Annotated in this window: 52 protein-coding genes and 1 riboswitch (2 of these 53 only partly in view); of the genes, 22 read left to right on the top strand and 30 right to left on the bottom strand. The window is 55.6% G+C overall.

Annotated elements, in window-relative coordinates:
• On the top strand, nt 1-431 hold the final stretch of the coding sequence (gene gspE / locus KOSB73_RS07075; protein ID WP_024360319.1) for a type II secretion system protein GspE. Its footprint begins 955 nt before the window's first position; only the last 431 of its 1,386 coding nucleotides appear in the window; its start codon lies beyond the left edge, outside the window; its stop codon occupies nt 429-431.
• Nucleotides 421-1,626 carry a protein transport protein HofC gene (gene hofC, locus KOSB73_RS07070; protein ID WP_004872159.1) on the top strand — a complete coding sequence of 402 codons (1,206 nt, stop codon included), beginning with the start codon at nt 421-423 and terminating at the stop codon, nt 1,624-1,626. Before gspE ends, hofC begins: the two co-directional genes overlap by 11 nt.
• Before the next feature lie 29 nt (nt 1,627-1,655).
• Here hofC and KOSB73_RS07065 read toward each other — a convergent pair whose 3' ends face one another.
• Nucleotides 1,656-2,699 (bottom strand): GMP reductase, encoded by a 1,044-nt coding sequence (locus KOSB73_RS07065; RefSeq protein ID WP_049087180.1) that lies wholly within the window; start codon nt 2,697-2,699, stop codon nt 1,656-1,658.
• Nucleotides 2,700-3,048: 349 nt separating this feature from the next.
• Between KOSB73_RS07065 and coaE the strand changes: the two genes are divergently transcribed.
• From coaE to yacG, 3 genes are read left to right on the top strand one after another with little or no spacing between them, the layout of a single operon-like run.
• Nucleotides 3,049-3,669 (top strand): dephospho-CoA kinase, encoded by a 621-nt coding sequence (coaE, locus tag KOSB73_RS07060; protein ID WP_004872162.1) that lies wholly within the window; start codon nt 3,049-3,051, stop codon nt 3,667-3,669.
• Complete coding sequence (zapD, locus tag KOSB73_RS07055) at nt 3,669-4,412, top strand: cell division protein ZapD (protein ID WP_024360317.1); 744 nt, start codon at nt 3,669-3,671, stop codon at nt 4,410-4,412. Before coaE ends, zapD begins: the two co-directional genes overlap by 1 nt.
• Before the next feature lie 9 nt (nt 4,413-4,421).
• Entirely contained in the window at nt 4,422-4,616 is a 195-nt protein-coding gene (gene yacG, locus KOSB73_RS07050; protein ID WP_004872170.1) for a DNA gyrase inhibitor YacG, read from the top strand.
• A gap of 52 nt (nt 4,617-4,668) precedes the next feature.
• On the opposite strand, the gene mutT is transcribed toward yacG, so the two are convergent.
• From mutT to KOSB73_RS30620, 24 genes are all read right to left on the bottom strand, one after another.
• Complete coding sequence (mutT, locus tag KOSB73_RS07045) at nt 4,669-5,076, bottom strand: 8-oxo-dGTP diphosphatase MutT (RefSeq protein WP_024360316.1); 408 nt, start codon at nt 5,074-5,076, stop codon at nt 4,669-4,671.
• Between the two features lie 60 nt (nt 5,077-5,136).
• The gene (gene secA / locus KOSB73_RS07040; protein ID WP_024360315.1) at nt 5,137-7,842 is read right to left on the bottom strand and encodes a preprotein translocase subunit SecA; all 2,706 of its coding nucleotides are present in this window, start codon (nt 7,840-7,842) and stop codon (nt 5,137-5,139) included.
• Nucleotides 7,843-7,904: 62 nt separating this feature from the next.
• Complete coding sequence (secM, locus tag KOSB73_RS07035) at nt 7,905-8,414, bottom strand: secA translation cis-regulator SecM (RefSeq protein ID WP_004872173.1); 510 nt, start codon at nt 8,412-8,414, stop codon at nt 7,905-7,907.
• Between the two features lie 247 nt (nt 8,415-8,661).
• Nucleotides 8,662-9,579, bottom strand: coding sequence for a UDP-3-O-acyl-N-acetylglucosamine deacetylase (gene lpxC, locus KOSB73_RS07030; protein WP_004098599.1), 918 nt, complete (start codon nt 9,577-9,579; stop codon nt 8,662-8,664).
• 100 nt (nt 9,580-9,679) lie between these two features.
• Nucleotides 9,680-10,831, bottom strand: a complete 1,152-nt coding sequence (gene ftsZ / locus KOSB73_RS07025; RefSeq protein ID WP_004098597.1) for a cell division protein FtsZ — start codon at nt 10,829-10,831, stop codon at nt 9,680-9,682.
• 62 nt (nt 10,832-10,893) lie between these two features.
• Nucleotides 10,894-12,150: a cell division protein FtsA gene (ftsA, locus tag KOSB73_RS07020; RefSeq protein WP_004098594.1), complete on the bottom strand. Its 1,257-nt coding sequence runs from the start codon at nt 12,148-12,150 to the stop codon at nt 10,894-10,896.
• Nucleotides 12,147-12,980: a cell division protein FtsQ gene (gene ftsQ, locus KOSB73_RS07015; protein WP_024360314.1), complete on the bottom strand. Its 834-nt coding sequence runs from the start codon at nt 12,978-12,980 to the stop codon at nt 12,147-12,149. The genes ftsA and ftsQ overlap by 4 nt, the downstream gene beginning before the upstream one ends.
• A gap of 1 nt (nt 12,981) precedes the next feature.
• Nucleotides 12,982-13,902, bottom strand: a complete 921-nt coding sequence (locus KOSB73_RS07010; RefSeq protein WP_004872176.1) for a D-alanine--D-alanine ligase — start codon at nt 13,900-13,902, stop codon at nt 12,982-12,984.
• Nucleotides 13,895-15,370, bottom strand: coding sequence for a UDP-N-acetylmuramate--L-alanine ligase (gene murC / locus KOSB73_RS07005; RefSeq protein ID WP_024360312.1), 1,476 nt, complete (start codon nt 15,368-15,370; stop codon nt 13,895-13,897). The genes KOSB73_RS07010 and murC overlap by 8 nt, the downstream gene beginning before the upstream one ends.
• Nucleotides 15,371-15,417: 47 nt before the next feature.
• Nucleotides 15,418-16,488, bottom strand: coding sequence for an undecaprenyldiphospho-muramoylpentapeptide beta-N-acetylglucosaminyltransferase (gene murG / locus KOSB73_RS07000; protein WP_024360311.1), 1,071 nt, complete (start codon nt 16,486-16,488; stop codon nt 15,418-15,420).
• Nucleotides 16,485-17,744: a cell division protein FtsW gene (ftsW, locus tag KOSB73_RS06995; protein WP_004128950.1), complete on the bottom strand. Its 1,260-nt coding sequence runs from the start codon at nt 17,742-17,744 to the stop codon at nt 16,485-16,487. The genes murG and ftsW overlap by 4 nt, the downstream gene beginning before the upstream one ends.
• Nucleotides 17,744-19,060 carry a UDP-N-acetylmuramoyl-L-alanine--D-glutamate ligase gene (murD, locus tag KOSB73_RS06990; RefSeq protein ID WP_049090146.1) on the bottom strand — a complete coding sequence of 439 codons (1,317 nt, stop codon included), beginning with the start codon at nt 19,058-19,060 and terminating at the stop codon, nt 17,744-17,746. The genes ftsW and murD overlap by 1 nt, the downstream gene beginning before the upstream one ends.
• A 2-nt stretch (nt 19,061-19,062) precedes the next feature.
• A complete protein-coding gene (gene mraY / locus KOSB73_RS06985) occupies nt 19,063-20,145 on the bottom strand; it encodes a phospho-N-acetylmuramoyl-pentapeptide-transferase (protein WP_004098585.1) in 1,083 nt (360 codons plus the stop codon).
• The gene (gene murF, locus KOSB73_RS06980) at nt 20,139-21,497 is read right to left on the bottom strand and encodes a UDP-N-acetylmuramoyl-tripeptide--D-alanyl-D-alanine ligase (protein WP_024360309.1); all 1,359 of its coding nucleotides are present in this window, start codon (nt 21,495-21,497) and stop codon (nt 20,139-20,141) included. The genes mraY and murF overlap by 7 nt, the downstream gene beginning before the upstream one ends.
• Complete coding sequence (gene murE / locus KOSB73_RS06975; RefSeq protein WP_004872180.1) at nt 21,494-22,981, bottom strand: UDP-N-acetylmuramoyl-L-alanyl-D-glutamate--2,6-diaminopimelate ligase; 1,488 nt, start codon at nt 22,979-22,981, stop codon at nt 21,494-21,496. The genes murF and murE overlap by 4 nt, the downstream gene beginning before the upstream one ends.
• Nucleotides 22,968-24,734: a peptidoglycan glycosyltransferase FtsI gene (locus KOSB73_RS06970; protein WP_004098582.1), complete on the bottom strand. Its 1,767-nt coding sequence runs from the start codon at nt 24,732-24,734 to the stop codon at nt 22,968-22,970. Before KOSB73_RS06970 ends, murE begins: the two co-directional genes overlap by 14 nt.
• A gap of 15 nt (nt 24,735-24,749) precedes the next feature.
• Entirely contained in the window at nt 24,750-25,115 is a 366-nt protein-coding gene (gene ftsL, locus KOSB73_RS06965; RefSeq protein WP_002888550.1) for a cell division protein FtsL, read from the bottom strand.
• Nucleotides 25,112-26,053 (bottom strand): 16S rRNA (cytosine(1402)-N(4))-methyltransferase RsmH, encoded by a 942-nt coding sequence (gene rsmH, locus KOSB73_RS06960; RefSeq protein WP_004128935.1) that lies wholly within the window; start codon nt 26,051-26,053, stop codon nt 25,112-25,114. The genes ftsL and rsmH overlap by 4 nt, the downstream gene beginning before the upstream one ends.
• A gap of 1 nt (nt 26,054) precedes the next feature.
• Nucleotides 26,055-26,513, bottom strand: a complete 459-nt coding sequence (gene mraZ, locus KOSB73_RS06955) for a division/cell wall cluster transcriptional repressor MraZ (RefSeq protein WP_004108122.1) — start codon at nt 26,511-26,513, stop codon at nt 26,055-26,057.
• 625 nt (nt 26,514-27,138) lie between these two features.
• Entirely contained in the window at nt 27,139-28,143 is a 1,005-nt protein-coding gene (cra, locus tag KOSB73_RS06945) for a catabolite repressor/activator (RefSeq protein ID WP_004098577.1), read from the bottom strand.
• 180 nt (nt 28,144-28,323) lie between these two features.
• Nucleotides 28,324-28,815: an acetolactate synthase small subunit gene (gene ilvN, locus KOSB73_RS06940; protein ID WP_004098573.1), complete on the bottom strand. Its 492-nt coding sequence runs from the start codon at nt 28,813-28,815 to the stop codon at nt 28,324-28,326.
• A 2-nt stretch (nt 28,816-28,817) separates the two neighbouring features.
• On the bottom strand, nt 28,818-30,542 hold the full coding sequence (gene ilvI, locus KOSB73_RS06935; protein WP_004872187.1) for an acetolactate synthase 3 large subunit: 1,725 nt from the start codon (nt 30,540-30,542) through the stop codon (nt 28,818-28,820).
• A 391-nt stretch (nt 30,543-30,933) separates the two neighbouring features.
• Complete coding sequence (gene leuO / locus KOSB73_RS06930) at nt 30,934-31,902, bottom strand: transcriptional regulator LeuO (RefSeq protein ID WP_098067380.1); 969 nt, start codon at nt 31,900-31,902, stop codon at nt 30,934-30,936.
• A gap of 370 nt (nt 31,903-32,272) precedes the next feature.
• Nucleotides 32,273-32,479, bottom strand: coding sequence for a hypothetical protein (locus tag KOSB73_RS30620; RefSeq protein ID WP_133116562.1), 207 nt, complete (start codon nt 32,477-32,479; stop codon nt 32,273-32,275).
• Between the two features lie 26 nt (nt 32,480-32,505).
• Between KOSB73_RS30620 and leuL the strand changes: the two genes are divergently transcribed.
• The 9 genes from leuL to aroD all read left to right on the top strand — a co-directional run bounded on the left by leuL (nt 32,506) and on the right by aroD (nt 42,697).
• Nucleotides 32,506-32,592 carry a leu operon leader peptide gene (gene leuL, locus KOSB73_RS31480; protein ID WP_009654551.1) on the top strand — a complete coding sequence of 29 codons (87 nt, stop codon included), beginning with the start codon at nt 32,506-32,508 and terminating at the stop codon, nt 32,590-32,592.
• A 95-nt stretch (nt 32,593-32,687) separates the two neighbouring features.
• Nucleotides 32,688-34,259 (top strand): 2-isopropylmalate synthase, encoded by a 1,572-nt coding sequence (gene leuA, locus KOSB73_RS06920; protein WP_004128923.1) that lies wholly within the window; start codon nt 32,688-32,690, stop codon nt 34,257-34,259.
• Nucleotides 34,259-35,350 carry a 3-isopropylmalate dehydrogenase gene (leuB, locus tag KOSB73_RS06915; protein WP_004872190.1) on the top strand — a complete coding sequence of 364 codons (1,092 nt, stop codon included), beginning with the start codon at nt 34,259-34,261 and terminating at the stop codon, nt 35,348-35,350. Before leuA ends, leuB begins: the two co-directional genes overlap by 1 nt.
• Before the next feature lie 2 nt (nt 35,351-35,352).
• Nucleotides 35,353-36,753 (top strand): 3-isopropylmalate dehydratase large subunit, encoded by a 1,401-nt coding sequence (leuC, locus tag KOSB73_RS06910; protein ID WP_098140340.1) that lies wholly within the window; start codon nt 35,353-35,355, stop codon nt 36,751-36,753.
• Between the two features lie 10 nt (nt 36,754-36,763).
• Nucleotides 36,764-37,369 (top strand): 3-isopropylmalate dehydratase small subunit, encoded by a 606-nt coding sequence (leuD, locus tag KOSB73_RS06905; RefSeq protein ID WP_098140339.1) that lies wholly within the window; start codon nt 36,764-36,766, stop codon nt 37,367-37,369.
• Between the two features lie 405 nt (nt 37,370-37,774).
• A complete protein-coding gene (locus KOSB73_RS06900; protein WP_064342165.1) occupies nt 37,775-39,808 on the top strand; it encodes an oxidoreductase in 2,034 nt (677 codons plus the stop codon).
• A gap of 10 nt (nt 39,809-39,818) precedes the next feature.
• The gene (locus tag KOSB73_RS06895) at nt 39,819-40,682 is read left to right on the top strand and encodes a shikimate dehydrogenase (RefSeq protein WP_024360304.1); all 864 of its coding nucleotides are present in this window, start codon (nt 39,819-39,821) and stop codon (nt 40,680-40,682) included.
• Between the two features lie 11 nt (nt 40,683-40,693).
• Nucleotides 40,694-41,908 (top strand): MFS transporter, encoded by a 1,215-nt coding sequence (locus tag KOSB73_RS06890; RefSeq protein ID WP_098140338.1) that lies wholly within the window; start codon nt 40,694-40,696, stop codon nt 41,906-41,908.
• 33 nt (nt 41,909-41,941) lie between these two features.
• Nucleotides 41,942-42,697 (top strand): type I 3-dehydroquinate dehydratase, encoded by a 756-nt coding sequence (gene aroD, locus KOSB73_RS06885; RefSeq protein ID WP_064411294.1) that lies wholly within the window; start codon nt 41,942-41,944, stop codon nt 42,695-42,697.
• Nucleotides 42,698-42,734: 37 nt separating this feature from the next.
• On the opposite strand, the gene KOSB73_RS06880 is transcribed toward aroD, so the two are convergent.
• Entirely contained in the window at nt 42,735-43,631 is an 897-nt protein-coding gene (locus KOSB73_RS06880; protein ID WP_004872203.1) for a LysR family transcriptional regulator, read from the bottom strand.
• A gap of 216 nt (nt 43,632-43,847) precedes the next feature.
• Between KOSB73_RS06880 and KOSB73_RS06875 the strand changes: the two genes are divergently transcribed.
• Entirely contained in the window at nt 43,848-45,158 is a 1,311-nt protein-coding gene (locus KOSB73_RS06875; protein ID WP_049090147.1) for an MFS transporter, read from the top strand.
• A gap of 46 nt (nt 45,159-45,204) precedes the next feature.
• On the opposite strand, the gene KOSB73_RS06870 is transcribed toward KOSB73_RS06875, so the two are convergent.
• Both KOSB73_RS06870 and sgrT read right to left on the bottom strand, forming a co-directional pair.
• A complete protein-coding gene (locus tag KOSB73_RS06870) occupies nt 45,205-46,389 on the bottom strand; it encodes a sugar efflux transporter (protein ID WP_004872206.1) in 1,185 nt (394 codons plus the stop codon).
• A gap of 231 nt (nt 46,390-46,620) precedes the next feature.
• Entirely contained in the window at nt 46,621-46,773 is a 153-nt protein-coding gene (sgrT, locus tag KOSB73_RS06865; protein WP_071830630.1) for a glucose uptake inhibitor SgrT, read from the bottom strand.
• Between the two features lie 87 nt (nt 46,774-46,860).
• On the opposite strand from sgrT, the gene sgrR reads away from it, so the two are divergent.
• The 4 genes from sgrR (at nt 46,861) to thiQ (ending at nt 51,933) form a co-directional block, all read left to right on the top strand.
• Nucleotides 46,861-48,516 (top strand): HTH-type transcriptional regulator SgrR, encoded by a 1,656-nt coding sequence (sgrR, locus tag KOSB73_RS06860; RefSeq protein ID WP_004872209.1) that lies wholly within the window; start codon nt 46,861-46,863, stop codon nt 48,514-48,516.
• A gap of 37 nt (nt 48,517-48,553) precedes the next feature.
• Nucleotides 48,554-48,647, top strand: a riboswitch (TPP riboswitch).
• 31 nt (nt 48,648-48,678) lie between these two features.
• Complete coding sequence (gene thiB, locus KOSB73_RS06855; RefSeq protein ID WP_004872211.1) at nt 48,679-49,662, top strand: thiamine ABC transporter substrate binding subunit; 984 nt, start codon at nt 48,679-48,681, stop codon at nt 49,660-49,662.
• On the top strand, nt 49,638-51,248 hold the full coding sequence (thiP, locus tag KOSB73_RS06850) for a thiamine/thiamine pyrophosphate ABC transporter permease ThiP (protein WP_082237606.1): 1,611 nt from the start codon (nt 49,638-49,640) through the stop codon (nt 51,246-51,248). Before thiB ends, thiP begins: the two co-directional genes overlap by 25 nt.
• A complete protein-coding gene (thiQ, locus tag KOSB73_RS06845) occupies nt 51,232-51,933 on the top strand; it encodes a thiamine ABC transporter ATP-binding protein ThiQ (protein WP_004872215.1) in 702 nt (233 codons plus the stop codon). Before thiP ends, thiQ begins: the two co-directional genes overlap by 17 nt.
• On the opposite strand, the gene KOSB73_RS06840 is transcribed toward thiQ, so the two are convergent.
• Together KOSB73_RS06840 and araC are read right to left on the bottom strand one after the other, a co-directional pair.
• The gene (locus tag KOSB73_RS06840) at nt 51,920-52,687 is read right to left on the bottom strand and encodes a DedA family protein (RefSeq protein ID WP_004872217.1); all 768 of its coding nucleotides are present in this window, start codon (nt 52,685-52,687) and stop codon (nt 51,920-51,922) included. The two genes, thiQ and KOSB73_RS06840, sit on opposite strands and share 14 nt — an antisense overlap.
• Nucleotides 52,688-52,815: 128 nt before the next feature.
• Nucleotides 52,816-53,661 carry an arabinose operon transcriptional regulator AraC gene (gene araC / locus KOSB73_RS06835; protein ID WP_004128863.1) on the bottom strand — a complete coding sequence of 282 codons (846 nt, stop codon included), beginning with the start codon at nt 53,659-53,661 and terminating at the stop codon, nt 52,816-52,818.
• 337 nt (nt 53,662-53,998) lie between these two features.
• Here araC and araB point away from each other — a divergent pair, with 337 nt between their 5' ends.
• From araB to araD, 3 genes are all read left to right on the top strand, one after another.
• Nucleotides 53,999-55,708, top strand: a complete 1,710-nt coding sequence (gene araB, locus KOSB73_RS06830) for a ribulokinase (protein WP_024360298.1) — start codon at nt 53,999-54,001, stop codon at nt 55,706-55,708.
• A 10-nt stretch (nt 55,709-55,718) separates the two neighbouring features.
• Nucleotides 55,719-57,221, top strand: a complete 1,503-nt coding sequence (araA, locus tag KOSB73_RS06825; protein WP_004872220.1) for an L-arabinose isomerase — start codon at nt 55,719-55,721, stop codon at nt 57,219-57,221.
• 73 nt (nt 57,222-57,294) lie between these two features.
• A protein-coding gene (gene araD / locus KOSB73_RS06820; RefSeq protein ID WP_004872223.1) for an L-ribulose-5-phosphate 4-epimerase crosses the window boundary here: on the top strand, nt 57,295-57,671 show its 5' portion. The gene runs 319 nt beyond the window's last position; 377 of the gene's 696 nt are visible here — the first part of the coding sequence; its start codon is at nt 57,295-57,297; its stop codon lies off the right edge, out of view.

Here is a 57,671-nt window from a genome sequence, read left to right as displayed (position 1 = left end):
ATTCAACCAGTGAAACGCTGGTCCGCCTGCAGCAGATGGGCGTTGCGCGCTGGATGATCTCATCAGCGCTTTCGCTGGTGGTGGCTCAGCGTCTGGTACGCAAGCTGTGCCCCCACTGCCGGCGGGAAACCGGCAGTTCGGCTGATGTTCCGCACAGTCTGTGGCCGCGGGCGCTTCCTCGCTGGCAGGCTCCGGGCTGTCAGCACTGCTATCACGGCTACTACGGTCGCCTGGCGCTCTTTGAGCTGTTACCCGTCAATACCACGTTACGGCAGGCGATAACTCAAGGTCTTAGCGCCGGGGAGATCGAGTCCCTGGCAAGGGAATCCGGCATGATGACGCTATTTGAGAGCGGCTGCCTGGCCGTCGAACGCGGGATGACCAGTCTGGAAGAAGTGGTACGCGTGTTGGGGATACCGCATGGCGACTAAACGACTGTGGCGCTGGCGCGGTATCACTCTTCAGGGCGCTCCCTGCCAGGGAACGCTCTGGCAGGATAATCGCCCGGAGGCATTGCAGGTTCTACAGCAGCAACGAATTATCCCGCTGACGCTGCGCCGCTGTAGCGTGCAAAACGCCCTCTGGCATCCGCGCTATAGCGGTGAAATCATCCGCCAGTTGGCGGCCCTTCTTCAGGCCGGCCTCCCGCTGGCTGAGGGGCTGGAACTGCTGGCTCAGCAGCAGCCCAATGCGCAATGGCAAGCGTTGCTGCAAACCCTGGCAGAGGATCTGGCGCAGGGCATTTCGCTTTCAGGCTCTCTGGAAAAATGGCCTGAAGCGTTCCCCCCGTTATATCTGGCCATGATCCGCACCGGTGAGCTTACCGGTAAACTGGAGCTATGCTGCGCCGAGCTGGCCCAGCAGCAGCGAGAACAGCTGCTCCTTACCGAGAAAGTGAAAAAAGCGCTGCGCTACCCGCTGATTATTTTGACTCTGGCGCTGCTGGTGGTCATGGGAATGCTGTGTTTCGTCTTACCGGAGTTTGCCGCTATATATCAAACTTTCAACACCCCGCTACCGTGGCTGACCCGCGTGGTAATGAGCGTCGGTGAGGGGCTAACTCGCTTTTGGCCATTGCTCGCGGCGCTGGGTATTTTGCCTGCGATACTCAACCGGCTGATTTGCCAGCGGCCAGGCTGGCTGCTGTATCGCCAGAAGCTGCTCCATACGCTGCCGGTGTTTGGCAAACTGCTATGCGGCCAGCGGCTTAGCCAGATTTTTACCGTACTCGCCTTGACGCAAAGCGCCGGTATCAGCTTTCTGCAAGGGCTGCAAAGCGTAGAGGAAACCCTGAATTGTCCGCTGTGGCGACAGAGGCTCCGCCAGGTTTGCCGGCAAATTACCCACGGCGATCCCATCTGGCAGGCGCTCGCCAACAGCGGAGGATTTACGCCGCTGTGTCTACAGCTGATTCGTACCGGTGAAGCTTCAGGTTCGCTGGATACCATGCTGGCCAATCTGGCTCGTCACCATAGCGAGCAGACGCATCAGCAGGCAGATAACCTGGCCACCTTACTGGAGCCGATGATGCTGGTTGTAACCGGAACGATTGTCGGCGTGCTGGTGGTGGCGATGTATTTACCCATTTTTCATCTGGGCGACGCCATTAGCGGGATGGGGGGATAACGCTGGCGCAAACGCGCCAGCGAGCGGCATTACAGGCTGTTGAACACGCGGTTCTCTTGTTCCTGTACGCGAATAAAAGTCGTACGTTTAGTCAGTTCTTTCAGGCGTGAAGCACCAACGTAGGTGCACGCGGAGCGCAGGCCGCCAAGAATATCGCGCGCGGTGTGTTCAACCGGGCCGCGCAGAGGCAGCTTAACGGTTTTGCCTTCCGCCGCACGATACTGGGCTACGCCGCCAACGTGACGGGTCATCGCCGACTCGGAGCTCATGCCGTAGAACAGCATGAATTTTTCACCGTTTTCTTCAACCACGGTGCCGCCGCTCTCTTCGTGACCAGCCAGCATACCGCCAAGCATCACAAAATCTGCGCCGCCGCCGAATGCTTTAGCCACATCTCCGGGCATAGTGCATCCGCCGTCGCTGATAATCTGCCCGCCCAGGCCGTGCGCCGCGTCGGCACATTCAATCACGGCGGAAAGCTGCGGATAGCCGACACCGGTTTTCACGCGGGTTGTACATACGGAGCCCGGGCCGATGCCAACCTTCACGATATCGGCGCCAGAAAGAACCAGCTCTTCGCACATTTCGCCGGTAACAACGTTACCTGCAATGATGGTTTTCTGCGGCCAGGCTTCGCGGGCTTTCGCGACAAACTGCACGAAGTGCTCGGAATAGCCATTCGCCACGTCAATGCACACAAAGCTAAGCTGCGGGTTCTGGATCAGAATCTGTTTGGTTTTTTCGAAATCCGCGTCGGAGGTCCCGGTGGAGACCATTACGTGCTGCACGACATCAGCAGATACGCTCTGAACAAACGCCTGCCACTGTTCAACGCTGTAATGCTTATGCACCGCGGTCAGAACGCCGAACGAAGCCAGAGCTTTAGCCATAGCGAACGTGCCAACGGTATCCATGTTAGCAGCAATAATCGGCACGCCAGTCCAGGTCTGGCCAGAGTGTTTGAAAGTGAATTCACGTTCCAGCTGTACGTCAGAACGGCTTTTGAGGGTAGAACGTTTCGGACGGATAAGAACGTCTTTAAAACCAAGCTTCAAATCTTCTTCAATACGCATGTGCGAATTCCTGGGGTTAATTGCATTATTGTGAGAGCACAACTCCAGTGACGCTATCATACGCACGAATCATGGCCGCGCAAGACTGCGATTTTCACTTTTTTTACGCTACAATCGTATAAATTTACCTGGTGAATAGCCAAAAGCGAATTTGCGATATCCCATCGCTGGCGTATCATTTTTAACCATTTGATTTACATGCGCAAAAAAAAACAAGAATAGGTGGTGACAGCACTTTATCGGTTGATATTACGCCGGTAAACCCACTGTCGCAGTGGCGTCGTCGCGTCGTAAATAACGGCGCCGTTAGTGAAAAATGTGCATGTAGTCAGTTTCAGGATTGAGGTGTATGACATACACGGTAGCGTTAACAGGCGGCATCGGCAGTGGTAAAAGTACCGTAGCCGATGCATTCTCACACCTCGGGGTTAACGTTATTGATGCTGACATTATCGCGCGCCAGGTGGTAGAGCCCGGCACTCCGGGGCTCAACGCTATTGCTCAACGCTTCGGTCCGCAGATACTTAATGAAGATGGCACCCTTAACCGTCGTGCTCTGCGCGAGCATATTTTCGCTCATGCAGAGGATAAGAGCTGGCTAAACGCGCTGCTGCACCCACAAATTCAGCAGGAAACGCGTCGCCAGATGCAGCTTGCCACCTCGTCTTATATTCTCTGGGTTGTACCTTTATTGGTCGAAAACCGTTTGTCCGCCAAAGCCGATCGCGTGCTTGTTGTTGATGTGCCCAAAGAGACGCAGATAGAGCGCACGATGCTTCGCGATCGGGTCAGTCGGCAACATGCGGAACATATTCTTGCCGCTCAGGCCACGCGCGAGCAGCGCCTTGCCGTTGCGGATGATGTTATTGAAAATATGGGTTCACCTGATGCCATCGCATCAGATGTCGCCCGCCTGCATGCAAAGTATCAACGGCTGGCATCGCAGGCCGCCTCACAGGAAAAACCGTAATGCATACCCCTGTTCTATTCGAACATCCGCTTAATGAAAAAATGCGCACCTGGCTGCGTATTGAGTTTTTGCTCCAGCAGTTGGCCGTACATCCGGCGATTACCAGCCATGCGGATGCACTTCACTTTTTCCGCAATATCGGCGACCTTTTAGATGTATTCGAACGCGGTGAAGTGCGTACCGATCTGATAAAAGAGCTGGATCGCCAGCAGCGGAAGCTGCAATCCTGGGCGGAAGTCCCTGGCGTTGATCGGGATCGTATCAACGAGTTGCGTCAGCAGCTGAAGCAATCTGGCAGTACGTTGATGTCGGCGCCGCGTATCGGCCAGTATCTGCGAGAGGATCGTTTGATCGCCCTGGTACGCCAGCGTTTAAGCATCCCAGGCGGCTGCTGTAGCTTCGATCTTCCGACGCTGCACATCTGGCTGCATATGCCGCAGGAATATCGCGATGAGCAGGTAGGCAAGTGGCTGGCCAGCCTGGAACCGTTGACCCAATCGCTGATGCTCATCCTCGATCTCATCCGCAACTCGGCCCCCTTCCGCAAGCAGACCAGCCTGAACGGTTTTTATCAGGACAACGGCGAAGACGCCGATCTGCTGCGTCTGCATTTGGATCTTGCCAGCCAGCTCTATCCCCAGATATCAGGCCATAAGAGCCGCTTTGCCATCCGCTTTATGCCGCTGGACAGCGAGCACGGTATCGTGCCGGAGCGTTTTGATTTTGAACTGGCCTGCTGTTAAGGAGAAAAGATGTCAGAAGAGATAACCGTCAACTGCCCAACCTGCGGAAAAATCGTGGTCTGGAATGAGCAGAGCCCGCATCGCCCGTTCTGTTCCAAACGCTGCCAGCTTATCGATTTAGGTGAATGGGCGGCGGAAGAAAAGCGCATCCCAAGCAGCGGCGATCTGTCGGATAGCGATGGCTGGAGCGAAGAAAAAGAGTAACTGACTCAGGGCGGGCACTCGCTGCCCCGCCCTAATTTGCCCGATGCCAGCGTTACCCCCGGCCGATCTGAGAATATTGAATTAATTTGGCAATGACAGGTTCGTTTGCCGGCGGAAAATCCTCCGCAACGAGCGCGCTCTGCGCAATCCAGCGGCCCGGTTGCCCTTCTTTACCCCACGGCTCGCCATCCCAGCTTTCCACCAGCCAGAACCACAGCGTGATATGACGATCGGGAAACTGATACTCCAGCTTATCAAACAGACGGGAAGCACGCACCGTAATGCCGACCTCTTCCTGCAATTCGCGAACTAAGGCCTGCTCAGACGACTCTCCTGCTTCGATTTTTCCGCCAGGGAATTCAAGTTTATTCGCCATATGCGCGTCGGCAGCGCGCTGGGTTATAAAAATTTCCCCTTGCGAATTACGGATAATACCCACTGAAATTTGCAGCGTTTTCATTGTCCTTGTTCCATAAAAAAGGCGCAGATATCTGCGCCCTGGTATTCAAGATTGTAAAGTTTAGCTCAGACGACCGTGGCACTGCTTATATTTTTTACCGGAGCCGCACGGACACGGATCGTTACGACCCACTTTACGCTCGCCGGTTTGTTCAGCCAGCGCCTCCGCGGCAGCGGTATCATCATCCTGGTGGCTCAACTGCTGCATCTGCGCCAGACGCTCAGCTTCTTCACGACGCTGCTGCTCCATCGCTTCCACCTCTTCCGGCATCCGCACCTGAACTTTGCTCAGCGTACTGATCACTTCATACTTCAGGGACTCCAGCATTGAAGCGAACATGGAGAAAGATTCACGCTTATATTCCTGCTTCGGATCTTTCTGCGCATAGCCGCGCAGATGGATGCCCTGACGCAGGTAGTCCATCGCTGCCAGATGCTCTTTCCACAGGGAGTCCAGCGTTTGCAGCATGACGCCTTTTTCAAAGTGACGCATCATTTCAGCGCCAACCACTTCTTCCTTGCGCTGATAGGTTTCAATGGCGCTCTGCAGAATACGCTCGCGCAGCGTTTCTTCATGCAGCTCCGGCTCTTTATCCAGCCACTCTTTGAGCGGCAGATCGAGGTCGAAATCATTTTTCAGACGCTCCTGCAGGCCTTCGATATCCCACATCTCTTCCAGCGACTGCGGAGGAATATGGGCATCGATGGTCGCTTTAAATACGTCTTCACGAATGCTGTTAATCGTCTCGCTCACGTCGGTCACGTCGAGCAGCTCATTTCGCTGGGTGTAAATAGCGCGTCGCTGATCGTTAGCCACATCGTCATATTCCAGCAGCTGCTTACGGATATCGAAGTTGCGGCTCTCGACTTTACGCTGCGCGTTGGCGATCGCTTTGGTCACCCATGGATGTTCGATAGCCTCACCCGGCTTCATACCCAGTTTACGCATCATGCCGGACACGCGGTCAGAAGCGAAGATACGCATCAGAGCATCTTCCATCGACAGATAGAAACGGGAAGAACCGGCGTCCCCCTGACGGCCTGAACGACCGCGCAGCTGGTTATCAATACGGCGAGACTCATGGCGTTCGGTGCCGATAATATGCAGACCACCCGCAGCCAGCACCGCATCGTGACGAACCTGCCAGTCGGCTTTGATCTGCGCAATCTGTTCCGGAGTCGGGTCTTCCAACTGGGCGATCTCAGCCTGCCAGCTACCGCCGAGCATAATGTCGGTACCACGACCGGCCATGTTGGTCGCAATGGTCACCGCAGACGGATAACCCGCCTGAGCGACGATATCCGCTTCGCTGGCATGGAATTTCGCGTTCAGCACGTTGTGCTTGATGCCCGCCTTCGTCAATTCATTAGAGACCACTTCTGATTTTTCGATAGAAATGGTCCCCACCAGCACCGGCTGGCCAGCGGCGGTACGCTGTTTGATATCTTCGATAATGGCCTGGATTTTTTCCGCTTCGGTCATATAAACCAGGTCCGCCATGTCTTTACGAATCATCGGGCGGTTGGTCGGAACCACAACGGTATCCAGCTTGTAGATCGAACTAAATTCAAACGCTTCGGTATCGGCAGTACCGGTCATCCCCGCCAGCTTCTCGTACAGGCGGAAATAGTTCTGGAAGGTAATTGAAGCCAGCGTCTGGTTTTCGTTCTGAATATCAACGCCTTCTTTTGCTTCAACGGCCTGGTGCAGACCATCGGACCAGCGACGCCCCTGCATCGTACGGCCGGTATGTTCGTCGACGATGATCACTTCGCCATCTTTAACGATGTAATCAACATCGCGGGTAAACAGCACGTGTGCGCGCAGCGCGGCGGTCACATGGTGCATCAGCATGATATTAGTCGGTGAGTACAGCGACTCGCCTTCTTCCATAATACCTTCATTTACCAGCAGCTCTTCAATCAGCACCAGACCGCGTTCGGTCAGGTTTACCTGACGCGCTTTCTCATCAACGGAGAAGTGTCCTTCGCCGGTAAAGGTCTCGGAGTCTTCTTTATCCTGACGTACCAGGTGCGGAATGATCTTGTTCACTTTCTTATACATTTCCGAGCTGTCTTCAGCCGGGCCGGAAATGATAAGCGGGGTACGCGCTTCATCGATCAGAATGGAGTCGACTTCATCCACCAGCGCATAGTGCAGTTTGCGCTGCACGCGCTCTTCAGGGCTAAACGCCATGTTGTCGCGCAGATAGTCAAAGCCATATTCGTTGTTGGTGCCGTAGGTGATATCGGCTGCGTAGGCTTCACGCTTGGCCGGCGCAGGCAGGCCGGACATGTTAATCCCAACGGTCATCCCCAGGAATTCAAACAGGGGGCGGTTGTTCTCCGCATCACGCTGCGCCAGATAATCGTTGACGGTGACCACGTGAACGCCTTTGCCGGTCAGCGCATTCAGATAGGCAGGCAGCGTTGCGGTCAGCGTTTTACCTTCACCGGTACGCATTTCTGCAATACAGCGGTCGTTGAGGACCATGCCGCCGAGCAGCTGAACGTCAAAGTGACGCATACCGAAGACGCGCTTACTGGCTTCACGCACGACGGCAAAGGCTTCCGGGATCAGGCTCTCCAGGCTTTCACCTTTTTCCAGGCGAGCGCGGAACTCCGCGGTTTTCCCTTTCAGTTCGTCATCGGAAAGCTTTTCCATGGAAGGTTCCATGGCGTTGATCACGTTGACGGCTTTGCGCATACGACGCAGCGTACGGTCGTTACGGCTGCCGAATACTTTAGTTAATAATTTGATTAGCATAATAAAATCTCAAACGCCCCGCGCTGCGGAGTCACAAAAAAATAGAATGGTCCGTTTTTGGTTTAGCTGAGGCGTTGAGGCCCGGCGCGAATGCCGGTAACCTGGCTAATCCAGGTACAGACGCGAAACGCGCGGTGGGAAAAAGAGGGGTTGTATGCCGCCAGGCGAACAATGGCAGGAGGTGTACTCTCCTGCGTCAACAGCGCGCTAAGCGTGTCAAGCAGAGCCAGATGCTGCGCCTGAAGCGGTGAAGACTCTTCCGCTACCGGCAGCGCCTGCGGCGCCATCGCAAAAGAGAGATGGCGAATAACCGTACGAATGGCGTGCTGATGCCAGTAATCAACGGTGAAATTAGGTCGACGGCTGGAAGATTCCAGCAGCGCTAGCTGAGAAAAATTAACTTTCGCAGGATTATGGTTGCTGGACGTCGTTTTAGCGGGCGACGCGGTCTCATGTTCATGACCATTGCTAAGCGCAGGCAGGCCGAGACTAGCCGCGACCATCCCCAACAGGAGATGCGGCCAGAAATACCGTCTGCCAAACTGTCGCCAGCGCGTCAGCAATCCACTCACTTACGTTACCTTTTGTTGGTAGCAACCCTGAGAAATATTTTGCGTCCAAATACTAACATTAATACGTCTTCACGGCAGCAGGAATGAGGTCTCAGGCGGGGTAAAAACGTTTAAAAAAGGAACGAACGCGCAAAAAATGCAGTTAAAAATCAAAGCAGGACGCAGCGAGAATATAAAAAAGAAAACGACTGGCTCCCTGGCCGGAGAGAGTACCAGGTTACCAGTCGAATTTACTGCCGGGTCTGACTTATGCCAGAACCAGCGTCGGAGCGCGGAACGCCAGCGGCATTTCTGCGTCGTCCTCGAAGGTCACATACTCCCAGGCTTCCTGTTTTGCCAGAACAGCCTGCAGCAGTTTGTTATTCAGCGCGTGACCGGATTTGTATGCCGTAAATGCACCGATAATATTGTGACCACACATAAAGAGGTCGCCAATGGCATCCAGCATTTTGTGACGGACAAACTCATCTTCAAAACGCAGACCGTCTTCGTTCAGTACGCGATAATCGTCAACAACGATGGCACAATCGAAGCTGCCGCCCAGGCACAGGCCGCGGGACTGCAGATATTCGATATCACGCATGAAGCCGAAGGTACGCGCGCGGCTAATCTGGCGCATAAACGCATCAGCCGAGAAGTTCATTGCGTAGCGCTGGCTGCTGGAGTCAATCGCCGGATGGTTAAAATCAATGGTGAAGTCCAGTGAAAAACCATTATACGGTTTGAATTCAGCCCATTTATCGCCATCTTCAACGCGAACCGTCTCTTTGATACGCACAAATTTCTTAGCGCAGTTCAGTTCATCGATGCCGGCATCCAGCAACAGATAAACGAACGGAGCCGCACTACCGTCCATAATCGGGACTTCCGGCGCATCGACTTCAATAATAATGTTGTCGATACCCAAGCCAGCCAATGCAGCATTGAGGTGCTCGACCGTCGATATCCGCACGTCATGCTCGTTGACCAGGCAAGTACAGAGCATGGTATCACGCACAGATTTGGCATCAGCCGGAAAATCAACCGGTGGATTCAAGTCGGTGCGACGATAGATGACCCCGGTATTTGCCGGCGCAGGGCGTAACGTCAGGGTGACTTTCTTGCCGGTATGCAAACCGACGCCAGTCGCCTGAACGATACGTTTAAGAGTCCTTTGTTTGATCATCGTATAATCTCGCCAAGTTACCTATCCAACCGAAGTGTACTATACATTCGGCAGGCCAGTTTAGCACAAAGAGCGCAGATGCCCAACTTCCAGCCAATTCTTAATCGGCTTGCTTACGCAGGAAGGCTGGGATATCCAGATAATCCGGCTCTTTCGCCGCCTGCGGCGTATTGTCGTTGACCACTTTTGCGGCCGGTTTCTGCTCTTGAGTCAATGGAGACATACCGTGCTGCTGGTAACGATCCATCACCGGCTGCTGCACCTGCTTGTTAGTCACCAGAGTAATTTCCGGACGTTTGTCCATACCGATACCGGTGGCAACAACGGTTACGCGCAGTTCGTCGTTCATATCCGGGTCCAGAGAAGTACCGATAACCACGGTGGCGTTATCCGAAGCAAATGCGCGGATAGTATTACCCACGGTCTCGAACTCATCCAGACGCAGATCGAAGCCCGCAGTGATGTTGACCAGAACGCCACGCGCGCCGGACAGATCGATATCTTCCAGCAGCGGAGAAGAAATCGCCATTTCAGCCGCTTCTTCCGCACGGTCTTCGCCGCTCGCCACGCCGGAGCCCATCATGGCGTAGCCCATTTCAGACATCACGGTACGCACGTCCGCAAAGTCGACGTTCATCAGGCCAGGACGGGTGATCAGTTCAGCGATACCCTGCACCGCGCCTTTCAGCACATCGTTTGCGGCGCCGAAGGCGTCAAGCAGAGAAATGCCGCGGCCCAGTACTTTCAGCAGCTTGTCGTTCGGGATGGTGATCAGCGAGTCGACGTGCTTGGATAGCTCGGTGATACCCTGCTCAGCGAACGCCATACGTTTCTTGCCTTCAAAATTGAAAGGCTTCGTCACCACGGCAACGGTCAGGATACCTAAATCTTTTGCAACTTCAGCAACCACTGGCGCAGCACCGGTTCCGGTACCGCCGCCCATGCCGGCTGCGATAAACACCATGTCGGCGCCGTCAAGAGCGGCACGCAACGCTTCACGGTCTTCATCCGCTGCGTTACGGCCGACTTCTGGGTTTGCGCCTGCGCCCAGACCTTTGGTAATACCGCTACCGATCTGGATAGTCTGGCCAACAGCCGTTTTGCGCAGAGCCTGCGCGTCGGTGTTCACCGCGAAAAACTCAACACCCTCAATGCGCTCGCGCACCATGTGCTCAACGGCGTTACCGCCGCCGCCGCCGACGCCGATGACTTTAATCACCGCGTCGTTGGTCAGTTCCATAGGTTCAAACATAATTTCTCTCTCCGTTGTGCCTGTCGCCTGAGATCGCTAATTTTCTGCGTTCTCTTAAAAAATTAAAACTCTTTTCGCAACCAACTGTTGAGTCGTTTGATCCACGACCCGACCGTTACGCGTTTTTCCACTTCTGCTTCACCACTGAGATGAGATTCCTTCCCGTAGTGCAGCAACCCAACCGCCGTCGAGTAATACGGCTCCTGGGCATAATCCGTTAATCCGGTAATGTTCAGCGGCGCGCCAATTCTCACCTGCGTATGGAATACGCGCTGCGCGCAGGCGGCAAGTCCTTCTATTTGCGCCGCACCGCCGGTTAATACAATGCCTGCCGCCAGGTGGTGCTTCACACCTTGCTGACGCAGCTGTTCCTGCAGTTGCAGAATCTCTTCATTCACGAGGTTGAGCAATTCGGTATAGCGTGGCTCAATCACCTCTGCCAGCGTCTGACGCTGCAGGCTGCGGGGCGGACGCCCGCCCACGCTCGGTACTTCGACGTTTTCATCTTTACCAACGATGGAGCCCAGCGCACAGCCGTGACGCACTTTAATGGCTTCCGCGTCGCTCGGCGGCGTACCGAAAGCGTAAGCAATATCGCTGGTCACCACGTTGCCCGCGTACGGGATCACTTTGGTATGACGCAGCGCGCCGCCGGTATATACCGCGATATCCATTGTACCACCGCCGATGTCCACCACGCAGACACCCAGTTCACGTTCGTCTTCCGTTAATACGGAATAGCTGGCGGCTAAACCGGCGAAAATGAGCTGATCAACTTTCAGACCGCAACGTTCCACCGCTTTGACAATATTTTTCGCCATATCGTTATGGCAGGTAATCAAATGCACTTTCGCCTGCATACGTACGCCAGACAATCCGACGGGGTTTTTGATTCCCTCCTGGTAGTCGATGGCGTACTCCTGCGGGATAACGTGCAGAACGCGATGTTCGTCGCGCACGCGAACCGATTTCGCGGTATGTACCACGTTTTCAACGTCGTCCTGCGTCACTTCTTCTTCTGAAATCGGCACCATGCCAATTTCATTTTGACAGCTGATATGTTTGCCTGAAAGCGCCAGATAGACTGACGAGATCTGGCAATCCGCCATCAGTTCGGCCTGGTCAATGGCGCGCTGTACGCATTTCACCACGGATTCCAGGTCGTTCACTCCGCCTTTATCCATACCACGCGATGGGCAACTGCCCACGCCAATGATATTAATCATACCGTCGGGCAGAACTTCCCCTACTAAAGCAGCAACCTTAGCGGTGCCAATCTCCAGTCCAACTACCAGTTTTCTGTCCGTCGCCTTGATCATTGTTGTTCTGCCTGTGCCTGATTCTGTTGTTGTTGAGTTTCCTCTACGGGAGCCGGTACCCAACCGACTGCCGCTCCCGAGTCATAACGCAAATCAACGTAGCTTATCCGTTTGCCGTCGGTCTGCGCCTGCTGCTGAAGAACCGGGTAGAGTTCCATAAAGCGCTGAAGCCGTTTCATGGTGTCACCCCGGCCAAGGTTGAGCTTAATATCGTTATTCAGCGTCAACTGCCAGGAACGACGCGCGGTCATTGCCGCCACTTTCAACGTGAACTTATCCTTTGCCAGCACCTGCCCCATGTCGCGGTATCCCTGAAGAACTTCGTTCTCGCTGCCTTCCGGGCCGTACAACATCGGTAAATTCTGTTTACTGGTGCGATCTGACGGCACGCTGAAAGAATTTCCGTCCACGTCTACCATATGCTGATCATTCCAGCGCGCAATCGGCACATATTCAACCAGATGAATCTTCAATTCGTCCGGCCACTGCTTTCTGACGCTCGCCTGCTTAATCCACGGCAGACGTTCAATCTGGCTTTGAATTATATTGACGTCCTGCGTCATAAAGGTGCCCGGCGACCCTAATGCCAGAATCGCCTGACGGATATCATCGTTGCGCGTGTAGTGACGCTCACCGGTGACCACCATCTTTGACAGCGGTAATCGCTGTGCATCCTCCATCCAGCCCAGAACCATCCATCCGCTGACCAGCACGGTACAGAGCACCGCCAGCAGGAAGAAAATACCTGCCAGACGAGAGCCATTACTTCGACGCGAAGAAGTTTCTTCTTCCTCTTCGTGGTTCCGCGTATTCAGCGCAGCCTGCGACATATCACCCCGCCAGGTCCAGAATTCGTACAACAAGCTGCGAGAAGCTCATCCCGGCCTGACGCGCCGCCATTGGCACCAGGCTATGGCTGGTCATGCCAGGAGAGGTGTTTGCTTCCAGCAGATAAAACTGGCCATCGCTGTCCAGCATCACATCAATTCGTCCCCAGCCGTAACAGCCAAGACTCTCCCAGGCTTTTTGTACCAGAGCCTGGATTTCCGACTCGCGCGCGGGATCTTCAAAACCTGGGCAGAAATATTGCGTTTCATCAGAGAGATACTTTGCTTCATAATCATAGAAGGTTCCAGCCGCCTGGATACGTATTGACGGTAAAATTTCTTCTCCGACGATGGCGACAGTAAATTCCGGCCCACTGAGCCATTTTTCAATCAGAACTTCATCATCATGCTGAAAAGCCAGCGCCAGTGCATTTTGTAATGCACAACTTTCGTTGACTTTGGACATACCGACGCTGGAGCCTTCCCGGCTCGGTTTTATAATCAATGGCAGTCCGAGGGCCGAGATTTGCTGTTCAACTTCAGCAGAAAGCCCCGCGTCGAACTGTTTACGCGTTAGCGCAACCCATGGCGCAACGGGTAACCCCGCGCCCTGCCACAGTAATTTACTGCGCAGCTTATCCATTGAGATAGCAGAAGCCATCACGCCGCTGCCCGTGTAGGGGAGTTGAATGAGCTCCAGCAGCCCCTGCAACGTACCATCTTCGCCGCCGCGGCCGTGCAACGCAATAAACGCTTTCTGAAAACCCATATTTTTCAATTGGGTAATATCGGTATCGCGCGGGTCGACAGGATGCGCATCGACACCAGCTTCACGCAGACCGGCAAGCACCGCCGAACCTGAATTGAGCGAGACTTCACGTTCAGCGGAGGTTCCGCCGAAGAGGACCGCGATTTTATCAGCCATGGCGTTCCTCCTGCGTTGTTTGCGGTTGCAATTTAATTTCCGCCAGGTGACGAGCGATTTTTCCGATATTTCCCGCCCCCTGAACCAGCACCAGATCGTTGCCGGTCAATACCGAAGCCAACATTTCCGCCGCTTGCGCCGGGTCGGAAACCAGGATCGGGTCGACTTTACCGCGCCCGCGAATCGTACGGCACAGCGAGCGGCTATCGGCGCCAGGAATGGCGGCTTCGCCAGCGGAATAAACGTCCAGCATCAGCAGCGCGTCAACCTGGGTCAGCACGTTGGCGAAATCGTCGTACAGATCGCGCGTACGGGTAAAACGATGCGGCTGAAACAGCATAACCAGATTTTTATCCGGCCAGCCCGCCCGCGCCGCTTTGATGGTGGCATCCACTTCCGTAGGATGATGGCCATAATCATCGATCAGCATCGCGGTGCCGCTTTTACCGTTAACCTCAGCTAACGGATATTCGCCAAGGAAATCAAAACGACGGCCGGTACCCTGGAAGCTTTCCAGCGCGCGCAGGATAGCTTCATCATCAATACCCTCTTCCGTCGCAACGGCCACCGCCGCCGCCGCATTCAGCGCATTGTGGCGACCTGGAGCGTTCAGCGTTACCTGAATAACATCTTTATCCTGACGTACCAGACGGAAATGCCCCTGGGCGCCGACCTGACGATACTCTTCCACGCGAACGTCGGCATCATCGCTGAAGCCGTAGGTGGTTATCTGGCGGCCAACGCGCGGCAGCAGTTCACGGATAACCGGATCGTCCACGCACATCACCGCACGACCGTAGAACGGCAGATTGTGCAGGAAGTTAATAAACGTCTGCTTCAGGTTTTCGAAGTCGCCATGGTAGGTATCCATATGATCGGCTTCGATATTGGTCACGATAGCAACCATCGGTTGTAAATGCAGAAACGAAGCGTCGCTTTCGTCCGCTTCGGCAATCAGGTAGCGGCTGTGGCCAAGACGGGCGTGGACGCCAGCGGCTTTCACCAGACCGCCGTTTACGAAGGTTGGATCAAGTCCCGCTTCAGCATAAATGCTCGATACCATCGCCGTGGTCGTGGTTTTTCCGTGCGTGCCAGCAATGGCAATGCCGTGACGAAAACGCATCAGCTCCGCCAGCATCTCGGCGCGACGAATAACCGGAATACGCGCTTCGTGGGCGGCGACAATCTCCGGGTTATCCGCAGAAATTGCGCTGGAAACGACGACAACGCTCGCATCGCGCACGTTCTCAGGGCGATGGTTGAAATAAATCGTGGCGCCAAGCTGAGCCAGCTGCTGAGTCACCGGATTCGGCGCCAGATCGGAGCCGCTAATCTGATAACCTTCGTTGGCCAGAACTTCGGCAATACCGCCCATGCCGGCACCGCCAATGCCAACAAAGTGAATGTGCCGGACGCGACGCATCTCGGGCACTATGGAACGCAGTTTTGCCAGATCTTGTGTATTCATTCTTTACGCCATCAACTTCTTTATTCGGACGGTGATCATCACCGCGATTAGCGCGCCAGTGCTGCGGCGCTCACTTCTTCTGCTACCCGTTCGGTAGCGTCCGGAATCGAGGCTCTACGCGCTCGCTCCGCCATATCCAGCAGCGTTTCGCGATCCCAACTTGCCAGGGTTTGCGCGACGGCCTCCACGGTAAACTGCGGCTGCTCAAGGATCTTCGCTGCCCCGGCTTTCTCCAGCGGCAGCGCATTCCAGTACTGCTGACGATCTTTGTGCTGAAAAGGCACAAACAGCGCCGGTAAACCAGCGGCGGCAATTTCGCTCACCGTCAGCGCTCCGGAACGACACACAACAACATCGGCCCAGGCATATGCCGCCGCCATGTCGTCAATAAACTCGGTAACTTTGTGCTGAGGCTGCCCGGCATCGCAATAGGCCTGCTGCACGGTTTCCTGACCGCCTTTACCGCTCTGGTGCCAGATGGTGACAGAAACACCGAGCTTCGCCGCCACCTGCGGCATCGTCTGATTGAGCACGCGCGCGCCCTGCGAACCGCCCACCACCAATACGCGAATCGGTCCCTGACGTCCGGCTAACCGCTGCTCCGGCAGCGCCAGCGCCAGCACATCGGTGCGAACCGGGTTACCCACAACATCAGCATGCGGGAAAGCGCCGGGGAACGCCTGCATCACTTTTTTAGCGATTTTCGCCAGCCATTTATTCGTCAGGCCGGCAATACCGTTCTGTTCATGCAGCACAACCGGGATCCCCAGCGACCATGCCGCCAGACCGCCGGGGCCGGAAACGTATCCGCCCATACCCAGCACCACGTCCGGCTGAAAACGCTGCATAATCGCCCGCGCCTGACGCCAGGCGTTGAAAATACGCACCGGCGCCAGCAGCTGCGCCTTCAGGCCCTTGCCGCGCAGGCCGGAAATCTGAATGAAATCAATTTCAATGCCGTTCTTCGGCACTAAATCCGCTTCCATACGATCCGCGGTGCCCAGCCAGCGAACCTGCCAGCCCTGGTCCATTAAATGGTGCGCAACCGCCAGTCCCGGGAACACATGTCCGCCGGTACCGCCCGCCATCACCATTAACCGCTTTTCCTGACCGCTCATCGAACACCCCGTGTAAACGCCTGGGCTTTTTCCAGGCGCGTTTCATAATCAATTCGTAACAGCAACATGATGGCCGTCGACATAATCAGCAAGCTTGACCCGCCGTAGCTGATCAGCGGCAGCGTCAGGCCTTTAGTTGGCAGCATACCCGCCGCCGCGCCGACGTTAACCAAAGCCTGGAAGCTAAACCAAATTCCAATGGCGCAGGCCAGAAATCCGGAGAAACGGTGGTCAATCTCCAGCGCCTTACGGCCAATGGACATGGCGCGAAAAGCGACGAAGAATACCATTAAAAGAGCGAGTACCACACCGATATAACCGAGCTCTTCGCCGATAATGGCGAAGATGAAATCGGTATGCGCCTCCGGCAAATACTCCAGTTTCTGCACCGAATTGCCCAGGCCTTGCCCCCACATTTCGCCGCGACCAAAAGCCATCAGCGACTGGGTCAGCTGATAGCCGCTGCCGAACGGATCTTCCCACGGGTTCCAGAAAGAGGTTACGCGGCGAATACGATACGGCTCGGCGAGAATCAGCAGGACAACCGCTGAGATCCCCATCCCGATAATGGCGATGAACTGCCACAGCTTGGCCCCCGCCAGGAACAACATGGCCAGGGTGGTCACAAACAGCACGACGACGGTCCCGAGGTCAGGCTGCGCCAGCAGTAAAATCGCCAGTACGAAAATCACGCCCATCGGCTTTAAAAAGCCGCGCAGGTTGTTACGCACTTCGTCGCCTTTACGCACCAGGTAGTTGGCGATGTAGCAGAACAGCGACAGCTTGGTGAACTCCGCAGGCTGGATACGCAGCGGCCCCAGCGCAATCCAGCGCGATGCGCCGTTGACCGAGCTGCCGACCACCAGAACAATCAGCAGCATGACGATAGAGGCGATCAGCATCGCGGTACTATGGCGCTGCCAGAACTCCATCGGCAGGCGCAGCGTCACCATCGCCAGCCCTAAAGCCAGCAGGATGTATAAGCCATCGCGCTTGGCAAACAGAAATGGATCGTTAGCCAGACGCTGGCCTACCGGCATCGACGCCGAGGTCACCATAATGAAGCCGATCGCGGCCAGGCCAAAGGTCAGCCACAGCAGCATCCGGTCATACATGACCAGACTATCGGTATCTTTTTGCCGCGAGCCCATCACCCAGCCTTTCAGCGCGGCGAACAGCCATGCGAAAATAAACATTCCCGGCAGACGCGGCAGTCTCAGCCGTGGCATTTTCAGGCGCGGGAGTGATAAACGCATCAACCTAACTCCTTCGCCAGGCGAGCAAAGACGTCGCCGCGTTGTTCAAAGTTTTTAAACTGATCGAGGCTGGCGCACGCCGGGGATAGCAGAACCATATCGCCCGGGACAACCTGTGGCGCAATCTGGCGCATCGCCTGCTCCATGGTTTCCGTTTGCACAGCGACATCCGGGCGAAGGGCAGCCAGCTGCGCGCCGTCGCGGCCAAAGCAGTACAGGCGGACGTTGTCGCCGGTCAGGTAACGGCTTAACGGCGTGAAATCAGCCGATTTCCCATCGCCGCCCAGCAGCAGATACAGCGTTCCGTCAAGCTGCAGTCCATTGAGCGCCGCTTCAGTACTGCCGACGTTCGTGGCTTTAGAATCGTTGATCCAGCGCACGCCGTTGTGCTCCAGCACCTGCTGGAAACGATGCGCCAGGCCGGTAAATGTCGTCAGCGCTTTCAGGCTGCTGGCGCGCGGCAAACCTGCGGCGTCCGCCAGGGCCAGCGCAGCCAGGGCGTTACTGTAGTTGTGCTGGCCGCTAATCTTCATCTCTTTGACGTTGAGCACTTTCTCGCCTTTAACGCGCAGCCAGGTTTCCCCTTGCTGACGATTCAGGTGATAGTCGCCAACGTCTACGCCGAAGCTGATGCAACGATCGTCAGCGCCGCGTACCGGCATGGTTAACGCATCGTCGGCGTTGACGATACAGGCTCGCGCATTTTCGTAAACTCGCAGTTTGGCGGCGCGGTACTGCTGGAGCCCCAGCGGATAGCGGTCCATATGATCTTCGGTGACGTTAAGGATCGTCGCCGCTACCGCCCGCAGGCTCGAAGTGGTTTCCAACTGGAAGCTGGAAAGCTCCAGGACATAGAGTTCGCGCTCAGGATCCAGCAGCATCAGCGCCGGCAGGCCAATATTGCCGCCTACGCCGACGTCCAGACCCGCCGCCTTCGCCATTTCCCCTACCAGCGAAGTGACGGTGCTTTTACCGTTAGACCCGGTGATAGCAATAATCGGCGCCTGCGCCTCGCGGCAGAACAGTTCGATATCGCCGACAATTTCTACGCCTGCATCCGCCGCCGCGCTCAGGGAAGGATGCGCCAGCGCGATGCCCGGGCTGGCGACAATCAGGTCAGCCGTCAACAGCCAGTCTTCGTTCAGACCGCCAACATAGCGCTCAACGGCTTCCGGCAGTTTATCCAGCCCCGCAGGCGCAACGCGGGTATCCATCACCCGCGGCGTCACGCCGCGGGCCATGAAAAAGTCCACGCATGACAGGCCGGTCATACCCAGCCCAATAATGACGACTTTTTTACCCTGATAATCTGCCATGATTAACGTACCTTCAGCGTCGCCAGGCCTATCAGCACCAGCATCAGCGAAATAATCCAGAAGCGCACGATCACGCGCGGTTCCGGCCAGCCTTTCAGTTCATAGTGATGGTGGATCGGCGCCATGCGGAAAATGCGCTGACCGCGCAGCTTGAAGGAGCCGACCTGCAGAATCACCGAGAGCGTTTCCACTACGAATACGCCGCCCATAATCACCAGCAGAAACTCCTGGCGCAGCAGCACGGCGATAATACCCAGCGCACCGCCGAGCGCCAGAGAACCCACATCGCCCATAAAGACCTGCGCCGGATAGGTGTTAAACCACAAGAAGCCCAGCCCCGCGCCGACAATCGCCGTACAGACGATCACCAGTTCACCGGCATGACGCAAATAAGGGATATGCAGGTAGTTGGCGAAATTCATGTTCCCCGTCGCCCACGCGACCAGCGCGAATCCGGCGGCAACAAATACGGTCGGCATAATCGCCAGCCCATCGAGGCCGTCGGTCAGGTTGACCGCATTCCCGGTTCCGACGATGACAAAGTAGGCCAGCAGGACGTAGAACAGGCCCAGCTGCGGCATGACGTCTTTGAAGAACGGCACCACCAGTTGAGTCGCCGGCGTATCTTTCCCCGCCATGTACAGCGCAAAGGCAACGCCCAGCGCAATCACCGACATCCAGAAGTATTTCCAGCGGGCAATCAGGCCTTTGGTATCTTTACGCACCACTTTGCGATAGTCATCGACGAAGCCGATGATGCCGTAGCCGACCAGAACCGTCAGTACGCACCAGACGTAGGGGTTGGATGGGTAAGCCCACAGCAGAACGGAGACCACAATGGCGGTCAGGATCATAATCCCACCCATCGTTGGCGTACCGCGCTTACTAAAGTGAGATTCCGGGCCATCATTACGCACAACCTGGCCAAAGGAGAGTTTTTGCAGACGGGCAATCATGCGCGGGCCCATCCACAAAGAGATGAACAGCGCGGTCAGCAGGCTGACGATGGCGCGAAACGTCAGGTAGGAAAAGACGTTAAAGCCTGAATAATATTTGACCAAATGTTCGGCCAGCCATACTAACATGTTCCGTTCTCCTGTAATGCGCGTACTACCACTTCCATGGCGGCACTACGTGAACCCTTCACTAAAATGGTCATAATTTTGTGTTCTGACAGCAGCGCTTGCAGCCGCGTTACCAGCAGCGCTTTATCGTTAAAGTGTTCACCGACGCCGCTGGCGCCGCTGATCTCCGCGCTCAAGGAACCTACGCTCAGTACGCGATCGAGCCCGGCTGCTTTTGCCGCTTCGCCCACCTGGCGATGGCACGCCTGGCTTTCCGCGCCGAGTTCAGCCATATCGCCGACCACCAGCACCCGGTAGCCCGGCATCTCAGATAGCACCTGCACCGCGGCGGTCAGCGAGCCGACGTTAGCGTTATAGGAATCATCCAGCAGGAGCTGGCTATCGGTCAGCTGAATCGGGAATAAACGCCCCGGCACCGCTTTCAGATCTTTCAGCCCCGCTTTAATTGCCTCATGCGTCGCGCCTACCGCCATGGAAAGCGCCGCTGCGGCCAGCGCGTTGGCGATGTTATGGCGCCCCGGCAGCGGCAGCAGCACATCAACGCTGCCGGTTGGGGTTTGCAGAGTAAATTCGGTCCCGTGCGAAGTCACATGAACGTTGGTTGCCGTGAAGTCGCTATTGGCGGCGTTCGGCGAGAAGCGCCAGGTTTTACGATCGCCAATGACGCTTTGCCAGTTCAGCCAGTCATTATTGTCGGCGTTCATAATCGCGATGCCGTTGAGCGGCAGGCCGGTGTAAATTTCGCCCTTCGCTTTCGCCACGCCTTCCAGGGAACCAAAACCTTCCAGGTGCGCGGCGGCCAGGTTATTCACTAACGCCGCTTCAGGTCGCGTCAGGCTGACGGTCCAGGCAATTTCGCCCTGGTGATTGGCGCCTAGTTCGATAACCGCGTAGTCATATTCTTTGGTGAGACGCAGCAGCGTCATCGGCACGCCGATATCATTGTTCAGGTTGCCAGCGGTATACAGCGTATTGCCGCACTGGCTCAGAATCGCGGCGGTCATCTCTTTGACCGAGGTCTTGCCTGAAGATCCGGTCAGCGCGACCACGCGCGCCGGAACCTGCTGGCGCACCCACGCGGCCAGTTCGCCGAACGCCAGACGCGTATCCTTCACCACCACCTGCGGCAAATCGCAGGCCAGCCGCCGGCTGACCAACAATGCGCCCGCGCCGGCAGCCTTAGCCTGTTCGGCAAAGTCATGTGCGTCAAAGCGCTCGCCTTTTAGCGCCACGAACAGGCAGCCCGCCGTGACCTTACGGGTGTCAGTGGTGACGTCTTCGATCGCCACATCGCTGCCGTGCAGCTCGCCGCGCGTAATGTCGGCAAGCTGGCTGAGAGTCAAGCGAATCATGCTACCGCCCCCAGCAGACGCGCCACGGTGACGCGATCGGAGTAATCGAGTCGGCGATTGCCGACAATTTGATAATCCTCGTGGCCTTTACCCGCCACCAGAACGACGTCGTTTTCTTTCGCCTGCATTACCGCGTTGGTCACCGCCTCCGCGCGCCCTTCCACCGCTTTGGCATGGCCCGCATCGAGCATACCGGCCAGGATATCGTTGATAATCGCCCGCGGCTCTTCGGTACGCGGGTTGTCATCGGTGACAACCACGATATCGGCAAACTCTTCGGCGATCGCCCCCATCAGCGGGCGCTTGCCTTTGTCGCGGTCTCCGCCGCAGCCGAACACGCACCACAGTTTACCGTTGCAGTGCAGACGCGCCGCCTGCAGCGCTTTTTCCAGCGCGTCGGGCGTGTGGGCATAATCAACCACGACGGTCGGTTTACCCGGCGCGCTGAACACTTCCATACGCCCGCAAACCGGCTGCAGGCGCGCGGCGGTTTTCAGCAGTTCGGCCAGCGGATAGCCCAGCGCCAGCAGAGTGGCTAACGCCAGCAGCAGGTTGCTAACGTTGAAGGCGCCCATCAGGCGGCTTTCGATCTCGCCGTTGCCCCAACTGGAGGCAAACTGAATGGTGGCGCCGCTGTCGTGATAGTTCACGGCGGTTGCTTTCAGCCAACGCCCCCGGCAGTTCGGGTTAATGTGGTCTTCCATTGATACGGCCACCGCATCCGGCAGCTTCGCCAGCCAGCGGCGACCGACTTCATCGTCCGCATTGACAATCGCCTGACCGCAATGATGGGTTGAATAGAGCAGCCATTTCGCCGCTTCGTAATGCTCCATATCACCGTGATAATCAAGGTGATCGCGGCTCAGGTTGGTGAAGACCGACGCGGCAAACTGCAGCGCGGCGACGCGATGCTGCACCAGCCCGTGGGAAGAGACTTCCATCGCGGCGAACGTCGCCCCCTGCCCTGCCAGGCCAGAGAGTACGTGTTGAACATCAACCGCCGAACCGGTGGTGTTTTCCGTGGGGATAACTTTCTCCAGCAGGCCATTGCCTACGGTTCCCATGACCGCGCTGGTTTCTCCCAGCAGCTGCGCCCATTGCGCCAGCAGTTGGGTGGTGGTGGTCTTGCCGTTAGTCCCGGTGACGCCAACCAGGCGCAGTTGTTCCGAAGGCTGATGGTAAAAACGTCCGGCCAGCGCGGATAAGCGCTCGTTGAGTTGGCTCAGATAGATAACCGGCACACCGTGCATTTCACGGATTTCGCCATCATGAGCCTCATCTTTGGCCTCAGCAATAATGGCAGCAACACCTTGCGCTATCGCCTGCGGGATATAACGACGCCCGTCCGCCTGATGACCTAAAACCGCGACAAAAAGATCGCCAGAAGCAGCCACCCGGCTGTCCAGCGTCATTTCTCGCAGAATTCGCTCCGGCGCATTTGGCACCCACGGAGCGAGAAGGTCGCGCAAATTACGATCTGCCACCTGTTCCCTCGCCTTGATTAATCACTAATTCACTTTTTTCAGCCGTTGCCAGCGCATCCGGTTCAATGTTCATGGTACGCAGTACGCCGCCCATGATGGCACCGAAGACCGGCGCGGAAACGGCGCCGCCATAGTATTTACCCGCCTGCGGATCGTTGATCACCACCACCAGCGCAAAACGCGGGTGGCTGGCGGGCGCAACGCCTGCGGTGTAAGCAATATATTTGTTGATGTAGCGGCCGTCGGGCCCCACTTTCTTCGCCGTACCGGTTTTAATAGCGATGCGATAGCCTTTAATCGCCGCCTTCACGCCGCCGCCGCCGGGCAGCGCTACGCTTTCCATCATGTGAACAACGGTACGAACGAGTGATTCCGGGAAGACGCGCTCGCCCGGAACCGGTGGATCAACTTTGGTAATCGACAGCGGGCGATAGATGCCGTAGCTGCCGATCGTTGCGTAGACTCGCGCTAACTGTAACGGGGTTACCATTAGCCCATAGCCGAAAGAAAAGGTGGCCCTCTCTATGTCAGACCACCGTTGTTTTTGAGGGTATAAGCCACTGCGTTCTCCGACCAACCCCAAATTGGTCGCTTTTCCAAGTCCAAAACGTGAGTAAGTGTCTACTAACGCTGAGGACGGCATCGCTAACGCCAGCTTGGAAACACCGACGTTACTCGACTTCTGTAGCACCCCGGTCAGGGTCAATTCGCTGTAGCGCGCCACGTCTTTGATTTCGTGGCCGTTAATTCGATAGGGAATGGTGTTCAGTACGGTATTTTCGTTAACAATGCCGCGCTGAAGCGCCGTCATCACTACCATCGGTTTTACCGTTGAACCTGGCTCAAACACGTCGGTAATGGCGCGGTTACGCATGGTATCTTTGGAGGTGCCCGCGAAATTGTTCGGGTTGTAGGATGGGCTGTTGGCCATCGCCAGCACTTCGCCGGTGTTGACGTCAACCAGAACCGCAGTACCTGACTCCGCTTTGTTAAACGCCACCGCATTATTCAGCTCGCGATACACCAGCGCCTGCAGGCGCTCATCAATGCTCAGCGCCAGGTTATGCGCGGCCTGGCTATCGGTAGACGAGATATCTTCGATGACCCGCCCGTAGCGGTCTTTACGCACGATACGCTCGCCGGGCTGGCCGGTGAGCCACTTATCAAAGCTCTTCTCAACGCCCTCAATCCCCTGGCTATCGACGTTAGTGAAGCCAATGAGGTGAGCGGTTACTTCGCCCGACGGATAGTAGCGGCGCGACTCTTCCCGCAGATGAATGCCCGGCAGCTTGAGTTTGCGGATGTAATCGGCCATATCAGGGTTAACCTGACGCGCCAGATAGATAAAACGCATCCGCGGATTGGTATTGATACGCGATGCCAGCTGATCCAGCGGCATATTCAGCGCATCGGCCAGCGCCTTCCAGCGGTTGTCGAGCGTCACGCCGCCGGCTTCATGCAGCTCTTTCGGGTCAGCCCAGATGGCTTTTACCGGTACGCTCACCGCCAGCGGGCGGCCGGAACGATCGGTTATCATGCCGCGCGCGGTGGAGACCTCCTGCACGCGCAGAGAACGCATGTCCCCCTGACGTACCAGCATGTCCGGGCTAATTACCTGTAGCCAGGCCACGCGGCCCAGCAGGAAGCCCAGCGCCAGCAGAATACAGCCGCACAGCAACGCAAAACGCCAACTGATAAAGTTGGCCTGTTCTTCCTGACGTTTTGCTTTTGGCGTTTTCGGCGCTGCTTTCATGCGTCGCAATAATCCTTATTTCTGTACAACGATATTTTCTTGTGATGGATCGACGTGCTGCATCTGCAGCTTCTCGGTCGCGATCCGCTCAACCCGACTGTGATCGCCGAGAGCGTTCTCTTCGAGGATCAGGTTGCGCCATTCAATATCCAGCGCGTCGCGTTCCAGCACCAGCTGTTCGCGCTGCGCGGTTAAGAGGCGAGTATGGTGCGCCGTTGTCACCACCGTAATCGCCGTGATAATGATGCAAATGAACAGGCAGAGTGGCAGCTTCCCAAACCGCAGAAGGTCGTCTCCGATCACGCCAGGCAAAGCATGGCGCTCGTTGCTTCCTATCGACCCTTTCACCTTGCTTAGGGCTTCTGTCACTCTGCCGATCATGCGTTCGTCCTCTCTGCAATACGCAGAACTGAACTACGGGCACGAGGATTTTCAGCTACCTCTTTTTCGCCCGGCATCAACTTGCCTAATGCTCTTAGCTCACGGCCGCCCAGTTTTTTAAGCTGCTCTTCGGTCATCGGTAACCCTGCCGGAACCTGCGGACCGCGGCTTTGCTCGCGCATAAAGCGCTTCACAATACGGTCTTCCAGCGAGTGGAAACTGATGATTGAGAGCCGCCCGCCCGGGGCCAGCACGCTGAGCGAGCTTTTTAGCGCCTGCTCTATCTCCTCCAGTTCACTGTTCACCCAAATGCGCACCGCCTGGAAGGTACGGGTCGCGGGATGTTTGAATTTGTCTTTCACCGGCGTCGCCGCCGCAACGACTTCCGCCAGCTCTTTGGTGCGGGTCATCGGTTCGATGCGGTTGCGTTCGACGATGGCGCGGGCGATGCGTTTACCAAAGCGCTCTTCGCCAAAGGTTTTGATAACCCAGGCGATGTCCGCCTCGTCGGCGGTTTGTAGCCATTCAGCGGCAGATTGACCGCGCGTCGGATCCATACGCATATCCAGCGGGCCATCGCGCATAAACGAAAAACCACGTTCAGCGTCATCCAGCTGCGGCGAGGAGACGCCAAGATCGAGCAAAATACCGTCGATCTTACCGGTGAGATTGCGCTCGCCAACATAGTCGGCCAGCTGAGAAAAAGGACCATGAACGATGGAAAAGCGGGGATCATCGATAGTTTTCGCGACGGCGATAGCCTGCGGATCGCGATCGATCGCCAGCAGACGTCCCTCCGCTCCCAGCTGGGAGAGAATCAGGCGCGAGTGGCCGCCGCGACCAAAGGTACCATCAATGTAGATACCATTTGGACGAATATTCAGGCCGTTAACGGCTTCATCCAGCAGTACCGTAGTGTGTTTATAATTTTCCATCATTTTACAAAGACAAATCCTGCAGGCGCTCCGACAGTTCCCCGGAAGCGGACTGCTCAGCGTCGATATCTTCCTTGACCCGTTGATACCAGGTCGTTTCATCCCACAGCTCAAACTTATTGAACTGCCCGACCAGCATCACTTCTTTTGTCAGCCCGGCATGTTGCCGCAGCACCGGCGCTATTAATAGCCGCCCGGCGCTATCCATCTGACATTCGCTGGCATGTCCCAAAAGCAAACGCTGTACGCGCCGCTCGGTGGGGTTCATGCTCGATAAACGCGATAATTTTTGCTCAATGATTTCCCATTCAGGCAAAGGGTAAAGCAGCAGGCACGGGTGATGGATGTCAATGGTGCACACCAATTGACCGGAAGCATCCTCGATCAGCCCGTCGCGGTAGCGCGTCGGTACGGCCAGACGGCCTTTGCTGTCGAGATTGACTAACGTTGCCCCACGGAACATGCCAGCCTCACCCCTTTTCGCCACTTTACCCCACAAATTCCCACAAGAAGGAGTTTACGGAGCGGAGGAAAAGCTTGTCAAGCCAGCACGAATGCCAACAGAGCTCAAAAACCCATTATTTACAGCCGATATTCGCCCTGAGGAAAAATCAACCAACAAACGAGGCAAATTAACGTTATGAATATCGGTAAGAAAACAACCAACAAACTTGTAACAGTTAAAGCAGCAAAATATCTTCGCGGGGAAAATATAAAGTGTCAGTTTGCGACGCGAGCGGCATTTTAGGCCATTCTGGTGACCGTTAACAGTACCAGTTTTCGCAGGAGAGGCACTCTTACTGCGGAGTACAGCGCTTATGGCTTTCATAATAGCGAGGAAACGGGTGTTAATTCAGCAACTCACCCGCCGAATGTAACAAAATAATACAACTAAATTCATTAATCCCTTAATGGGCTAATTAAAGCGCAAAATAAAGAAGGCTAAGAATAAAATTAAAAGAGATGTCAGGAAGATTAAGGATTTGTCTGAAAGATGCTTAACCCTGCAATTTTTACGTCATCTCATCGAATTATCGCCAGACGCGTAACCGTCTGGCGAATGCGTAACGAATAATTCTGATAACGCACTAGCGGCGGTTCAGACTGCCGCGGCGATAAAGATTGCGCCGAATGCGGCTTAACCCCGGTTTCGGCTTCCGCGGTTCATCAAGGCTGGCGAGCACAATCTCCAGCACGCGTTCCGCAACGTCGCGATGACGCTGAGCAACGGCTAAAACGGGGCACTGGAGGAAATCCAGCAGCTCATTATCGCCAAAAGTCGCAATCGCCAGTTCCGAAGGCAGCTTCCCTTCCCGGCGCAGCGTGACGTCCATCACCCCCTGCAGTAACGGAAATGAAGTTGTAAACAGCGCCTGAGGCATCGGATGAGTTTCCAGCCACTTTTCGAAAAGCTGGGCCGCGGCTTCGCGCTCGTAGCTGTTAGCGTAGAGGAAATGCACCTCTCGCGGATCGTCCTTCCACGCCGTACGGAATCCCTGCTCACGCAGGAAGCTCACCGAAAGTTCCGGCAGTGCGCCAAGGTACAGCACCGTTTCAGCAGGGAATTTACGTAACTCCGCCCCAAGCATTTCAGCGTCGTCCTGATCGGCGCCGACGACGCTGGTGAAGTGCTCACGATCGAGCGCGCGGTCAAGGGCAACAATCGGGAACGGATCGTTAGCCCAGCGCTGATAGAACGGATGCTCAGGAGGTAATGAGGTGGAAACGATAATCGCATCGACCTGACGCTGCAGCAGATGCTCAATGCAACGCATTTCGTTATCCGGTTGATCTTCGGAACAGGCGATCAGCAGCTGATAGCCGCGCTGGCGCGCCTGACGCTCCAGGTAATTTGCGATGCGCGTATAGCTGGTGTTTTCCAGGTCCGGGATAACCAGGCCAATGGAACGCGTACGTCCTGCACGCAAGCCTGCAGCAACCGCATTCGGGTGATAGTTGTGCTCACGAACAACCGCCATCACCTTTTCAACAGTTTTATCGCTGACGCGATACTGCTTCGCTTTACCATTAATCACATAGCTAGCGGTAGTTCGAGAGACACCGGCCAGCCGGGCGATTTCATCCAGTTTCACAATTGCCCCTTGGGTAATAAGTACAGAACATAACCATTCTTCAGGTATGGATTCGTTTTTATAACATCTAAGCGCAGAAAAGTAAGTGCAGCAACCGCTTTAGTCCACAGTTCCCACCGATTTCGCAAAAAAATAGCCCGACAGGGGGTGTCGGGCTATTTTTACGTCAGTTTGCGCTGCTCAGCGCATGATTTTGTCGCCACGCGACAATCCGACAACGCCGGAGCGGGCTACCTCAACAATACGAGCCACATCGCGCAGCGACGCTAAAAACGCATCAAGCTTGTCGCTGGTTCCCGCCAACTGAACGGTATAGATAGACGGCGTGACGTCGATAATTTGTCCGCGGAAGATTTCCGTATTGCGCTTGACCTCATCGCGCCCATAGCCGCTGGCCTGCACTTTCACCAGCATAATCTCGCGCTCTACGTGCGCGCCTTGCCCGAGTTCGTTAACGCGCAGAACGTCCACCAGCTTGTGCAGCTGCTTTTCGATCTGCTCAATCGCTTTCTCATCGCCAACGGTCTGAATCGTCATTCTGGATAACGTCGGATCGTCCGTCGGCGCTACCGTCAGGCTTTCAATATTATAACCGCGCTGTGAAAAGAGGCCGATCACGCGGGATAAAGCGCCCGATTCGTTCTCCAGTAATACTGATAATATCCGGCGCATAATCAGGTCCTCTCCGTTTTGCTCAGCCACATCTCGTCCATACCGCCGCCACGAATTTGCATGGGGTATACATGCTCACTGCCGTCAACCGTGACATCGACAAAAACCAGTCGATTGTTACGTACCTGCTCCAGCGCCTCGGCTAGCTTCGCTTCCAGCTCCTGCGGGTCGCTAATACGAATTCCCACATGGCCGTAGGCTTCCGCTACGCGAGCAAAATCAGGCAATGACTCCATATAGGACTGCGAATGACGGCCGGAGTAGAGCATATCCTGCCACTGCTTCACCATCCCGAGATAGCGGTTATTAAGGTTCAGCACCAGCACCGGCAGCTCGTACTGCAGCGCGGTGGAGAGCTCCTGAATATTCATCTGGATGCTGCCGTCGCCGGTCACGCAAATCACCGTTTCTTCCGGCAGCGCCATCTTCACGCCCAGCGCGGCGGGAAGGCCGAATCCCATGGTCCCGAGACCACCGGAGTTAATCCAACGCCGCGGTTTGTCGAAAGGATAATAGAGCGCCGCGAACATCTGATGCTGACCGACGTCGGACGTCACGTACGCATCGCCGTGAGTCAGCCGCCAGATGGTTTCAATTACCGCCTGCGGTTTAATCTTGCCGCTTTGCGTGTCGTATTGCAGGCAGTGACGCGCGCGCCACTGTTCAATCTGCTGCCACCAGTCGCGGATTTCATCCAGCGGCTGCTGGGTCTCCTCGTGTTCGAGCAGCTCCAGCATCTGTTCCAGCACCAGGCGGGCGTCGCCAACGATAGGCACGTCGGCAGGCACCGTCTTGGATATAGAAGTAGGATCGATATCGATATGCAGTACCGTCGCGTTCGGACAGTACCTGGCCAGATTATTTGTCGTACGATCGTCGAAGCGCACGCCAACGGCGAAAATCACGTCGGAATTGTGCATGGTCATGTTGGCTTCATAAGTGCCATGCATGCCCAGCATCCCCAGCGCCTGCTGGTGCGATGCCGGAAAGGCGCCGAGCCCCATCAGCGAAGACGCCACCGGCAGCTTCAGCTTCTCAACCAGTGTATACAGCTGCGGTTCACATTGGGCGTTAATCGCCCCGCCGCCGACATACACCACCGGTTTTTTTGCCGCTACCAGCGTCTGCAGCGCACGTTTAATCTGCCCTTTATGGCCCGACGTCGTCGGGTTATACGAGCGCATGCTAACCGTATCCGGCCAGACGTACGGCAGTTTTTTGGCCGGATTGAGGATATCTTTCGGTAAATCGACGACAACCGGACCGGGACGCCCGCTGGCCGCCAGCCAAAAGGCCTTTTTCAGCACGCCGGGAATATCTTCGGTTTGCTTGACCAGGAAGCTGTGTTTGACCACCGGTCGGGAAATACCCACCATGTCGCACTCCTGGAACGCATCGTAGCCGATTAAAGAGGTCGCGACCTGGCCGGAAAGAATCACCAGCGGAATGGAATCCATATAAGCCGTCGCAATGCCGGTTATCGCGTTAGTCGCCCCCGGACCGGAAGTGACCAGCACCACCCCGACTTCGCCGGTTGCGCGGGCAAGGCCATCCGCCATATGAACGGCAGCTTGCTCATGGCGGACCAGAACGTGATCGATACCGCCCAGGGTGTGTAACGCATCATAGATATCGAGGACAGCGCCCCCGGGATAACCGAATACCTGCTTGACGCCCTGATCGACCAGCGACTGGACGACCATTTCGGCTCCTGACAACATCTCCATGGTTTGCCTCCCGGCTTATTGTTTTTAACGACAGCGGAATCCGATTTCCGCGCGCTCGCACAAGACGAAGCGCAATGGCTTCGTAGTGAGGTGAATAGACTGCATGCCGTTACCATAACTGCTCGCTAACGGGCAGGCAATTGGCGACCGTCGGCGCATAAGAGGCATTAAAAGGATAAAAGAAAGGTTCGCAGGTAAAACACGGTGAAAAACTTCGGAGATAAGAAAATATGATAGTCAATACTCGGGGAAAATAACCAACTACAGCAAATCATCCATTTTTTAACTGACAGCGCGAGAGGCTGAGAAATGCAAACAGAATAAAATTCTACATTTAGTGAATTTTGTCACACAAAGCAGGAGCCGAAGCCCCCGTTTGTATTGCGACCGTTTATCGCTTGCAGATATTCACCAGCAATTCTTCCATCCACTGATGGCCTTTATCACGGCCCGCCGCTTCATGCCAGGAAAGATAGCAGGTACGGCTATTCACTTTCAGCGGCAAAGGTAATATTTGCAAATCCAGCTTATCGGCAAACTCGCTGGCTAACCAGCGCGGTGCGATAGCGACCATGTTGGTTTGAGAAACCACATTTAATACGCTGACCATCGCGTTCCCCTGATAGGCAATACGCGATTGTTTATCAGCAGTGTCGTACCATGGCTGGCTAAATGAGGCGTAACGATCGAGAGCGACAACGGCGTGCTCCTCCTGATAAATATCGTTTTCCATCATCGGGCCAGAAATACGTGGATGTTTACGGCTCGCCACCAAAACCATTTCATCTTTAAATAAAGGCACGCAGGCAAACTCAGGGCGACGAAACTCTTCATAGCCAACGACGAATTCGATTTCCTGATAACGTAATTGATGTTCCGTGTTTTGATTCAATGCCGATTTAAAGACCAAATGAATGTTGGGCGCGATCTCGCCAACTTTATTGAAAATAACCGAAGTCAACGCGTTATCCAGCGGGCTGCAAACGCATAAATTAAACACCCGCTCGCTGCTAAGCGGCTCAAAGCCCGAGCCCGGCAATTCGTTCTGCACTAATTGCAATGCCTGCCGTACAGAACCAAATAGCTGATAAGCGCGCGCCGTTGGCTGGATGCCGCGTCCATAACGAACAAACAGCTCATCATTAAACATCACTTTCAGCCGTGATACCGCATTGCTGACCGCCGGCTGCGACATGCCCAGGGAATGCGCCGCACGGGTGATATTTTGTTCCTGCATAACCGCATCGAATACGGTTAGCAGATTGAGGTCGACCATCCGCAGCTGAGGTTTAGTGTTTTCTACCTCAGAGGTTGATTTATATTCAGTATCTTCTTTTAACATATTTAACTCCACTGTCACGCTAAATTCCCTTTGCCAAAGTGCAGTAATTAATTCTGAAATATCATTTATCATGCATATGACATTTGCAAAAGAGCAAAGATGAATTTTAGGAATATATCAAGGTTATGAGTAGCACCAGAAAATCGGCTTTTAAACCTTCCCGTGACAACCCAAACCATATCGTTTACTTGATGGAATTAAGTGTACCCATAAATATTAAAAATAAACAATAACAGCAACGGTTAACTATAATTTAAGCACTATTACAATATCAATTTAACCCTCCCCTAAAATTCACATTTTATTATCATTGATAATTCACTTTCATATGTATGAACACATTCACAAAACAAATAAATTTAGCGTTTTCATTAAGATATGAAGCTGATCATGCGCCATATCCACGAAGCGGCAATTGAAAATGAAAATTATCAAATGGTGAAATTATCTCAACATGTCCCGATGCCCTAAAAAGGATCATCGGCAAAAAAGCGCGATTGTCAGCACAATTAGCTAATTCCCCTCTCAGGTAAAAAGGCCTTTTCTTCACCCAAGGGTTGACATCAAACCCCATATCCAGTAACTCTAAAAGCATAACGATTTCATCTGGAGCATGACGCAATGATTCGCAGCATTCGCTTTCTCAGCCTACTACTACTAAACGCATCCATTTTGCGCGGTAGGCTGTTGGGCGACGTTCATCGTTAAGTCATCTTCCAGCAAGACTATAAAACCCGCGCCAATGCGCGGGTTTTTTTATGCTCGCAAGCAAGGCGCCAGGACAGAGAACAAGGATCTAAACCATGAGCCAGCAAGTCATTATTTTCGATACGACCTTACGCGACGGTGAACAAGCGTTACAAGCCAGCCTGAGTGTGAAAGAAAAACTGCAGATTGCTATGGCCCTTGAGCGGATGGGCGTTGACGTGATGGAAGTCGGTTTTCCGGTCTCATCCCCTGGCGACTTTGAGTCCGTACAAACCATTGCGCGCACCATCAAAAACAGCCGCGTTTGCGCGCTGGCGCGCTGCGTAGAAAAAGATATCGACGTTGCGGCGGAATCATTAAAAGTCGCAGAAGCGTTCCGTATTCACACCTTTATCGCCACCTCGCCGATGCATATCGCGACCAAGCTGCGCAGTAACCTGGATGAAGTTATCGAACGGGCGATCTATATGGTGAAACGCGCGCGTAACTACACTGACGATGTCGAGTTTTCCTGTGAAGACGCTGGCCGTACGCCGATCGCCGATCTGGCTCGCGTTGTTGAAGCCGCGATTAATGCAGGCGCAACGACCATCAATATTCCGGATACCGTCGGCTACACCATGCCGTTCGAATTCGCCAACATTATCACCGGTCTGTACGAACACGTCCCCAATATCGACAAAGCCATCATCTCCGTCCATACCCATGACGACCTGGGCATCGCGGTCGGTAACGCCCTCGCCGCGGTCCACGCCGGCGCTCGTCAGGTGGAAGGCGCGATGAACGGTATCGGCGAACGCGCCGGTAACTGCTCTCTGGAAGAGGTGATCATGGCCATCAAAGTGCGCAAAGACATTATGAATGTGCACACCCGCATTAATCACCAGGAAATCTGGCGTACCAGCCAGACCGTGAGCCAGATCTGCAATATGCCGATTCCTGCCAACAAAGCGATCGTCGGTACCGGCGCCTTCGCCCACTCTTCCGGTATTCACCAGGATGGCGTGCTGAAGAATCGCGAAAACTACGAAATCATGACGCCAGAATCTATCGGGCTGAACCAGGTACAGCTGAACCTGACTTCCCGCTCCGGCCGCGCAGCGGTGAAACACCGTATGGAAGAGATGGGCTATAAAGAAACCGACTACAACATGGACCATTTGTATGATGCGTTCCTGAAGCTGGCGGATAAGAAGGGCCAGGTATTCGACTATGACCTGGAGGCGTTAGCCTTCATTAACAAACAGCAGGAAGAACCGGAGCATTTCCGCCTCGATTACTTCAGCGTGCAGTCCGGTTCCAGCGATATCGCAACCGCCTCCGTGAAGCTGGCCTGCGGCGATGAGACAAAAGCTGAGGCCGCTAACGGTAACGGCCCGGTGGACGCCATTTATCAGGCCATTAACCGCATCACCGGCTATGAGATTGAGTTAGTTAAATATGACCTGAACGCTAAAGGCCAGGGTAAAGACGCGCTGGGTCAGGTTGACATCGTGGCTAACTACAACGGCCGCCGCTTCCACGGCGTGGGTCTGGCGACGGATATTGTGGAGTCTTCCGCGAAAGCCATGGTTCACGTCCTGAACAACATCTGGCGCGCCGCTGAAGTCGAAAAAGAGTTGCAACGCAAAGCTCAGAATAAAGAGAACAATAAGGAAACCGTGTAATGTCGAAGAATTACCATATTGCTGTTTTACCAGGTGATGGTATTGGCCCGGAAGTGATGAACCAGGCGTTGAAAGTACTGGAAGCCGTTCGCCACCGTTTTGATATGCGCATTACCACCAGCCAGCATGACGTGGGCGGTATCGCCATTGACCGTCAGGGCACTCCGCTGCCTCAGTCTACCGTCGAAGGCTGCGAGCAGGCCGACGCGATTCTGTTCGGCTCCGTTGGCGGACCGAAATGGGAGCATCTGCCGCCCGCGGAACAGCCGGAGCGCGGGGCGCTGCTGCCTCTGCGTAAGCACTTCAAATTATTTAGCAACCTGCGTCCGGCTAAGCTGTACCAGGGTCTGGAAGAATTCTGCCCGCTGCGCGCCGATATCGCCGCCAACGGCTTCGATATTTTATGCGTCCGCGAACTGACCGGCGGCATCTACTTCGGCCAGCCGAAAGGCCGCGAAGGCAGCGGCCAGCACGAGAAAGCGTTTGATACCGAGGTGTATCATCGCTTTGAGATTGAGCGTATCGCCCATATCGCCTTCGAGTCCGCCCGCAAGCGTCGCCACAAAGTAACCTCAATTGATAAAGCGAACGTGCTGCAGTCTTCTATTTTGTGGCGTGAAATCGTCAGCGAAATCAGCAAACAGTATCCTGACGTTGAGCTGTCGCATATGTATATCGACAACGCTACCATGCAGCTGATTAAAGATCCGTCCCAGTTTGACGTTCTGCTGTGTTCCAACCTTTTCGGCGACATTCTGTCTGACGAATGCGCCATGATCACCGGTTCAATGGGAATGCTGCCGTCCGCCAGCCTCAACGAGCAGGGCTTCGGCTTATACGAGCCCGCAGGCGGCTCCGCGCCGGACATCGCCGGTAAGAACATCGCGAACCCGATCGCGCAGATCCTCTCGCTGGCGCTGCTGCTGCGCTACAGCCTGGATGCCGATAGCGCGGCAACAGCGATTGAAAATGCGATCAACCGAGCATTAGAAGAAGGCGTGCGTACCGGCGATTTAGCCCGCGGCGCGGCGGCGGTCAGTACCGATGAAATGGGCGATATCATTGCCCGCTATGTCGCTGAAGGGGTGTAATCATGGCGAAGACGTTATACGAAAAGTTGTTTGATGCTCACGTGGTTTATGAAGCGCAAAACGAAACCCCGCTGCTGTACATTGACCGCCATCTGGTTCACGAAGTGACCTCGCCGCAGGCGTTTGACGGCCTGCGCGCGCATAAACGCCCGGTGCGTCAGCCGGGTAAAACCTTCGCCACGATGGATCACAACGTTTCGACGCAGACGAAAGACATTAATGCGTCCGGCGAGATGGCGCGTATCCAGATGCAGGAGTTAATTAAAAACTGCAAAGAGTTCGGCGTTGAGCTGTATGACCTGAACCACCCTTTCCAGGGCATCGTCCACGTGATGGGGCCGGAACAGGGCGTCACCCTGCCGGGTATGACCATCGTCTGCGGGGACTCCCACACGGCAACCCATGGCGCATTCGGCGCGCTGGCCTTCGGTATCGGCACCTCTGAAGTCGAGCACGTTCTGGCGACGCAGACCCTGAAGCAGGGGCGCGCCAAAACCATGAAGATCGAAGTCAAAGGCAAAGCCGCGCCGGGCATCACTGCCAAAGATATCGTCCTGGCGATTATCGGTAAAACCGGCAGCGCCGGCGGGACCGGTCACGTCGTGGAGTTCTGCGGTGAAGCCATTCGCGATTTAAGCATGGAAGGCCGTATGACCCTGTGCAATATGGCGATCGAAATGGGCGCGAAAGCGGGCCTGGTGGCGCCGGACCAGACCACATTCGATTACGTGGAAGGCCGCCTGCACGCGCCGAAAGGCGAAGATTTTGCCGATGCCGTCGCTTACTGGAAAACCCTGACCACCGATGAGGGCGCGACGTTTGACAGCGTTGTCACCCTGCAGGCGGAAGAGATTGCTCCGCAGGTCACCTGGGGCACCAACCCAGGCCAGGTGATCTCCGTCACCGACATCATCCCTGACCCGGCATCCTTCACCGACCCGGTAGAACGCGCGAGCGCCGAAAAAGCGCTGGCCTATATGGGGCTGAAATCCGGCGTGCCGTTAACCGAAGTCGCCATTGATAAAGTCTTTATCGGTTCCTGCACCAATTCGCGTATTGAAGACTTACGCGCGGCCGCCGAGATCGCTAAAGGCCGTAAAGTGGCGCCGGGCGTTCAGGCGCTGGTGGTGCCAGGCTCCGGTCCGGTAAAAGCGCAGGCCGAAGCAGAAGGTCTGGACAAAATCTTTATTGAAGCTGGTTTTGAGTGGCGTTTACCCGGCTGCTCCATGTGCCTGGCGATGAACAACGACCGCCTGAATCCGGGCGAACGCTGCGCCTCCACCAGCAACCGTAACTTTGAAGGCCGTCAGGGCCGCGGCGGGCGTACTCACCTGGTCAGTCCGGCAATGGCGGCAGCGGCGGCCGTGACCGGTCATTTCGCCGATATCCGTAGCTTGAAATAAGGAAACCATCATGGCAGAGAAATTTACCCAACATACCGGCCTGGTGGTTCCGCTGGACGCCGCGAACGTCGATACCGATGCAATTATTCCAAAGCAGTTTCTGCAGAAAGTCACGCGTACCGGTTTTGGCGCCCATCTGTTTAACGACTGGCGCTTCCTGGACGACAAAGGCGAACAACCTAACCCGGAATTCGTACTGAACTTCCCGGAATATAAAGGCGCCTCTATCCTGCTGGCGCGTGAAAACTTTGGCTGCGGCTCCTCGCGCGAGCACGCGCCATGGGCGCTGACCGATTACGGTTTTAAAGTCGTTATTGCCCCCAGCTTCGCCGATATCTTCTATGGCAATAGCTTCAACAACCAGCTGCTGCCGGTCACGTTGAGCGAAGAGCAGGTCGATGAACTGTTTAAGCTGGTTCAGGCTCAGCCCGGCATTGAATTTGAAGTTGATCTGGAAGCTGAAGTGGTTAAAGCGGGCGATAAATCATACGCTTTTAAAATTGACGCTTTCCGCCGTCACTGCATGCTTAACGGCCTGGACAGCATCGGCCTGACTCTGCAGCACGAAGAGGCGATTTCAGCCTACGAGCAAAAACAACCGGCCTTTATGAATTAAGGCGACCCGCAGTTTATAACCCAGCCCGAACTTCGCTTCGGGCTTTTTTTTCGTCGGAAGAAAATGAGATCTGGCGCACATATATCAATATTGGTCGCCCTGGCAGAACAAATTTTTATCCGTAAAAAATATAAATCATTATCAATTGGGCATCTATTCAATCATTCCCCCACTCTTTTTGTGTCATTCCACAAGTACAAGTAAAAAATCGATTGAAATATTTAAGATAAAAACATGAATATGTAAATTGATTGTTAATCCCATAGAATCCCGCTATAGCTCCACGCAAAAAAAAGCATTATTTTTCTATTAGACCCCTCGTTATCTTTCCCCACAGAGAAATATTAACTTTGGACAGGCCAGAATCGCCGTAAGCGGCAATCAGGCATCCAGTGGAGAGAGCATATGAGCCACTACCCCCATCTTTTTTCCCCGTTGACCATTAACGGAATGACGATAAAAAACCGCATCATCATGCCGCCGATGGGGACCAACCTGGCGAGCCTGAACGGTGAAGTCACCCAGGAACAGATTGACTACTATGAGCTACGCGCGCGGGGCGGCACAGGACTCATCACTATCGAGAATATTTGTATCGATTTTCCTTTCGCCTCTAACGGCACCACGCAGCTGCGTATCGATAACGATCAATATATTCCGCGCCTGTTCAAATTAACCGAAACCTTACATAAACACGGTGCCTGCGTCGGTATTCAATTAAACCACGCTGGCGCTTCAGCCTATGCGTATCGCCTGAATGGTGAAATGCCGCTTTCTTCTTCAAGCACCCCGTCCAAAAAGAACGGTAATATTCCCCGTCCGATGACGCACGACGAGATTTATCATGCCGTCGATAAATTTGGTGATGCCGCGGAACGCGTACGCCGCGCCGGATTCGACTGCGTGGAAATTCACGCCGGCCACTCTTATTTAATTAGTCAGTTTTTATCACCGCTGTTTAATAAGCGCACCGATGAATTTGGCGGTAGCGTAGAGAATCGCGCCAGAATATTAACCTTAATCGTCGATAAGGTACGCGCCTGCGTAGGTCCGCGTTTCCCGGTCAGCCTGCGTATTAGCGCCGATGATTTCCTGGAGGGCGGGAATACGCTCGAAGATTCACTGCGGATCCTCGAACTGTGCGAGGAAAAAGTAGATATTATCAACGTCTCCGCAGCGCAAAACGACAACCTGAATTTCCAGATAGACCAGATGTCTCTGGAAGATGGCTGGAAGCGCTACCTCTCCCGCGCGGTACGTGACAAATTCCACAAACCCACGGTGATTGCCGGCAACATCCGTACCCCGAAAGTCGCAGAAGATATTATCGCCAGCGGCGATGCCGACCTGATTGCCATCGGTCGCGGGCTGATCGCCGAGCCGGAGTGGGTGCAAAAAGTTCAGAGCGGTAACGAACGTTTGATGCGGAAATGCATCTCCTGCAACATTGGCTGCGCGGATCACCGTATCGCCCGCTCGCGCCCTCTGCGCTGCTCGATCAACCCGGATATCATCCACGGCGACGCTTACAAACAGCAGCGCGTGATCCGTGATACCAACGTCGTGGTTATCGGCGCGGGTACGGCGGGAATGGAAGCCGCCTGCACCGCGGCTGAAGTCGGCTGCCATACCTGGCTGCTGGAAGAAAAACACAGCATCGGCGGGCTGGCCAGTGAGATCTCCCTGCTGCCGGAGAAAAAGCGTATCGCTGATTTTCCGCAGTTTATGAAAAACCGTATCGCCTCCCTCGATAACCTGATGCTGCAGGTCGGCAAGCGCGCCACCGTGGCGTCCGTTTCCGCTTTGCGCCCGAATTTAATCGTCAACGCCACCGGTTCAGTTCCCCTGCTGCCGCCGATTGAAGGGCTGCGTGAAAACATCGATGTCGAAGGCGGCAACGTCTTCTCCATTACCAACATGATTCATCATCTGGACCAGTTTGCCGATGCAACGGGTAAACGCATCGCCGTCGTCGGCGCGGGCGCCGTGGGTCTGGACGTTATTGAATACTTCTCCGCGCGCGGCGCCAGCGCCGTGCTTATCGAGATGCAGGACGCGCCGGGACGCGATCTGGACATCATTACTAAAAATGCCATGTTGACCATGCTCGATGAACATCACGTGGAACAGCACATGCGCACGCAGCTGGTTGCCGTCACCCCAACGCATTTCACCGTTAAAAATACGGATGGCGCCTTCGACATTCCTTTTGATTACGGCTTCGTCTGCTTGGGAATGCGCGCCAACACCGCCGGTCTCAATGAGATTGAGCAATGGGCCAGAGCCAATAACGTAAAAATAATGAACATCGGCGACAGCCTGATGGCCCGGCGAATTATTGATGGCGTGCGCGAAGGGCGCAACGTGCTGGATACCCTCGAAGATATGGGGGCTCTCGGCAACCGCGAATCGACAAAAATTCCATTTCTAACATATTGAGGATTTTATCATGGCAGAACGTATTACCGGACACACCGAGCTGATTGGCCTGATTGCGACCCCGATTCGTCACAGCATGTCGCCGACCATGCACAACGAAGCTTTTGCCCATCTGGGGCTGGACTATGTTTACCTGGCGTTCGAAGTGGGTAATGAAGAGCTGAAAGATGTGGTACAGGGCTTTCGCGCGTTAAAACTGCGCGGCTGTAACGTCTCGATGCCGAACAAAACGGAGATTTGCCAGTATCTGGACAAACTCTCTCCGGCTGCAGAGCTGGTTGGCGCGGTGAATACCGTGGTGAACGACAATGGCGTACTGACCGGCCACATCACCGATGGCACTGGATATATGCGCGCGCTCAAAGAAGAAGGCATCGACATCATCGGCAAAAAGATGACCGTGCTGGGCGCCGGCGGCGCGGCAACCGCCCTCTGCGTACAGGCCGCGCTGGACGGCGTCAAAGCGATCTCCATCTTCAACCGCAAAGATAAATTCTTCGCCAATGCAGAACAGACCGTCGCCAAAATCCGTAACAACACCCGCTGCGAGATCCACCTGTTCGATCTGGACGATCATGACAAACTGCGCGCCGAGATCGACAGCAGCGTCATTCTCACCAACGCCACCGGCGTGGGCATGAAACCGTTTGAAGGCCAGATGCTGCTGCCTGACGACAGCTTCCTGCGCCCGGACCTGATCGTGTCTGACGTGGTCTATAACCCGCGCAAAACCTATCTGCTGGAAGTGGCCGAGAAAAAAGGCTGCCGCACCATCAACGGTCTGGGGATGATGCTCTGGCAAGGCGCGCGCGCTTTTGAAATCTGGACAGGCAAAGAAATGCCGGTTGAACACATCAAAAGTATCCTGTTCTAAGGATGGGCGCGATGAAAAATCCATATGTCCCAACGGCAGCTGGGCTCTATCTAAACTACCTGATCCACGGCATGGGGGTGCTATTAATTACCCTCAATATGGCGAATCTGCAGGAACAGTGGGGAACCGACGCGGCCGGCGTCTCCATCGTCATTTCGTCGCTCGGGATTGGCAAGCTCGCCACGATCGTCACCGGATTCCTGTCCGATCGTTTTGGCCGTAAACCCTTTATCTATCTCGGGATTGCCAGCTATGTGGTGTTCTTTCTCGGTATTCTGCTGACGAAAAATATCTATCTGGCCTACTGCTGCGGCATTATGGCGGGACTGGCGAACAGCTTCCTCGACTCCGGTACCTACCCGGCGCTGATGGAATCTTTCCCAAACTCCGCCAGCCGCGCAAATGTGCTGATTAAGGCCTTTGTCTCTGCCGGGCAGTTCCTGCTGCCGTTCATTATCAGCCTGCTGATTTGGGCGAATATGTGGTACGGATGGTCGTTTATTATCGCTGCGGCATTGATGCTCCTGAGCGCCGTCTACCTGATAAAAATGCCGTTCCCGGACCATCGGGCGAAAAAGGAGAGCGCAGAAAAATCGCCGGCTGCCGCCGCTGCCCCACGGGCGGACTCCAGTAAACTGGATATGGTTATCTTTACCCTGTACGGCTATATCGGTATGGCGACGTTTTATCTGGTCAGCCAGTGGCTAGCGCAGTATGGCGAGTTCGTTGCCGGTATTCCTCACGAGTCGGCAATTAAACTCCTGAGCGTCTATACTGCGGGTTCCCTGACGTGCGTATTCGTCACCGCCGCCTTTGTCAAAGAGGTATTTAGTTCAGCCGTCGCCATGATTGTCTACACCTTCCTGTCGATGATTGCATTGCTGATCGTTTGCCTGTTCCCGACGCCAATGGTGGTTACCGGCTTCGCCTTTATCATCGGTTTCTCCGCCGCCGGCGGCGTACTGCAGATAGGCGCGACCATTATGGCCATGAGCTTCCCGAACGGGAAAGGCAAAGCCACCGGGATCTTTTATACCGCAGGCAGTCTGGCCAGCTTTACGATCCCGCTGATCACGGCAAAACTATCGAAGATAGGTATCGCCAGCATTATGTGGTTCGATCTTCTGATCGCTATCGTCGGCTTTGTGATCGCCCTGTACATCGGTTATCGTCAGCTTCAGGTTCGCGCCGCTGCCAGAACATCCCATGTTGCAGCAACCGCCTGATGGTCAATGACAAAAAGAATAATGGATACCAACATGACTCAAGCAGTAACAGTAAAAAACATCACCTTCCAGGAAGGGGAAACCTTAATTTGCGTACCGCTGATCGGTAAAACGCTTGCCGAGCTGCAGACCAACGCTCGCGCGCTGGCTACCGCCGGAGCTGACATTATCGAATGGCGCGTCGATCACTTCACCCAGGTCAGGGAAATTGAGCAGGTCCTGCTGGCGCTGAGTGAAATTCGCCAGCTGCTGGATGCGATCCCGCTGCTGTTCACCTTCCGCAGCAAAAAAGAGGGTGGCGAAACGGAAATCAGCGATGAAGCCTACTTTGAGCTAAATCGCCAGGCGGCCGTCAGCGGTCTGACCGACGTGATTGATATCGAGCTGTTTAACGACGAAGCGCAAATTCGCTCGCTGGTGAATGATGCCCATGCTGCTGGCGTAAAGGTCATCATGAGCAATCATGATTTCCATAAAACGCCGGCCCAGGAAGATATCATCTACCGCCTGCGCCGCATGCAGGATCTCGGCGCTGACCTGCCGAAGATCGCGGTTATGCCGCAGTCGCCGCAGGATGTCCTGACGCTGCTCTCGGCAACGCTGACCATGAAAGAGAAGTACGCCACTCGACCGTTAATCACCATGTCGATGGGTAAATCCGGCGGCGTCAGCCGGGTAACCGGCCGTTTGTTCGGTTCAGCGATGACCTTCGGGACCGTAGGCCAGGCTTCTGCGCCGGGACAAATTGCCATTACCCAACTGCGTGAACTGATGGATATCCTTTCCTGATAAAACATCGCCCGGAGGTCTTCCTCCGGGCATCATGCTAGCGGATTTTTTGACTGTCATTAATAATGACATCTTTAAATGACTGAATAGCTGGAGAAAGTACCCGCTCTTTCATCGTTGCCAGGTAGATATAACGTGGAGGAATCGCATTTTTGATCGTCAGGATATGCACGTTGTAATACGAGAGCGCGGAAATTCGCGGCATAATCGCAATCCCATAATCAATACTGACCAGCCCCGCCATCGCCGTATCCTCATCAACGTAGCAGGCAATATCCGGCACCAGTTTTTGCTGCATAAACACGTTATCAATAAAAGGTCGCAGACCGCTATTTTCTGAAAAATAGATATAGGGGTAGTGGATCGTCTCCACCAGGTCGACTTCATTTTCATAAAGCCTGGCCAGAGGATGATCTTTTGCCGTCACCACCACCAGTTCTTGCTGAATAATAGGAATAAAATCAATATCCGGTTCATCCGCAATATAAGAACAAATAGCCAAATCGCTTTTCCCGGCCTTGAGTTCCTGCAGAAGCGTTAACGACGTACCCTGCGTAAAGGAAAATGTCACATTGTGACGAGATGGTGAAAGTGAATACTTATTAATTAACTGCGGAACAACATACTCCCCCATGGTATAAATAAACGCGATGCGTATATTCTCTTTGTTCTCTGCGCTATTTTTTTGCAACGTCATGCGGCCATTTTCTAACGAGGCCAGCGCATCTTCCACGTAGGGAAGAAAGCGCTTACCGTTCTGCGTAATCTTGATATTGCGCCCCTGCCTAGCGAATAGCGCCACGCCCAGCTCTTTCTCCAGTTCAGATATGGCATGGCTCAGCGAGGGTTGAGTGATAAAAAGGCTGGAGGCGGCTTCAGTGTAGTGCTCGGTTTCTGCCAGCCGCTTAAAATAATAAAGTTGCTTTAGGTTCATTATTTTTGCTCGTATAATATAAGAATAAAACTAATGCCCCTAATATACCATACAAGCCATCTATGATGAGCCGAAACGGAGAAATACCGGCGTTATATCAAATATTGTTTTACGTAACAAAGCATGACTTCTCATCGATAGAGTCAATACTTAAGCAGAATATTTCTGCATGCATAAATACATGCAAAAATATTTTAAACTTTAAAGGAAATCACTATGAGGACGATCGATGCTCAGGAACGGCCGATTTTGCCGTCGGCCGCGCAGAAGCGAACTAAAACGCGAATTGTAATTTTAATGTTACTATCGATAGGGACGATGATAAATTATCTCGATCGTACTATTTTAGGTATTGTTGCTCCCAAGTTAACAAGCGAAATACATATTGACCCGGCGATGATGGGGATCGTTTTTTCTGCTTTCGCCTGGACCTACGCGCTGGCACAAATTCCCGGCGGGATGTTTTTAGATCGCTTTGGCAATAAACTGACCTACGCGCTTGCTATTTTCTTCTGGTCAACATTTACCTTATTACAAAGCTTTTCTGTCGGGCTAAAGTCTCTGCTGCTGCTGCGTTTAGGCTTAGGTATCAGCGAAGCTCCCTGCTTCCCGGTTAATAGCCGGGTCGTCAGTAAATGGTTCCCCCAGCATGAACGCGCCCGCGCGACGGCAACTTACACCGTCGGTGAATATATTGGCCTGGCCGCATTCTCCCCGCTACTTTTTTTAATTCTTGAACATCATGGCTGGCGAACGTTATTTATTCTGACCGGCGGCCTGGGCATCGCGTTTACTTTTGTATGGTGGAAGTTTTATCACGAACCGCATCAATCAAAAACGGCAAATAAAGCAGAGCTGGAGTATATCGGCGTAGAAAATACGGCTGCCGCCAATGAAAACATCCCTTTCAACTGGCCGGATGCGAAACGTCTACTCTGCTGCCGACAAATCATTGGCGCCAGTCTTGGGCAATTTGCCGGTAACACCACGCTGGTGTTCTTCCTGACATGGTTCCCGACTTATCTGGCCAACGAACGCCACTTACCGTGGCTACACGTGGGTTTCTTCGCCTCCTGGCCGTTCCTGGCCGCCGCTATCGGGATATTTTTCGGCGGCTGGGCATCCGATAAAATATTAAAGAAAACCCAGTCGGTTAATATTAGCAGGAAGCTGCCGATTATTTCCGGACTGCTGCTTTCGAGCTGCATCATCCTCGCTAACTGGGTCGACAGCAATACCGCAGTGATTATTATCATGTCGGTAGCTTTTTTCGGCCAGGGGATGGTCGGTCTCGGCTGGACGCTTATTTCTGATATTGCACCAAAAAATATGGGCGGCCTGACCGGCGGGATCTTCAACTTCTGCGCAAATATGGCATCAATTATCACCCCATTAATTATTGGCGTCATCATATCAATGACTGGAAATTTTTTCTACGCGCTAATTTATATCGGTTTAACCGCACTAATTGGCGTTATCGCCTATATTTTTATTATCGGTGATATCAAAAGAATTGAATTGAAATAACCGGCCCAGACATTGCCCCGGCTTCCTGCCGGGGCAATGAAAACGCTTAGATATCTTTCACCCTGCTGGTCATAAACAGCGTCACCAGGGAAATCGCGGCAATCGTCCAGTAGACGCTGGCGTGCCCATAGCTTTGCGACAGCGCGCCCTGAATGACCCCGGCCAGAATGACTCCGGTGGAAATACTGTTGGTAAACAGCGTCGTCGCGGCCCCCGCCCTTCCGGGCATCAGATCCTGAAACCACAGCATGCCAATCCCGGCCACAATGCCGATAAAGACGGCATTAAACAGCTGTAAAATCAGCAGCGCAACCCGGTCGTGAAACAGAATCAGGCCGATATAAAACAGCACGCCCGCCGCAACCGCCGTCACCATCATATTGCGCTTGCCCCAGCGCTTAACGTAGTAGCCCGCCAGAATCATCGCCGGGATCTCCAGCCCGGCAGCGGTGCCCATCAGGATCCCAGCAAGGCTGTCCGGCAGGCCAAGATCGCTGCTGATCCAAAGAGGCATATCAATGATATACATGGTATTGCAGGTCCACATCAGCGTGGAGGCGATAAACAGCATCCGCACGTTTTTATCGTGCCACCCTCCGGCCTGCACCAGCACTTCGGCCCCTTCCGAGGGTTGTTCAACGCGGGCGACCGACGGTAGCTTAAAAGCGATCAGCGCCAGGCTAATGACAAAGATCCCGGCGGCAATGGAGAACATGGTGGTGAAGCCATAATTCAGCGCCAGCATAAAAGCCAGCGGTGGGCCAATGACCCACGCTAGCGAGAGCTGCGCACGCATTATCGAACTGAACATCACCACTTCGCGCGCCGAGCTATCGGCATATTCCCGCGCCAGAGCGAAGAGCTGCGGCATCGCGGCATTCGCCACGGAGGCCAGCATAACCCCGCAGGTAATCAGCGTCAGATAGTGGCGATTGAACGCAAACAGCAGCGCGTTTCCCACCGCCATCAGGCAGCAAAACATAATCAGCCGTCGACGATCGCCTCGACTATCGGAGCGTTTAGCCAGCGCCAGGCTGACCAGAATCCCGGCAATGGCGTTAACGGTATAGAACAGCCCCACCCAGAAAGGCTGCGCACCGACTTCGCGGCTAAGAAATAAGCTGAGCGTCGGCGCCTGCAGCGCGCCTGCGATCCCCATCATGAAAGCGACAAGCATAAAAGCGGCGTAAACGCCGTTAAGCCGACGCCCCATCGTCATTAACCACAGCATGAAATATCCTTAAACACGCGAAGAAGAAAACGAAAAAAGCCAGCAGAAGTTTTCTGCTGGCGGGTGATTCTATACTCTATGGATTTCGAGTTGCGGGCAGGCGGCCAGAACGTAAGTCCCTGGGAACATAGATAACTATGTGACCCGGGCGAGCGGGCGCAGCCAACGCACCTGCAGCTTGAAAGACGACGAGTATAACACCAATACTCAGTCACACATGATGTCTGCAAGTCAATGTTCAGAGGTCTGCGACGTAACTCCCCACTGCATCAGTTCACCGAGAATTTCCTGCTGTCTTCCTGCCATCAGGCGGGCCAGCCAGGACGCATCCTGCGTCGCAGAAAAGTAGCATTGGTAGAACTGTTTTGCGGTTGACCTCATCATATCCACCTCCTCGCTTCATCGACGTGGATTATTGCCTTAATATAGGAAGTAATAAATTGCTGAGTTTTTATCAGGAGTTCCCCTTTTATGTCTTCCGGTCGTTTACAACAGCAGTTCATCCGCCTGTGGCAGTGCTGCGATGGCAAGTCGCAGGAGACAACGCTGAATGAACTGGCAGAGATGCTAAGCTGCTCGCGTCGTCATATGCGTACCTTACTCAACATGATGGAGGCGCGCGGCTGGCTGACCTGGGAGGCGGAGGCCGGACGCGGCAAGCGTTCCCGGCTCGCTTTTCTCTATACCGGTCTCGCGCTGCAGCAGCAGAGGGCGGAAGATCTGCTGGAGCAGGACAGAATCGATCAGCTGGTACAGCTGGTGGGCGATAAAGCCGCCGTCCGGCAAATGCTGGTTTCCCATTTAGGCCGCAGCTTTCGCCAGGGTCGGCATATCCTGCGCGTGCTCTACTACCGGCCGATGAAAAATTTGCTGCCCGGCAGCGCGCTGCGCCGCTCGGAAACCCATATCGCCCGGCAGATTTTTAGCGCTCTCACCCGGGTAAATGAGGAAAATGGGGAACTGGAGGCCGATATTGCTCACCATTGGCAGCAGATCACCCCGACCCACTGGCGCTTTTTCCTGCGTCCGGGGATTCATTTTCATCATGGTCGCGAACTGGAGATGGAGGATGTCATCACCTCCCTGCAGCGCAGCAACGCGCTGCCGCTGTTTTCTCATATCGAGCGTATCGACTCCCCTACCGCCTGGACTCTCGACATTCATCTCAGCCAACCCGACCGCTGGCTACCGTGGTTGTTAAGCCAGGTACCGGCCATGATCCTGCCGCACGAGTGGCAGTCGATGGACAATTTCTCCAGCATCCCCGTCGGCACCGGGCCTTACTCGGTGGTGCGCAATAACCAGAACCAGCTCAAAATTCACGCCTTTGACGACTATTTCGGCTACCGGGCGCTGATCGATGAAGTGAACGTCTGGGTCCTGCCGGAAATCAGCGAAGAGCCCAACGGCGGGTTAACGTTACAGGGCACCACGCAAAGCGAGAAAGCGGTAGAAAGCCGTCTGGAAGAGGGTTGTTATTACCTGCTGTTCGACGCCCGCAGCCCGCTCGGCGCCAACGCGGCGGTACGCCAGTGGTTAAGCTATCTGTTCCAGCCCGCCAGCCTGCTCTACCACGCCGGCGAGCACTATCAGGGAAACTGGTTCCCGGCCTATGGTCTGCTGCCCCGCTGGCATCACGCGCGCAGCCACGCCTGCGAAAAACCGCCGGGCCTGGAAACGGTCAGGCTGACCTACTACCAGGACCACGTCGAGCATCGCGTGATCGGCGGGATCATGGCGACGCTGCTGGCCGAGCATCAGGTTAAGCTGGAGATTCAGGAACTGGAATACCAGGAGTGGCACCGCGGTGAAGCGGTCAGCGACGTGTGGCTTAACAGCGCCAACTTTACCTTGCCGATCGATTTTTCCCTGTTTGCCTGGCTGTATGAAGTCCCGCTAATTCGCAACTGTATTCCCATCGACTGGGAGGAAGACGCAAGCCGCTGGCGCGCGGGAGAGCTTAACCCCGCCACCTGGAGCCAGCAGCTGCTGGCCAATCAAACCGTGGTGCCGCTCATCCACCACTGGCTGATGATCCAGGGGCAGCGCAGTATGCGCGGCGTACGCATGAACACGCTCGGCTGGTTTGACTTTAAATCCGCGTGGTTCGCGCCGCCGGAACCGTAATGCTTTCAGTCCGCTGACAAAATCATTACACTAACTGCCGTTCTCAACGGGGTGCTGAATTATGGCTGAGAAAATACCCGTCGAACCTGATCCGGATAACGCCGGCGAAGGGATTTGAGGCCCACTCAAAATCCTTTGCCACCCCTTTTTCTGAGGTGCAAAGTGTTGAAAAAATTACTCCCGCTGCTGGCGCTGGTCGCCGCGCCCGTTTTTGCCAAACCGCTACTCACCGTTTATACCTACGACTCGTTCTCCGCCGACTGGGGCCCCGGCCCGGCGGTTAAAAAAGCCTTTGAAGCCGACTGCGGCTGCGAACTGAAGTTCGTGGCGCTGGAAGACGGCGTCTCGCTGCTCAATCGTCTGCGCATGGAAGGCAAAAACAGCAAAGCCGACGTGGTGCTTGGGCTGGATAACAACCTGCTGGAAGCCGCCTCGCAGAGCAAACTGTTCGCCAAAAGCGGCGTACCGGCCAGCGCGGTCAGCGTACCCGGCGGCTGGGACAACGACACCTTCGTCCCGTTCGATTACGGCTACTTCGCTTTTGTTTACGATAAAAACAAGCTGAAAAATCCGCCGAAAAGCCTGAAAGAGCTGGTTGAGGGCGAGCAAAAATGGCGGGTGATTTATGAAGATCCGCGTACCAGCACGCCGGGTCTGGGGCTGCTGCTGTGGATGCAAAAAGTGTACGGCGATAAAGCGCCGGAAGCCTGGCAGAAGCTGGCGGCGAAAACCGTCACCGTCACCAAAGGCTGGAGCGAAGCCTACGGCCTGTTCCTGAAAGGCGAGAGCGATTTGGTGCTGAGCTATACCACCTCCCCGGCCTACCATATTATTGAAGAGAAGAAAGATAACTACGCCGCGGCGAACTTCGCGGAAGGTCACTATTTACAGGTTGAAGTCGCCGCCCGCACCGCGGCCAGCAAGCAGCCGGAGCTGGCGGAAAAATTCCTCAAATTTATGGTCTCGCCGGGCTTCCAGAACGCGATCCCGACCGGCAACTGGATGTATCCGGTCACCCAGGTTGCGCTTCCGGCGGGCTTTGACGCGCTGATGAAACCGCAAACGACCCTCGAATTTACCCCGCAGCAGGTGGCCGCCGAACGCCAGAACTGGATCAGCGCATGGCAACGCGCCGTCAGCCGCTAGCTTTCGGCTGGCTCCTGCCGGGAGTCACGGCGGCCATCATTCTGGTCGTCGTGGCGCTGGCCGCCTTTCTGGCGCTGTGGTTCAGCGCGCCGGAAGCGGCCTGGGGCGTGCTGATCGGCGATAGCTATCTCTGGCACGTCGTACGCTTCTCTTTCTGGCAGGCCTTTCTTTCGGCGCTGTTTTCGGTGCTGCCGGCGATATTTCTCGCCCGCGCCCTCTACCGGCGTCGATTCCCCGGGCGAACGCTGCTGCTGCGCCTTTGCGCAATGACCTTAATTCTGCCGGTGCTGGTGGCGGTCTTCGGCATCCTCAGCGTCTACGGCCGTCAGGGCTGGCTGGCCGAATTATTTAACGCTTTCGGCTGGCAGTGGTCGTTCTCGCCCTACGGGCTGCAGGGGATCCTGCTGGCGCACGTATTCTTTAATATGCCGATGGCCACGCGCCTGCTGCTGCAAACGCTGGAAAATATCCCCGGCGAGCAGCGGCAAATCGCCGCCCAGCTAGGCATGCGCGGCTACGTCTTCTTCCGTCTGGTGGAGTGGCCGTGGCTGCGCCGGCAAATTGCTCCGGTCGCGGCGCTGATCTTTATGCTCTGTTTCGCCAGCTTTGCGACCGTGCTGTCGCTGGGCGGCGGCCCGCGGGCAACCACCATCGAACTGGCGATTTACCAGGCCCTTAATTTCGACTACGACCCGGGCCGCGCGGCGATGCTGGCGCTGATCCAGATGATCTGCTGCCTTGGGCTGGTGCTGCTTAGCCAACGGCTGAGCAAAGCCCTCGCCATCGGGGCCAGTAATATTCGCGGCTGGCGCGATCCCGACGACCGGCTGTACAGCCGGCTGTGCGACATGGCGTTGATTGGCGCGGCGCTTTTGCTGCTGCTGCCGCCGCTGCTGGCGGTGATACTCGACGGTCTGAACAGCAATCTGTTTCGCGTGCTGCATCAGCCCGCGCTGTGGCAGGCGCTCGGGACGTCGCTGCGCATCGCGCTTGCCGCCGGACTCTTGAGCGTTATCCTGACCATGATGCTGCTATGGAGCAGCCGCGAGCTTCGCGCCCGCCGTCGCCCGCTGGCCGGGCAGGCGCTGGAGCTAAGCGGGATGCTGATCCTCGCCATGCCGGGCATCGTGCTGGCCACCGGCTTCTTCCTGCTGCTCAATAACAGCGTGGGCCTGCCCGAGTCCGCCGACGGTATCGTGATTTTTACCAACGCGCTGATGGCGATCCCCTACGCGCTGAAGGTGCTGGAGAACCCGATGCGCGATATCGCCGCCCGCTACGGTACCCTCTGCCAGTCGCTGGGGATGCACGGCTTTACCCGTCTCAGGGTGGTTGAGCTTCGCGCGTTAAAACGCCCGCTGGCCCAGGCGCTGGCCTTCGCCTGCGTGCTGTCGATTGGCGACTTCGGCGTGGTGGCGCTGTTCGGTAACGAAGATTTTCGTACCCTGCCGTTCTACCTGTATCAGCAGATCGGCTCTTATCGTAGCCAGGACGGCGCCGTGACCGCCCTTCTGCTCCTGCTGCTGTGCTTTTTACTCTTTAGCGTGATTGAAAAACTTCCGGGGCGCGATGCTAAAACTGAATGATGTGACCTGGCTTTACCAGCATCTGCCGATGCGTTTTACGCTTGCCGTCGAACGCGGAGAACGCATCGCGGTGCTTGGCCCCAGCGGCGCCGGGAAAAGCACGCTGCTGAACCTGATTGCCGGTTTTCTGCCGCCTGCCAGCGGCAGTATCGACATCGACGGCCAGCCTCATACCCACACGCCGCCCGCGCGTCGTCCGGTATCGATGCTGTTTCAGGAAAATAACCTGTTTAACCACCTCACCATCCGCCAGAACATTGCTCTGGGAATGCATCCGGGGCTCAAGCTGAACGCGGAACAAACAGCCCATTTGCGGGCCATCGCCGAACAGATGGGGATCGATGCGATGTTAGAACGGCTGCCGGGCGAGCTTTCCGGCGGCCAGCGTCAGCGCGCGGCGCTGGCGCGCTGTCTGGTACGCAAGCAGCCGGTGCTGCTGCTGGATGAGCCCTTCTCGGCGCTCGACCCCGCGCTGCGCCAGGAGATGCTGGCGCTGGTTGCCGACGTCTGCCAGCAGCAGCGGCTGACGCTATTAATGGTATCGCACAGCGTGGAAGATGCGGCGCGCATCGCGCCGCGGTCGATAGTTGTGGCCGAGGGACGAATCGCCTGGGATGGCGACACCGCCTCGCTGCTCAGCGGCAACAGCAGCGCCTCGGCGCTGCTGGGAATTAGCGCAAAATAACCTTCTGCAGGATCTCGAGATAGACCGGCATCAGCGGATGGCGGAAGGCGAAAACCAGCGCGGCCCCGGCGGCACACAGCGAAAGCGGAGCGAGCCACAGCAGACGCGAACGCGGCAGAAAGCGGGTTAACCGATCGGCGGAATTTTTAGCGCTGCGCCACAGCCGCCAGCACAGCCACGCCGCCAGCCACGCCAGCAGCGCCGCGCCCAGCAGCAGCCACTTAAAGCTGGCGCTATTCTCATCGGCCGGAATATCAATGGCCGCCCCGGCGAGGATCCCAGGTAAGAAGTAGAGCGGCGGCCACAGCAGGCAGCCAATGATATTGGGCGGGATGAATTTCGCGACCGGCAGATCGAGCATTCCGGCGACCATCGGCACCAGCGGGCGCGTCGGCCCGACAAATCGGCCAATCAGAATGGTCAACATGCTGTGCTGATGCAGCGCATGTTCGGTTTTATCCAGCAGCGCTTTATTTTTCTTCAAAAAAGACCAGCGGTGCAGCGGCTTTTTGAAGCGCCAGCCCAGCCAGAACGAAATCCAGTCACCGAGCAAACAGCCGATAATCCCCGCCAGCCACGCCTGCCAGAAGTTAACCTCGCCGCTGCCGATCAGCGCCCCCAATCCGGCCATCATCACCGTTCCCGGTAAGATAAGCCCCACCAGCGCCAGCGACTCGAGGAAGGCGACCAGCAGAACGGCTATCAGGGAATAGACCGTAGATTGAGTAATAAAGTGTTCCAGCAATGCTTGCATAATGTACCCGGTTTAAAAACGAAGCACGGATTCTCCGGAGCCGTTAATACTTCGTCAAGCCATCATTTGTTTGTATAGTTTACTGGCTGTGTTAATAACCCGGGCTATCATTTCACTTTCTTTACTTTTTATTCACACCCGGCGCGAAACTCGCTCGGGCTGGCGCCGGTACACTTCTTAAATACGCGCGAAAAGTAGAGCTGATCCTCAAAACCGACGTTACGGCCAACGGTGGCGATCGGCATCCGCGTGGTGCTCAGCAGCAGCTTGGCCTGGCTAATGCGCTGATCCTCCCGCCACCCCAGCACGCTGATCCCCAGCTGCTGGCGGAACAGATGCGACAGGCGCGACGGCGACAGGCACACGTGCTGGGCGACGCTGGCGATATCAAAATGGCTGTCCGCCAGATGGTCGCTGATGTACTGGCAGGCATCGCGCACCCGGTTATCCAGCGGCGGATGCAGCGATTCGTTGATGGCCTCCATGCGCCTGAGCAGCAGCTGTTCCATGAGATTGATCGCCAGCAGTTCGGAGTAACGCCCGGCCCCCTGCCCGGCTTCCACAATCTGCCCGAACAGTTCGCCAAAGCGCGTCTGCCACTGCTCATCCGGGCGAAAAAAACCGGTCTGGGCGAAAATCGTCGGCCAGTTTAGCCATTCATGCCAGTAGGCGCGAGGCCGGAAATAGACCCACTGGTGATACCACTCGCGGGCATCGGGGTGACGGCCATAATGGTGAATCTCTCCCGGCGGAAACAGCAGCATATCGCCGGGCCGGCAGATAAACTGCTCCCCGTGGTTATTGATCACCCCTTCGCCGCGAATCGTCAGGTTCAGGATATAGCCTTTCATCCCCAGCGGGCGGTCAATAAAGAAATCCAGATAGCCATCGGCGTCAATCGGCGTCAGGCCCGTCACCAGATGGGCGTTAAAAGAGTAACCCGGCAACAAAGGATCGTTTTGCGTTTCGGCCATAAACTCTGCTCTCCTGGAGACATTAAGGACACCAATTGTCCATACCTTGCATTTTATCCTCTGGCTGACAGCGCGTGCTGCGACGCGGGTTATAAATTGAATTAAAACCCGCCGCCTCTCGGCAAAAACTGAGCACAGCGCACAATTCAGGCGCTTTTAGCGCATAACTGAAGTGTCTATAAAGACGGCAGGAAAGTCCACATTGAATATTTGCACGGCGTCACACTTTGCGACGTCACAGCAATATAGTCCATAAGATTAGCGAATACAGCCTGACGGTTTTCAGCCCAGATATCTACTGTTTCACCATGAATGATTTTTAGCATGGAGTAACAGCATGGCAATTGCGATTGGCCTCGATTTTGGCAGTGATTCAGTACGCGCCCTGGCGGTAGAGTGCGCAACGGGCGAAGAGCTCGCCGCAAGCGTCGAGTGGTATCCGCGCTGGCAGGAGGGGCTATTCTGCGATGGCCCGAACAACCAGTTCCGCCATCATCCACGCGACTATATCGAATCGATGGAAGCCGCGCTGAAAAGCGTCCTCGCATCCCTTAGCGCCGAACAGCGCGCTGCCGTGGTGGGTATCGGCGTGGATAGCACCGGCTCAACCCCCGCGCCCATAGACGCCGACGGCAACGTCCTGGCGCTGCGCGACGAATTCGCCAGCAACCCCAACGCCATGTTCGTCCTGTGGAAAGACCACACCTCGGTGGAAGAAGCGGAGGAGATTACCCGCCTCTGCCACCAGCCGGGCAAAGAGGACTACTCCCGCTATATCGGCGGTATCTACTCCAGCGAATGGTTCTGGGCCAAAATCCTCCACGTTACCCGCCAGGATAGCGCCGTCGCCGAAGCCGCCGCGTCGTGGATTGAGCTATGCGACTGGGTACCCGCGCTGCTTTCCGGTACCACCCGCCCGCAGGATATTCGTCGCGGCCGCTGCAGCGCCGGGCATAAATCGCTGTGGCACGAAAGCTGGGGCGGCCTGCCGCCAGCCGGTTTCTTCGATGAACTCGACCCGATTATTAACCAGAATCTGGCCTATCCGATGTTCAGCGAGACCTGGACTGCGGATGTCCCGGTCGGCACCCTGACCGCCGAGTGGGCCGCGCGCCTGGGCCTGCCGCAAACCGTCGCCATCTCCGGCGGCGCTTTCGACTGCCATATGGGCGCCGTCGGTGCCGGGGCGCAGCCAAACGCGCTGGTCAAAGTGATCGGCACCTCCACCTGCGACATTCTGATCGCCGATAAACAGAGCGTCGGCGAGCGTACGGTGAAGGGTATTTGCGGCCAGGTCGACGGTAGCGTTGTGCCTGACTTTATCGGTATGGAAGCGGGGCAATCCGCGTTTGGCGACATCTACGCCTGGTTTGGCCGCATCCTCGGCTGGCCGCTGGAGCAGCTGGCGCAGGCCCACCCGGAACTCAAAGAGCAGATCAAAGCCAGCCAGAAACAGCTACTTCCCGCGCTGACCGACGCCTGGGCGAAAAACCCGTCTCTCGACCACCTGCCGGTGGTGCTGGACTGGTTTAACGGCCGCCGTACGCCGAATGCCAACCAGCGTCTAAAAGGGGTCATTACCGATCTCAACCTCGCCACCGACGCCCCGGCGCTGTTCGGCGGGCTGATTGCCGCCACCGCCTTCGGCGCCCGCGCCATTATGGAGTGCTTCACCGACCAGGGTATCCCGGTCAATAACGTGATGGCGCTCGGCGGCATCGCGCGGAAAAACCCGGTGATCATGCAGGCCTGCTGCGATGTGCTGAATCGCCCGCTGCAAATCGTCGCCTCCGATCAGTGCTGCGCGCTGGGCGCGGCTATCTTCGCCGCCGTCGCCGCGGGCGTATATCGCGATATCCCCGCCGCGCAGGAAAACATGGCCAGCCAGGTGGAAAGTACCCTGCAGCCCCGCCCGGCCCAGGCGCAACGCTTCGAACAACTCTACCAGCGCTACCAGCAGTGGTCGCTTAGCGCGGAACAACGTTATCTTCCTTCGACTGCAAAAGCGGAAACCGCGCCGCAATCGCAGGCAGCTCTCACCCATTAAGGATATAAAAATGACTATTTTTAATAATTATGAAGTGTGGTTCGTCATCGGTAGCCAGCATCTGTATGGCCCTGAAGCGCTACGTCAGGTTACGAAGCACGCAGAACATGTGGTGAACAGCCTGAATGCGGAAGCCAAACTGCCGTGCAAACTGGTGCTTAAACCGCTGGGTACTACCCCGGATGAGATCACCCATATCTGCCGCGACGCCAATTACGATGACAAGTGCGCCGGGATGGTGGTGTGGCTGCATACCTTCTCACCGGCGAAAATGTGGATTAACGGCCTCACGATCCTCAACAAACCGCTGATGCAGTTCCATACCCAGTTCAACGCGGCCCTGCCGTGGGACAGCATCGATATGGACTTTATGAACCTGAACCAGACCGCGCACGGCGGCCGCGAGTTCGGCTTCATCGGCGCCCGCATGCGTCAGCAGCACAGCGTGGTGACCGGCCACTGGCAGGATAAAGAAGCGCATCAGCGCATCGGCGCGTGGATGCGCCAGGCGGTCTCTAAACAAGATACCCGCCACCTGAAAGTCTGCCGCTTCGGCGATAACATGCGCGAAGTGGCGGTGACCGACGGGGATAAAGTCGCCGCGCAGATCAAGTTTGGCTTCTCGGTTAACACCTGGGCGGTGGGCGATCTGGTGCAGGTCGTCAATGCGGTCAGCGACGGCGAAATCAGCGCGCTGATTGATGAGTATGAAAGCAGCTATCGTCTGACGCCCGCGGTGCAAATCCACGGCGATAAGCGGCAGAACCTCCTCGACGCCGCGCGCATTGAGCTGGGGATGAAGCGCTTCCTGGAACAGGGCGGCTTCCACGCGTTTACCACTACCTTTGAAGATTTACACGGCCTGAAACAGCTTCCGGGTCTCGCCGTGCAGCGTCTGATGCAGCAGGGCTACGGCTTTGCGGGCGAGGGCGACTGGAAAACCGCCGCTCTGCTTCGCATCATGAAGGTGATGGCAACTGGTCTGCAGGGCGGCACCTCTTTTATGGAGGATTACACCTATCACTTCGAGAAAGGCAACGATCTGGCGCTGGGCTCGCATATGCTGGAAGTCTGCCCGACCATCGCCACCGCGGAGAAACCGATTCTCGACGTCCAGCCTCTGGGCATCGGCGGCAAAGCCGATCCGGCGCGCATCATCTTCAACACCCAGACCGGCCCGGCGATCGTTGCCAGTCTGATCGATCTCGGCGATCGCTATCGTCTGCTGGTGAACACCATTGAGACGGTGAAAACGCCGCACGAGCTGCCGAAACTGCCGGTCGCCAACGCCCTGTGGAAAGCGCATCCGGATCTGCGCACCGCGTCCGAAGCCTGGATCATCGCCGGCGGCGCGCACCACACCGTCTTCAGCCATGCGCTGACCCTCGACGATATGCGCCAGTTTGCTGAGCTGCAGGATATCGAGCTGACCGTGATTGATAACGAAACCCGTCTGCCCTCCTTCAAGGATGCGCTGCGCTGGAACGAAGTGTATTACGGTTCAAAACGCTAAGAGACCGTCCCCTCACCCTCTCCCCAGGGGAGAGGGTGAGGGGAACTGACTCGCCAGCAATTCGGAGCACAGTATGTTAGAAGATCTCAAACGCCAGGTTCTCGAAGCCAACCTGGCCCTGCCTAAGCACAATCTGGTTACCCTCACCTGGGGCAACGTCAGCGCCGTCGACCGTGAACGGGGGGTGCTGGTAATTAAACCCTCCGGCGTCGACTACAGCGTAATGCGCGCCGAAGATATGGTGGTGGTCAGCCTGGAGACCGGCGAAGTGGTTGAAGGCCAGAAAAAACCCTCTTCGGATACCCCAACCCACCGCCTGCTGTATCAGGCATTCCCGACGCTGGGCGGCATTGTTCATACCCATTCGCGTCACGCCACCATCTGGGCGCAGGCCGGACAGTCGATTCCCGCCACCGGCACCACCCACGCCGACTACTTCTACGGCGCGGT

The organism is Klebsiella grimontii (assembly GCF_900200035.1).
GTDB classification, from domain to species: domain Bacteria; phylum Pseudomonadota; class Gammaproteobacteria; order Enterobacterales; family Enterobacteriaceae; genus Klebsiella; species Klebsiella grimontii.
Note: the sequence above shows the minus strand (reverse complement) of the source record. Positions and strands in the feature narration are given on the sequence as shown.

Bases quoted from the DNA above. Each gene is read 5' to 3' on its own strand.
- ftsW (WP_004128950.1), bottom strand. From the start codon at position 17,744: ATGCGTTTATCACTCCCGCGCCTGAAAATGCCACGGCTGAGACTGCCG.
- secA (WP_024360315.1), bottom strand. From the start codon at position 7,842: ATGCTAATCAAATTATTAACTAAAGTATTCGGCAGCCGTAACGACCGT.
- araC (WP_004128863.1), bottom strand. From the start codon at position 53,661: ATGGCCGAAACGCAAAACGATCCTTTGTTGCCGGGTTACTCTTTTAAC.
- KOSB73_RS07010 (WP_004872176.1), bottom strand. From the start codon at position 13,902: ATGGCTGATAAAATCGCGGTCCTCTTCGGCGGAACCTCCGCTGAACGT.
- ilvI (WP_004872187.1), bottom strand. From the start codon at position 30,542: ATGGAGATGTTGTCAGGAGCCGAAATGGTCGTCCAGTCGCTGGTCGAT.
- hofC (WP_004872159.1), top strand. From the start codon at position 421: ATGGCGACTAAACGACTGTGGCGCTGGCGCGGTATCACTCTTCAGGGC.
- KOSB73_RS06890 (WP_098140338.1), top strand. From the start codon at position 40,694: ATGAAAAATCCATATGTCCCAACGGCAGCTGGGCTCTATCTAAACTAC.
- sgrR (WP_004872209.1), top strand. From the start codon at position 46,861: ATGTCTTCCGGTCGTTTACAACAGCAGTTCATCCGCCTGTGGCAGTGC.
- murC (WP_024360312.1), bottom strand. From the start codon at position 15,370: ATGAATACACAAGATCTGGCAAAACTGCGTTCCATAGTGCCCGAGATG.
- zapD (WP_024360317.1), top strand. From the start codon at position 3,669: ATGCATACCCCTGTTCTATTCGAACATCCGCTTAATGAAAAAATGCGC.
- KOSB73_RS06840 (WP_004872217.1), bottom strand. From the start codon at position 52,687: ATGCAAGCATTGCTGGAACACTTTATTACTCAATCTACGGTCTATTCC.
- ftsZ (WP_004098597.1), bottom strand. From the start codon at position 10,831: ATGTTTGAACCTATGGAACTGACCAACGACGCGGTGATTAAAGTCATC.
- murF (WP_024360309.1), bottom strand. From the start codon at position 21,497: ATGATTCGCTTGACTCTCAGCCAGCTTGCCGACATTACGCGCGGCGAG.
- thiP (WP_082237606.1), top strand. From the start codon at position 49,638: ATGGCAACGCGCCGTCAGCCGCTAGCTTTCGGCTGGCTCCTGCCGGGA.
- leuB (WP_004872190.1), top strand. From the start codon at position 34,259: ATGTCGAAGAATTACCATATTGCTGTTTTACCAGGTGATGGTATTGGC.
- KOSB73_RS06970 (WP_004098582.1), bottom strand. From the start codon at position 24,734: ATGAAAGCAGCGCCGAAAACGCCAAAAGCAAAACGTCAGGAAGAACAG.
- KOSB73_RS30620 (WP_133116562.1), bottom strand. From the start codon at position 32,479: ATGCTTTTAGAGTTACTGGATATGGGGTTTGATGTCAACCCTTGGGTG.
- araB (WP_024360298.1), top strand. From the start codon at position 53,999: ATGGCAATTGCGATTGGCCTCGATTTTGGCAGTGATTCAGTACGCGCC.
- leuA (WP_004128923.1), top strand. From the start codon at position 32,688: ATGAGCCAGCAAGTCATTATTTTCGATACGACCTTACGCGACGGTGAA.
- ilvN (WP_004098573.1), bottom strand. From the start codon at position 28,815: ATGCGCCGGATATTATCAGTATTACTGGAGAACGAATCGGGCGCTTTA.
- KOSB73_RS06880 (WP_004872203.1), bottom strand. From the start codon at position 43,631: ATGAACCTAAAGCAACTTTATTATTTTAAGCGGCTGGCAGAAACCGAG.
- leuC (WP_098140340.1), top strand. From the start codon at position 35,353: ATGGCGAAGACGTTATACGAAAAGTTGTTTGATGCTCACGTGGTTTAT.
- murD (WP_049090146.1), bottom strand. From the start codon at position 19,060: ATGGCAGATTATCAGGGTAAAAAAGTCGTCATTATTGGGCTGGGTATG.
- KOSB73_RS06900 (WP_064342165.1), top strand. From the start codon at position 37,775: ATGAGCCACTACCCCCATCTTTTTTCCCCGTTGACCATTAACGGAATG.
- leuL (WP_009654551.1), top strand. From the start codon at position 32,506: ATGATTCGCAGCATTCGCTTTCTCAGCCTACTACTACTAAACGCATCC.
- mutT (WP_024360316.1), bottom strand. From the start codon at position 5,076: ATGAAAACGCTGCAAATTTCAGTGGGTATTATCCGTAATTCGCAAGGG.
- ftsQ (WP_024360314.1), bottom strand. From the start codon at position 12,980: ATGTCGCAGGCTGCGCTGAATACGCGGAACCACGAAGAGGAAGAAGAA.
- yacG (WP_004872170.1), top strand. From the start codon at position 4,422: ATGTCAGAAGAGATAACCGTCAACTGCCCAACCTGCGGAAAAATCGTG.
- aroD (WP_064411294.1), top strand. From the start codon at position 41,942: ATGACTCAAGCAGTAACAGTAAAAAACATCACCTTCCAGGAAGGGGAA.
- KOSB73_RS06870 (WP_004872206.1), bottom strand. From the start codon at position 46,389: ATGCTGTGGTTAATGACGATGGGGCGTCGGCTTAACGGCGTTTACGCC.
- murG (WP_024360311.1), bottom strand. From the start codon at position 16,488: ATGAGCGGTCAGGAAAAGCGGTTAATGGTGATGGCGGGCGGTACCGGC.
- lpxC (WP_004098599.1), bottom strand. From the start codon at position 9,579: ATGATCAAACAAAGGACTCTTAAACGTATCGTTCAGGCGACTGGCGTC.
- coaE (WP_004872162.1), top strand. From the start codon at position 3,049: ATGACATACACGGTAGCGTTAACAGGCGGCATCGGCAGTGGTAAAAGT.
- KOSB73_RS06875 (WP_049090147.1), top strand. From the start codon at position 43,848: ATGAGGACGATCGATGCTCAGGAACGGCCGATTTTGCCGTCGGCCGCG.
- leuD (WP_098140339.1), top strand. From the start codon at position 36,764: ATGGCAGAGAAATTTACCCAACATACCGGCCTGGTGGTTCCGCTGGAC.
- KOSB73_RS06895 (WP_024360304.1), top strand. From the start codon at position 39,819: ATGGCAGAACGTATTACCGGACACACCGAGCTGATTGGCCTGATTGCG.
- thiQ (WP_004872215.1), top strand. From the start codon at position 51,232: ATGCTAAAACTGAATGATGTGACCTGGCTTTACCAGCATCTGCCGATG.
- mraZ (WP_004108122.1), bottom strand. From the start codon at position 26,513: ATGTTCCGTGGGGCAACGTTAGTCAATCTCGACAGCAAAGGCCGTCTG.
- ftsA (WP_004098594.1), bottom strand. From the start codon at position 12,150: ATGATCAAGGCGACGGACAGAAAACTGGTAGTTGGACTGGAGATTGGC.
- araA (WP_004872220.1), top strand. From the start codon at position 55,719: ATGACTATTTTTAATAATTATGAAGTGTGGTTCGTCATCGGTAGCCAG.
- KOSB73_RS07065 (WP_049087180.1), bottom strand. From the start codon at position 2,699: ATGCGTATTGAAGAAGATTTGAAGCTTGGTTTTAAAGACGTTCTTATC.
- ftsL (WP_002888550.1), bottom strand. From the start codon at position 25,115: ATGATCGGCAGAGTGACAGAAGCCCTAAGCAAGGTGAAAGGGTCGATA.
- sgrT (WP_071830630.1), bottom strand. From the start codon at position 46,773: ATGATGAGGTCAACCGCAAAACAGTTCTACCAATGCTACTTTTCTGCG.
- rsmH (WP_004128935.1), bottom strand. From the start codon at position 26,053: ATGATGGAAAATTATAAACACACTACGGTACTGCTGGATGAAGCCGTT.
- mraY (WP_004098585.1), bottom strand. From the start codon at position 20,145: ATGTTAGTATGGCTGGCCGAACATTTGGTCAAATATTATTCAGGCTTT.